60 protein-coding genes, 2 tRNA genes and 2 pseudogenes (1 of these 64 running past the window's edge) are annotated in these 55553 nt (G+C 57.3%); 54 read left to right on the top strand and 10 right to left on the bottom strand.

From position 1 onward, the window contains the following. From BCS36_RS13420 to BCS36_RS13395, 6 genes and pseudogenes are all read left to right on the top strand, one after another. Positions 1-354 (top strand): annotated as a pseudogene (locus BCS36_RS13420) (IS3 family transposase) (its annotated part extends 509 nt beyond the left edge of the window); the annotation flags it as partial. A 285-nt stretch (positions 355-639) separates the two neighbouring features. Continuing rightward, complete coding sequence (locus BCS36_RS13415) at positions 640-1341, top strand: ERF family protein (protein WP_291303362.1); 702 nt, start codon at positions 640-642, stop codon at positions 1339-1341. A 68-nt stretch (positions 1342-1409) separates the two neighbouring features. Continuing rightward, positions 1410-2573, top strand: a complete 1164-nt coding sequence (locus tag BCS36_RS13410) for a hypothetical protein (RefSeq protein ID WP_291303361.1) — start codon at positions 1410-1412, stop codon at positions 2571-2573. 92 nt (positions 2574-2665) lie between these two features. Further along, positions 2666-3994: an AAA family ATPase gene (locus BCS36_RS13405; RefSeq protein WP_291303360.1), complete on the top strand. Its 1329-nt coding sequence runs from the start codon at positions 2666-2668 to the stop codon at positions 3992-3994. 9 nt (positions 3995-4003) lie between these two features. Beyond that, the gene (locus BCS36_RS13400) at positions 4004-5041 is read left to right on the top strand and encodes a DUF3150 domain-containing protein (protein WP_291303359.1); all 1038 of its coding nucleotides are present in this window, start codon (positions 4004-4006) and stop codon (positions 5039-5041) included. 4 nt (positions 5042-5045) lie between these two features. Next, positions 5046-6668: a VWA domain-containing protein gene (locus tag BCS36_RS13395; RefSeq protein WP_291303358.1), complete on the top strand. Its 1623-nt coding sequence runs from the start codon at positions 5046-5048 to the stop codon at positions 6666-6668. A 476-nt stretch (positions 6669-7144) separates the two neighbouring features. Here the strand turns inward: BCS36_RS13395 and BCS36_RS13390 are convergent, their stop codons facing one another. From BCS36_RS13390 to BCS36_RS13370, 5 genes are all read right to left on the bottom strand, one after another. Next, positions 7145-8650: a hypothetical protein gene (locus BCS36_RS13390; RefSeq protein WP_179979742.1), complete on the bottom strand. Its 1506-nt coding sequence runs from the start codon at positions 8648-8650 to the stop codon at positions 7145-7147. A gap of 138 nt (positions 8651-8788) precedes the next feature. Next, a tRNA-Thr gene (locus BCS36_RS13385) sits at positions 8789-8864 on the bottom strand. 100 nt (positions 8865-8964) lie between these two features. Then, positions 8965-9570, bottom strand: a complete 606-nt coding sequence (yjgA, locus tag BCS36_RS13380; RefSeq protein WP_291303357.1) for a ribosome biogenesis factor YjgA — start codon at positions 9568-9570, stop codon at positions 8965-8967. Positions 9571-9579: 9 nt separating this feature from the next. Continuing rightward, entirely contained in the window at positions 9580-10491 is a 912-nt protein-coding gene (locus BCS36_RS13375) for a UbiA-like polyprenyltransferase (RefSeq protein WP_291303356.1), read from the bottom strand. A gap of 159 nt (positions 10492-10650) precedes the next feature. Then, positions 10651-11481 (bottom strand): MogA/MoaB family molybdenum cofactor biosynthesis protein, encoded by an 831-nt coding sequence (locus BCS36_RS13370; RefSeq protein ID WP_291303355.1) that lies wholly within the window; start codon positions 11479-11481, stop codon positions 10651-10653. A 152-nt stretch (positions 11482-11633) separates the two neighbouring features. Between BCS36_RS13370 and queF the strand changes: the two genes are divergently transcribed. The 4 genes from queF to ftsY all read left to right on the top strand — a co-directional run bounded on the left by queF (position 11634) and on the right by ftsY (position 17148). After that, a complete protein-coding gene (gene queF, locus BCS36_RS13365) occupies positions 11634-12134 on the top strand; it encodes a preQ(1) synthase (RefSeq protein ID WP_291303354.1) in 501 nt (166 codons plus the stop codon). Between the two features lie 401 nt (positions 12135-12535). Next, complete coding sequence (locus BCS36_RS13360; protein ID WP_291303353.1) at positions 12536-14311, top strand: lipid II flippase MurJ; 1776 nt, start codon at positions 12536-12538, stop codon at positions 14309-14311. A gap of 33 nt (positions 14312-14344) precedes the next feature. After that, positions 14345-15415 (top strand): hypothetical protein, encoded by a 1071-nt coding sequence (locus BCS36_RS13355; protein WP_291303352.1) that lies wholly within the window; start codon positions 14345-14347, stop codon positions 15413-15415. 221 nt (positions 15416-15636) lie between these two features. Further along, positions 15637-17148, top strand: a complete 1512-nt coding sequence (gene ftsY, locus BCS36_RS13350; protein ID WP_291303351.1) for a signal recognition particle-docking protein FtsY — start codon at positions 15637-15639, stop codon at positions 17146-17148. A 423-nt stretch (positions 17149-17571) separates the two neighbouring features. Here ftsY and BCS36_RS13345 read toward each other — a convergent pair whose 3' ends face one another. Continuing rightward, a complete protein-coding gene (locus tag BCS36_RS13345; RefSeq protein ID WP_291303350.1) occupies positions 17572-18933 on the bottom strand; it encodes a response regulator in 1362 nt (453 codons plus the stop codon). Between the two features lie 192 nt (positions 18934-19125). Here BCS36_RS13345 and BCS36_RS13340 point away from each other — a divergent pair, with 192 nt between their 5' ends. The 30 genes from BCS36_RS13340 to rplQ all read left to right on the top strand — a co-directional run bounded on the left by BCS36_RS13340 (position 19126) and on the right by rplQ (position 34342). Further along, positions 19126-19338 carry a hypothetical protein gene (locus tag BCS36_RS13340; protein ID WP_291303349.1) on the top strand — a complete coding sequence of 71 codons (213 nt, stop codon included), beginning with the start codon at positions 19126-19128 and terminating at the stop codon, positions 19336-19338. A 316-nt stretch (positions 19339-19654) separates the two neighbouring features. Next, positions 19655-19972 (top strand): 30S ribosomal protein S10, encoded by a 318-nt coding sequence (gene rpsJ, locus BCS36_RS13335; protein ID WP_022658146.1) that lies wholly within the window; start codon positions 19655-19657, stop codon positions 19970-19972. 12 nt (positions 19973-19984) lie between these two features. After that, complete coding sequence (rplC, locus tag BCS36_RS13330) at positions 19985-20614, top strand: 50S ribosomal protein L3 (RefSeq protein ID WP_291303348.1); 630 nt, start codon at positions 19985-19987, stop codon at positions 20612-20614. 11 nt (positions 20615-20625) lie between these two features. Then, positions 20626-21258, top strand: a complete 633-nt coding sequence (gene rplD, locus BCS36_RS13325) for a 50S ribosomal protein L4 (protein WP_291303347.1) — start codon at positions 20626-20628, stop codon at positions 21256-21258. Between the two features lie 2 nt (positions 21259-21260). Next, a complete protein-coding gene (gene rplW, locus BCS36_RS13320) occupies positions 21261-21551 on the top strand; it encodes a 50S ribosomal protein L23 (protein ID WP_291303346.1) in 291 nt (96 codons plus the stop codon). A gap of 2 nt (positions 21552-21553) precedes the next feature. Beyond that, positions 21554-22402, top strand: a complete 849-nt coding sequence (rplB, locus tag BCS36_RS13315) for a 50S ribosomal protein L2 (RefSeq protein WP_291303345.1) — start codon at positions 21554-21556, stop codon at positions 22400-22402. A 9-nt stretch (positions 22403-22411) separates the two neighbouring features. Continuing rightward, on the top strand, positions 22412-22696 hold the full coding sequence (gene rpsS, locus BCS36_RS13310; protein WP_179979730.1) for a 30S ribosomal protein S19: 285 nt from the start codon (positions 22412-22414) through the stop codon (positions 22694-22696). A 9-nt stretch (positions 22697-22705) separates the two neighbouring features. Further along, a complete protein-coding gene (gene rplV, locus BCS36_RS13305) occupies positions 22706-23044 on the top strand; it encodes a 50S ribosomal protein L22 (RefSeq protein ID WP_179979729.1) in 339 nt (112 codons plus the stop codon). Positions 23045-23047: 3 nt separating this feature from the next. Next, positions 23048-23689: a 30S ribosomal protein S3 gene (gene rpsC / locus BCS36_RS13300; protein WP_291303344.1), complete on the top strand. Its 642-nt coding sequence runs from the start codon at positions 23048-23050 to the stop codon at positions 23687-23689. After that, the gene (gene rplP, locus BCS36_RS13295; protein ID WP_012624301.1) at positions 23689-24102 is read left to right on the top strand and encodes a 50S ribosomal protein L16; all 414 of its coding nucleotides are present in this window, start codon (positions 23689-23691) and stop codon (positions 24100-24102) included. Before rpsC ends, rplP begins: the two co-directional genes overlap by 1 nt. Next, the gene (rpmC, locus tag BCS36_RS13290; protein ID WP_179979727.1) at positions 24103-24333 is read left to right on the top strand and encodes a 50S ribosomal protein L29; all 231 of its coding nucleotides are present in this window, start codon (positions 24103-24105) and stop codon (positions 24331-24333) included. 1 nt (position 24334) lies between these two features. After that, complete coding sequence (gene rpsQ / locus BCS36_RS13285) at positions 24335-24598, top strand: 30S ribosomal protein S17 (RefSeq protein WP_012624303.1); 264 nt, start codon at positions 24335-24337, stop codon at positions 24596-24598. Positions 24599-24607: 9 nt separating this feature from the next. Beyond that, on the top strand, positions 24608-24976 hold the full coding sequence (gene rplN, locus BCS36_RS13280) for a 50S ribosomal protein L14 (protein ID WP_291303343.1): 369 nt from the start codon (positions 24608-24610) through the stop codon (positions 24974-24976). Between the two features lie 9 nt (positions 24977-24985). After that, complete coding sequence (rplX, locus tag BCS36_RS13275) at positions 24986-25318, top strand: 50S ribosomal protein L24 (protein WP_012624305.1); 333 nt, start codon at positions 24986-24988, stop codon at positions 25316-25318. Positions 25319-25327: 9 nt separating this feature from the next. After that, positions 25328-25867, top strand: a complete 540-nt coding sequence (gene rplE / locus BCS36_RS13270) for a 50S ribosomal protein L5 (RefSeq protein WP_291303342.1) — start codon at positions 25328-25330, stop codon at positions 25865-25867. A 10-nt stretch (positions 25868-25877) separates the two neighbouring features. Next, positions 25878-26063, top strand: a complete 186-nt coding sequence (locus BCS36_RS13265; RefSeq protein ID WP_012624307.1) for a type Z 30S ribosomal protein S14 — start codon at positions 25878-25880, stop codon at positions 26061-26063. Positions 26064-26165: 102 nt separating this feature from the next. After that, complete coding sequence (rpsH, locus tag BCS36_RS13260; protein ID WP_291303341.1) at positions 26166-26546, top strand: 30S ribosomal protein S8; 381 nt, start codon at positions 26166-26168, stop codon at positions 26544-26546. An 11-nt stretch (positions 26547-26557) separates the two neighbouring features. Then, positions 26558-27097, top strand: a complete 540-nt coding sequence (rplF, locus tag BCS36_RS13255) for a 50S ribosomal protein L6 (protein WP_291303340.1) — start codon at positions 26558-26560, stop codon at positions 27095-27097. 10 nt (positions 27098-27107) lie between these two features. Next, a complete protein-coding gene (gene rplR, locus BCS36_RS13250) occupies positions 27108-27467 on the top strand; it encodes a 50S ribosomal protein L18 (RefSeq protein WP_291303339.1) in 360 nt (119 codons plus the stop codon). A 1-nt stretch (position 27468) separates the two neighbouring features. Further along, positions 27469-27981: a 30S ribosomal protein S5 gene (gene rpsE, locus BCS36_RS13245; RefSeq protein ID WP_183717169.1), complete on the top strand. Its 513-nt coding sequence runs from the start codon at positions 27469-27471 to the stop codon at positions 27979-27981. Between the two features lie 2 nt (positions 27982-27983). Beyond that, on the top strand, positions 27984-28160 hold the full coding sequence (gene rpmD / locus BCS36_RS13240) for a 50S ribosomal protein L30 (protein WP_183717171.1): 177 nt from the start codon (positions 27984-27986) through the stop codon (positions 28158-28160). 19 nt (positions 28161-28179) lie between these two features. Next, positions 28180-28641, top strand: a complete 462-nt coding sequence (rplO, locus tag BCS36_RS13235) for a 50S ribosomal protein L15 (RefSeq protein ID WP_291303338.1) — start codon at positions 28180-28182, stop codon at positions 28639-28641. A 228-nt stretch (positions 28642-28869) separates the two neighbouring features. Beyond that, positions 28870-30183, top strand: coding sequence for a preprotein translocase subunit SecY (gene secY, locus BCS36_RS13230; RefSeq protein ID WP_291303337.1), 1314 nt, complete (start codon positions 28870-28872; stop codon positions 30181-30183). Positions 30184-30203: 20 nt separating this feature from the next. After that, positions 30204-30998, top strand: a complete 795-nt coding sequence (map, locus tag BCS36_RS13225; RefSeq protein WP_179979717.1) for a type I methionyl aminopeptidase — start codon at positions 30204-30206, stop codon at positions 30996-30998. Between the two features lie 139 nt (positions 30999-31137). Beyond that, on the top strand, positions 31138-31251 hold the full coding sequence (rpmJ, locus tag BCS36_RS13220; RefSeq protein ID WP_005027799.1) for a 50S ribosomal protein L36: 114 nt from the start codon (positions 31138-31140) through the stop codon (positions 31249-31251). A 14-nt stretch (positions 31252-31265) separates the two neighbouring features. Continuing rightward, complete coding sequence (gene rpsM, locus BCS36_RS13215; RefSeq protein ID WP_291303336.1) at positions 31266-31634, top strand: 30S ribosomal protein S13; 369 nt, start codon at positions 31266-31268, stop codon at positions 31632-31634. Between the two features lie 124 nt (positions 31635-31758). Continuing rightward, on the top strand, positions 31759-32148 hold the full coding sequence (gene rpsK, locus BCS36_RS13210; RefSeq protein WP_179979715.1) for a 30S ribosomal protein S11: 390 nt from the start codon (positions 31759-31761) through the stop codon (positions 32146-32148). A 45-nt stretch (positions 32149-32193) separates the two neighbouring features. Next, the gene (rpsD, locus tag BCS36_RS13205) at positions 32194-32820 is read left to right on the top strand and encodes a 30S ribosomal protein S4 (protein WP_183717189.1); all 627 of its coding nucleotides are present in this window, start codon (positions 32194-32196) and stop codon (positions 32818-32820) included. A gap of 12 nt (positions 32821-32832) precedes the next feature. After that, positions 32833-33876 (top strand): DNA-directed RNA polymerase subunit alpha, encoded by a 1044-nt coding sequence (locus tag BCS36_RS13200; RefSeq protein ID WP_291303335.1) that lies wholly within the window; start codon positions 32833-32835, stop codon positions 33874-33876. Then, positions 33866-34342 (top strand): 50S ribosomal protein L17, encoded by a 477-nt coding sequence (gene rplQ / locus BCS36_RS13195; RefSeq protein WP_291303334.1) that lies wholly within the window; start codon positions 33866-33868, stop codon positions 34340-34342. Before BCS36_RS13200 ends, rplQ begins: the two co-directional genes overlap by 11 nt. Before the next feature lie 522 nt (positions 34343-34864). On the opposite strand, the gene BCS36_RS13190 is transcribed toward rplQ, so the two are convergent. Beyond that, entirely contained in the window at positions 34865-35578 is a 714-nt protein-coding gene (locus BCS36_RS13190; RefSeq protein WP_291303333.1) for an SDR family oxidoreductase, read from the bottom strand. A gap of 276 nt (positions 35579-35854) precedes the next feature. On the opposite strand from BCS36_RS13190, the gene selD reads away from it, so the two are divergent. From selD to BCS36_RS13155, 7 genes are all read left to right on the top strand, one after another. Continuing rightward, on the top strand, positions 35855-36913 hold the full coding sequence (selD, locus tag BCS36_RS13185) for a selenide, water dikinase SelD (RefSeq protein ID WP_291303332.1): 1059 nt from the start codon (positions 35855-35857) through the stop codon (positions 36911-36913). A 495-nt stretch (positions 36914-37408) separates the two neighbouring features. Further along, positions 37409-37492 (top strand) — tRNA-Leu (locus BCS36_RS13180). Positions 37493-37520: 28 nt separating this feature from the next. Then, positions 37521-38891 (top strand): trigger factor, encoded by a 1371-nt coding sequence (gene tig, locus BCS36_RS13175; protein WP_291303331.1) that lies wholly within the window; start codon positions 37521-37523, stop codon positions 38889-38891. A gap of 102 nt (positions 38892-38993) precedes the next feature. Beyond that, the gene (clpP, locus tag BCS36_RS13170; protein WP_179979709.1) at positions 38994-39602 is read left to right on the top strand and encodes an ATP-dependent Clp endopeptidase proteolytic subunit ClpP; all 609 of its coding nucleotides are present in this window, start codon (positions 38994-38996) and stop codon (positions 39600-39602) included. A 1-nt stretch (position 39603) separates the two neighbouring features. Beyond that, positions 39604-40902: an ATP-dependent Clp protease ATP-binding subunit ClpX gene (gene clpX, locus BCS36_RS13165; protein WP_291303330.1), complete on the top strand. Its 1299-nt coding sequence runs from the start codon at positions 39604-39606 to the stop codon at positions 40900-40902. A gap of 191 nt (positions 40903-41093) precedes the next feature. Beyond that, entirely contained in the window at positions 41094-43535 is a 2442-nt protein-coding gene (gene lon / locus BCS36_RS13160) for an endopeptidase La (protein WP_291303329.1), read from the top strand. A gap of 646 nt (positions 43536-44181) precedes the next feature. Next, complete coding sequence (locus tag BCS36_RS13155) at positions 44182-44604, top strand: hypothetical protein (RefSeq protein WP_179979706.1); 423 nt, start codon at positions 44182-44184, stop codon at positions 44602-44604. 419 nt (positions 44605-45023) lie between these two features. Here BCS36_RS13155 and trpB read toward each other — a convergent pair whose 3' ends face one another. Then, positions 45024-46235 carry a tryptophan synthase subunit beta gene (trpB, locus tag BCS36_RS13150; protein ID WP_291303328.1) on the bottom strand — a complete coding sequence of 404 codons (1212 nt, stop codon included), beginning with the start codon at positions 46233-46235 and terminating at the stop codon, positions 45024-45026. Between the two features lie 467 nt (positions 46236-46702). Between trpB and BCS36_RS13145 the strand changes: the two genes are divergently transcribed. Beyond that, the gene (locus BCS36_RS13145; RefSeq protein WP_291303327.1) at positions 46703-47509 is read left to right on the top strand and encodes an FAD-dependent thymidylate synthase; all 807 of its coding nucleotides are present in this window, start codon (positions 46703-46705) and stop codon (positions 47507-47509) included. A 248-nt stretch (positions 47510-47757) separates the two neighbouring features. On the opposite strand, the gene BCS36_RS13140 is transcribed toward BCS36_RS13145, so the two are convergent. Beyond that, positions 47758-49104: an O-antigen ligase gene (locus BCS36_RS13140; RefSeq protein WP_291303326.1), complete on the bottom strand. Its 1347-nt coding sequence runs from the start codon at positions 49102-49104 to the stop codon at positions 47758-47760. A gap of 147 nt (positions 49105-49251) precedes the next feature. Between BCS36_RS13140 and BCS36_RS13135 the strand changes: the two genes are divergently transcribed. From BCS36_RS13135 to BCS36_RS13110, 6 genes are all read left to right on the top strand, one after another. Continuing rightward, the gene (locus BCS36_RS13135) at positions 49252-49968 is read left to right on the top strand and encodes an NYN domain-containing protein (RefSeq protein ID WP_291303325.1); all 717 of its coding nucleotides are present in this window, start codon (positions 49252-49254) and stop codon (positions 49966-49968) included. Positions 49969-50204: 236 nt separating this feature from the next. Then, positions 50205-50948, top strand: a complete 744-nt coding sequence (locus BCS36_RS13130; RefSeq protein ID WP_291303324.1) for a basic amino acid ABC transporter substrate-binding protein — start codon at positions 50205-50207, stop codon at positions 50946-50948. 61 nt (positions 50949-51009) lie between these two features. Further along, a complete protein-coding gene (locus BCS36_RS13125; protein WP_291303323.1) occupies positions 51010-51753 on the top strand; it encodes a basic amino acid ABC transporter substrate-binding protein in 744 nt (247 codons plus the stop codon). Between the two features lie 82 nt (positions 51754-51835). Beyond that, entirely contained in the window at positions 51836-52636 is an 801-nt protein-coding gene (locus tag BCS36_RS13120; protein ID WP_291303322.1) for an amino acid ABC transporter permease, read from the top strand. Next, positions 52623-53372, top strand: a complete 750-nt coding sequence (locus BCS36_RS13115; RefSeq protein ID WP_291303321.1) for an amino acid ABC transporter ATP-binding protein — start codon at positions 52623-52625, stop codon at positions 53370-53372. The genes BCS36_RS13120 and BCS36_RS13115 overlap by 14 nt, the downstream gene beginning before the upstream one ends. 457 nt (positions 53373-53829) lie before the next feature. Continuing rightward, positions 53830-55083 (top strand): MnmA/TRMU family protein, encoded by a 1254-nt coding sequence (locus BCS36_RS13110; protein ID WP_291303320.1) that lies wholly within the window; start codon positions 53830-53832, stop codon positions 55081-55083. Between the two features lie 340 nt (positions 55084-55423). Here the strand turns inward: BCS36_RS13110 and BCS36_RS13105 are convergent. Continuing rightward, positions 55424-55553: pseudogene (locus tag BCS36_RS13105) on the bottom strand (IS5/IS1182 family transposase); the annotation flags it as partial.

The following is a 55553-nucleotide window of genomic DNA, read 5'->3' as shown; positions in this document are numbered from 1 at the left end:
TTTTGTGTCGCGGCCCTGGAAGAAGCCTTGGCGAACCACGGCAAACCCGATATCTTCAACACCGAGCAAGGCAGCCAATTCACTAGCTTCGCGTTCACCAATGTCTTGCGGGAGAACGGTATCCGCATTTCCATGGATGGCCGTGGCCGCTGGCTGGACAATGTCTTCATCGAACTCCTCTGGCGCTCGCTCAAGTATGAATGCGTGTATCTGCACGCTTTTGAAACCGGCTCCCAAGCTCGTGCCGAAATCGGCAGATGGATCGACTTTTACAATCGGCTCCGGCCTCACAGCAGCTTGGGAGGCTTGCCTCCGGACACTTACTACGAACAAGGGCTTGTAAAGGCAGCCTGATAAGGGAAAAACAAGCTAACGAATCGCTGTCTGCTGTCCGAACAATGGGGACCACCTCTATACTCTGCTTTAAACCCGTCAATCTTGACATATGAATCTAAGAACGAAACGCAGAAGATAGACCTACGAAAGCACCCCCAGGTAGCTAAAATTGTTATTCATCCAAGTTTAAGAATATATTATTCTTTCAAGAACACCATAGTAAGATTTCAAACAACCTGAAAACCCTGTCCAGCGCTAAGCTGGGCGGGGTTTGTCATTTTGCTATCCAAGGAGAATTTTCATATGAACCAATACCAATCAGAAAGCATCACCGACTTGGCCAAGGCCTTGCTCAACGTCCAGCGCACCGTGCAACCTATGGCCAAGGATGCTGAAAATCCTTTTACCAAAAGCTGGTACGCCAGCCTCAACAGCGTCATGGACGCCTGCCGTGATGCGCTCATCGAAAATGGCATCTGGCTGTGCCAGTACCCGGTGCCTGTTGAACAGCCCAACACCATAGGGCTGGTTACCAAACTGACGCATGCAGAGTCTGGTCAGTGGCAAAGTTCTTTGGCCGTAGTTCCTCTGCCCAAGGCCGATCCGCAGGGCATGGGATCGGCAATTACCTATGCCCGGCGCTACGCTCTAACCGCCATGTTGGGCATGGTAACTGAAGATGATGATGGCGAAGGGGCTAAAAATGGTAAAAAATCTCCTACACGGCCAAAATTGCCCACAATCACTCCTGAATCGCAAAAAAATCGACAACGCGACCCATTCATCACGAACAGCATTTCAACCCCTTCAAATCGCCCGTCAGCCAGCCTTGAAAGCCTTCCACCGATTGAAGGCGTCACCTACCAGCAAGTTACAGCCCAGGACGGACGCTCTTGCATCATCGCCACCGGGCATACTCAGCCAAAGAAAGAGCTGCTTATGGGGGCAGGCTTCAAATGGAATGCCCAACGCAAGATGTGGTGGAAGTATGCCGACGCCGCATAGTGAAAATCAAAACACTGAGTGAGAGGGCTGCCTGATGGCGGCCCTCTCGCGTTTATGGAGACTAAACCATGGAACAGAGGGACCGCACGGAAGGATTGCGAGCGTTAATCAGACAGGGGCTGCAGACTGTCTCTCAACAAAGTACAGCCGCCCATCTGGGCGACAGGTCCACATATGTGGGTATGAGCGACATCGGCCAGCACTGGGAATGTCCTCGTGCCGCTCTTGCCCGCAAGGTGCTGCCCACCGCTGACAGTCTGGAGCGCCTTTTGACCTTGCAGCGCGGGCACTGGTTTGAATCTGGGGTTGGGCAAGCTCTGACATCGCTGGGCCTGCATGTACTGCCCCAGCTTGAGATCAACTGGCAGCATCAGGGCGTGCCCATTAAAGCCCACCTTGATTTTGTGCTGGTCTGGGGTGCGCCCGTCAATGCCATACGGATTCTGGAAGTTAAAAGCACAGACAAACTGCCTGCTTCGCCGCACGATTCCCATCTGCTGCAGCTGCATGGCCAAATCGGTCTTCTGACAAAAGCATGGAGCAAACCAGTGTTCAGCCTGCGTGCTGAGGATGGCACGCTTTTGCATGAAAAGATGACCTTCCCTCAGCTTTGCCGTGCCCAACTTGGCCTTCAACTGCCCAAGCATGCTGACGCGGCAAGCCTGGAGGCATGGTTGCTCTACCTTTCTATGAAGGACGTGACCACCTTTGGCCCCTACATTTTCAATCAGCCCATGCTGAATACGGCCCTTGACCATGCAACACAGCTTTGGGGTGAGTTGACTGAATTCCGGACTGGGCAATTAACTCTGGCGCAGGTGAATTGCGCTCAAGGCTTTTACCCAATCTGTTCGTACTGTGAATATAACGGCGACTGCCCCAAGTTCCCACAGGGGGTGCAGATGCCCCAATGGGAGCCAGCACTGGAAAAACTGGCTGCCCTCAAGGAGCAGCGCACCGCTTTAGATAGCGAAATCAAAGAGATGGAAACTGTGCTCAAACTTGTTCACCGCCAGGCTGGCACACGGGATTGGGTAGACACGGGAAACTACCGATTCCGCATGTCTGTGACAGCAGGTCGAACCACGTTGGACAAGGATGCTCTGCGGGAGGAGTTGACCGAGATTTTTCATGCGGAGCATTTGGGAGACATCGACGTAAACGCCTTGCTGGCCCGCTGTGAGCGTACGGGCTCACCTTTCGAAAAATTGAGCATTTCGCCCATAAACTGAAAGATGTTTAGCTGATAGCCATCCCCCTCACTTTTATCACATTCACTACAACCGCCCCGCACTGGGGCAGTTTTCGTTTTAAGGAGCTATGCATGAATAATATCAACGACCTTTGTAAGCTGCAGCCCACGGATCTTGATGCCGGTCAGGTCTTCAGCGGCAAACCATCCGGCACCACTGTCAGAGGCTTCGCCGTCCCTTCGGCCTACACCCCGGCTATTGACCACGAATATATCTTCCATGAGTCCAGCCGTGACGTTGTGGTCTGGTTTCTCAACCCACAGGAACCGCTGTACGTCTTCGGCCCCACAGGCTGCGGTAAGACGACATGCATCAAGCAGCTGGCAGCCAGGCTTAACTATCCTGTCTTTGAGGTTACCGGACATGGGCGGCTGGAATTTGCCGACCTGGTTGGTCACCTGACAGTCAAAAACAGCAACATGACCTTTGAATACGGCCCGCTTGCGCTTGCCATGCGTTACGGGGCACTTCTGCTGCTGAATGAGATCGACCTGACATCCCCTGAAATTGCAGCAGGCCTGAACAGCGTGCTTGACGGCTCCCCCCTGTGCCTGGCGGAAAACGGCGGCGAACTGATTGTGCCACACCCCATGTTCCGTCTGGTTGCCACGGCCAATACCAATGGCGGTGGCGACGACACCGGCCTCTACCAGGGCACCCAGCGGCAGAACCTTGCATGGCTGGACCGCTTCACCATCTGCGAAGTGGGCTATCCCTCTGCCGATGTGGAAAAAAGCCTGCTTGCCCGGCGCTTCCATTCGCTACCCGAATCGTTGTGCGCCACCATGGTGGACTACGCCAATGAGGTTCGCAAGCTGTTCATGGGCGAGTCCTCTACCAGCAATCTGACCAATACCATTGAAGTAACATTCTCCACGCGCAGTTTATTGCGCTGGGGTGATCTGACCGTTCGCTTTCAGCCGCTAGCCCATCAGGGCGTACAGCCTGTAACCTACGCCCTTGACCGGGCTCTGGCCTACCGTGCAAGCCGTGAAACACGCGCCATGCTGCACGAGCTGGCTCAGCGTATGTTCCCGCAGCAGATGGAAGGTGAGGCCCCCAAAAAAGAAACGCCTGAAGCAGAAACCCTGCAAGGCGAGCAAGCCCTACGCTTCATGCGTGGCCATCTGCACCACACACCGACAGTGACCAAGACCCTCGTTCATCTTCAGGTAATCCACAATCTTTCCGGCAAAAAGCAGGACGGCAAGTTCTGGATCGGCGAGGCTAGCCCTGCTGGGCTCACGCTAAAGTGGGGCAAGCCGGACACCGTTGGCCAGCAGCATTTTATTCCCGCCGAAAACTGTGAGGGCAACAATTCCGTGATGGAGCTTGAAGCACGCGCAGAAAAGAAAATCAAAGAAGGCTACTCCCTCAATACAACAAGAAGCTCATTCTAGGAGGCTACTATGGCACAACTTGTTTCTGACATTCGTATTTTGGACAACTTGCTGGCCCTCAACCTCAACGTCAGCCTGTGGTCTGCCCGTCGTAAAATGAGTCAGGAAGACCTGGGCGGCGCAGAACTGCCCCCTGAAGATCTGGCTTCTTTGGGCTCAAAGCGCATTGCCGACCCGGAAAACCTCAAGGTGTTCGGCACACTCAAAGCCCGCGCCTTCAACTACCTTGACCGGCAAGGTGTACGGTTTATGTCCGGCTGGGCCATCCCTGAAGAAAAAGCCGGTGAAATCGTGCAGGAGCTTTGCAGCATCCGCAACGACTTTCAGAGAGAAAAAGAAGCCTTTCTGGCTGGTTACGACCAGAATGTACAGGCCTGGATTGAGAAGCACCACCACTGGGGCGCAATTATCCGCAATTCCATCGTGGGGCCGGACTATGTGCGCGCCCGCATGGATTTTCGCTGGCAGCTGTACAGGGTGGCTCCGCTGGAGCAGCACTCGGACAATACCGCTGTGCTGGAAGCAGGGCTGGCAGAAGAAGTGCAGGCCCTCGGCGGCACGCTCTTTGGCGAAGTGGCCAAGTCTGCCGAAGACATCTGGCGCAGGGTGTACCACGGCAAGACGGAAGTAACCCACAAAGCCCTTTCGCCCCTGCGGACCTTGCACGCCAAGCTCACGAGTCTGTCCTTCGTAGAGCCGCATGTGGCCCCGGTGGCTGACATCGTGCAGGCTGCACTGTTGCGCATGCCCAAGAAGGGCAACATCACCGGTACAGACCTGCTGCTGTTGCAGGGGCTGGTCTGCCTGCTCAAGGACAGTACTGCCCTTGTAGGCCACGCTCAGAAGGTCATTGAGGGCTATGGCCCGGCCTTTGTGCTGGATGCTCTGCTGGCTGGTCCAGCGTGCGTATCCGAGCCGGATGATCCTGCTGGACGGGTGGACAGCACCGTGGATGGAGAAATGGACGATGAACCCATCCTGCCTGAGATTCCCGTGGTTGACAGCCCGTTGCCTCATCATGCCATCCCCAGCCTGGGCCTGTGGTGACTCCATGATTCGAACAAAAGATGTACTCAACTGCCTGCCCCTTGTGGCATCCATCCTGGGTGACCGCTACGGGGTGCAGGTACGTATTGGCGGCAAGGAGGCCTGCACCAACGGTAAGGTTATCCACTTGCCTTCATTGCCCATGGATTGTGAGCCGGAATTGCTGGCGCTCGCCAAGGGGTTCACAGACCATGAGGCTGCCCATATACGGCACACAGATTTTGGCGTGCTGAAAGCTGCAAACCTTGATCCAATGACCTTCAATTTGTTCAACTGTCTTGAAGATTGGCGTGTTGAAAAAATGCTGTCAGGCATTTTCCCTGGCTGTAGGAGAAACCTGAACTGGCTGATACGACGATTCTTTGTAGAGCAAGCACAGCCAAGGGCCGGGGATGATTCCCCGGCCCTTGCTGTTTTGGACTATGTGCTGTTGACCGTGCGAGCCTGGGATGTGGATGAGGTGACCCCGGCACGGCAACACGCGGCAAGCATCGTGGAGCAGCACTTCCCCAGCTTGATAGAGGTTCTGGATGCCATCTTGGTCAAGGTTTACATCCATTGCCCGGATACTGCGGCAGCAGTCGAGTATGCTCGACAAATTGCCATATGTATCAGGCAGTGGGAACCACCTCAGTCAACTGCAACCAGCGAAGGCACGAATAAAAATGGTCAGGGAGCCACACCAAGGGCGATAGGGGAAGCCAACGATTCTGCCACACAAATCAACCAGCAATCTGAACCGGTCCAACTGTCTAGTGCTTTACCGCTTAAGGCCTTGTTTCATGCAGAGGCGCAGGATCTCCCCAAGCAACTCGGCGAAATCATGTCGATTGAGCTTGCCAATAGCAGCGCAGAATCCGCTGGTGACGCACTGACCGTGGCCGTGGAAGGCTCCCGACATGCAGCCCCCTTGCCAGCAGAGCAGAAGCTGCAAGCCCTTCAGGCCAGCGTTGCCCTGCGCACTCGCCTTCAGGGATTTCTACAGGCGCAAACCCAGAGGCGTTGCAGCATCGGGCGTAGAGGAACACTGCATGCCAATTTGCTACACCGTCTGCAGGTTGGTAATGATCGGGTTTTCCAAAAAGAATCTGAGCAGCAAGGGCTAAACACCGCTGTCCATGTCCTGCTGGACGTAAGCGGCAGCATGGCTGGCGCACCGATTAATCTTGCCAATCGGGCCTGCTATGCAGTGGTAACTGCCCTGAGTCGTATCCGTGGCGTGAATCCAGCAGTTACGGCTTTCCCCGCTACTGCGGTCACAAACTCTGTATTCCCCATCATGCGGCATGGGCAATCGGTGCCAGATTTGTTCGACATTCGGGCTTCTGACGGCACACCCTTGGCTGGGGCCTTGTGGTGGGTTTTGCAAAGCATGCTGCCCCTCAAGGAGCACCGCAAGATGATTCTGGTTATCACTGACGGCATGCCGGACAACCCATTGGCTGCAAACAATGCCATAGGGGTGGCCCAACAACTTGGCTTTGAAGTCTATGGCCTTGGCATTCGGGATGAACACATCACGCATCTGCTGCCGCACACCAGCAGGGTGGTCAACGATCTGCCCGACCTGGTGCCTGCCATGTTTACCCTGCTGCAGGTCGCCTTGCTCAAAGGCGGTGCTGTATGATGGTTCCCCTTGATTTCAGCCCTTGGTACCGAACGGGAATATTTCGGTTCTTCTTACTTAACAAAAAGCGGCGCATCCAGCGCTGCTAAATGAAGGGAGGGTAAATGAATTACCTGAACTGGATACCTGTTGTTATCGCTGTACTTCAGGCCATAAAAGATAACTGGGATGATTAATTCGTACTGCGGCTGAATAGGTAGGGGGTAGGAGAATTCCTACCCCCTGTAATCATGTTATTGGAAAAGAGAACAATAGAACAGAGACTATTTCCGATTGATGATTGTTAGTTGTTGCGCAATGTGCATTTCAAAATGTGCAATATCTGTAAATTTTAAGACGATATAAAGAGCTATTGATTGTTACAGTGTTAGCGTTCAAGGCACTATTTATTCAATATTGCATTCAGTAGAATTGAAATCACACATCAAGATTATTGTTACATGGATTTTATAAATAATATTTTTTCATAAAGGATGTTATTCATCTTTGGATTTGTCATGGGAAAATTTTTCAACTTTATAATCATGAATTTCTTTTTTCTTCATAATGACTTTTATTCTATATTTAAAGCGTTCCCAAAATTTAGCAGCTGTATCACTGTCCTTTTTAAGAATTGTTTTTGAATACTCTTTATAGAAATGTGTCATGCTGAGGTTGTCGCGCACCCTGTGAAGTTCTGCTTCAATTATAGCACGGTCATCAGCGTTTTTGTTTATATCGTCAGAGGAAAGAAGTTTTTGCAAAATATTAATTTTATCATTAACGATAGATGTATTATTTGTTTTAATATTAGTTTTAGATTTAAATATAAACGGACATAAAGGATTTGTATAATAATTTTCAATATGATCGATGTTAAAACTATCTAAAAATAAATCAAATGATTTTTTTTGTAACAATAAAAATCTGTTAAAGTATTGCAGTGTGTCACGGTACTTCGCGACAACAAAATCATCATAGCATTCGAACACTGTCCTTCGTTTCTCTATAGAAAAAAGTTTCGTTTCAACTATGCCATGCGATGCCAAAAAAAGCAAAAAAATTCCACCAGCCATTCCAATTAATGTAGAAAAATTTTTAGGTAACGTTTTGTTGAGCTTAAGTATGCTGGGATCATGAGTGTCCAAAAGAGGACTGAACGATATACAAAAATCCATTGATAGGGGAAGTTCAATGATTTTATTTTTACAATTTTTACAGTAAAATAATGTTTTTTTTCCAGATAACATGGTGAGTTGTGCATACCTATCTGGACCATGCTCGGCAATTCGAACGGGAGGGGTAACGCAATCTCCCCCACTGACAACCGACATGCGTTCTCCCAGAGTGACGGGATTGTCTTTGCCAGTCAGGGAAAAAAGAATTCCATGATCATTTTTTTTATTTATACTCAAATATTTGAAAAAATTTTTAAATATATCTTCAAAGTCTTCATGCTCATCATCTCTTTTATAACAAATTGATATCGCTTCAAGGGGGGTATTAGCAATATTGTTCATTCTTTTATGAAAATTTTGATAGCAAACATTCATATCCCATAATGGAGATACCACGCCCTCACTATTAATTATTCCACAATCAACTTTTCCCTGAAAAAACAATTTGCAAATGAATAATTTGAAAAAAACTGCAAGAGCTGGGCTGTATTTAAGTTTTTTTGAAAAAATGGAAGACTCTTCAGCCTCATCAAGTTTTTTTGCAATTTTTTCTATTGCTTCGTCAAAAGTGTAGCACAAGTTTTTTCCTAGGGAGCTTGCGCGGCCAATTTGTTCTTTCAATTTCTCCCGTTTTTGCCCGTCGCTGGGCGAGGAATGGTCGCTGGATAGGACAATCCTGGCGCTAAAAGGTTCGCCCCTTTTTGTGTTTGATATTCCTTTTGGAGAGTTTCGCAGTTTAATTTGATTTGAAGCCGAAGGCTTAAAACGATGAAGATGTTTCCTTGTAATTTTTTTGAGCTTTGATTTTTTGCGGAGACTTTTCATGGCCGCCTCATTTTTGAGGTAATAGTACATATTCGTGTGTCACGACTCCAAACCGAAAAAAAGCGGGGCTATTGCGGGGCTAGAATCGTAACGATGAAAAAAGGCTTACGGATACTACCCGTAAGCCTCTGTAATTTCTGGAGCCCTTGAGCAGGATTGAACTGCTGACCTCATCCTTACCAAGGATGCACTCTACCGACTGAGCTACAAGGGCGTTGTAACGAAGAATGCTTTTAGCGTATGACCTCTCAAGCGTCAAGTATTTTTACTGGAATGATGCAAAATTATCCCTGTTCTGGACGCACGGCGGCGGCCTACGCTGTCAGCAGGCCGTGCAGCGCCCGAAAGAGCGCCCTGCGGGCGTGGGGCGCGGCCTTGTCGTCGGTTTCCTTGCGGGCCTGCAGCACAAGTTTGCGCAATTCCTCCGTGCCGAGAGGCTGTTTGCCCTTGCCGCGCGTGGGTTGCTCTCCATCCTGATCCGGGTCGGGCTCAGACGCAGCGGGGCGGGGCAGGCTTTGCAGCAGGTCGTCCAGTTCGGCTTCCGGGGCGGCAAGCAGGCGCTCACGCCACTGTTCGGCCCTGTGCAGGGCCGCTGTGGCGGCCGCCGAGGTTTCCTTGCGCTGGTCAAGAGCGGCCCGGATGGGTTCCGTCTCGGTTTCGCGCATGAGGCGGCCGATATACTGCATCTGGCGGCGGCGTCCTTCATGGTCGCGAAGGCGGACATACAAGGCCAGGGCCTCGGCAAGGTCGGCTGGCAGGTTCAGAGCCTGCACTTCCTGCGGGGCGAGACCGGCCAGTTCTTCGCCCAGGGCTTGCAGGGCGAGGCTTTCACGCTTTTTCGCAGAGCGGCTGGGCTGTGAAAAATCCGAATCGCCGTTTTCGTCCTTGGCGTGCCATTGGTACTGTTTTTTACGTGGCATGAAATTGTCCTACAGGTAAATGCCCAATATCACGCCGATCAGCACCACGGGCGAAATGATGCCGTTAAGCGTGAAAAAGGCCGTGTTCACATGCCGCAGGTCTTGCGGCTTCATAAGCCTGTGCTCCACAAAGAGCATGGTGGTGATGCCAAGCCAGACGACATACCAGGGCCAGTGCAGACCGGCGGCAAAACCGGCGAGCAGCAGGAAGATCGACGTCATGGCGTGGGAAAAGGCCGCCAGCGCCAGCGCCGTATCTGCGCCGCAGGTGGCGGGGATGGAATGCAGGTCAAAGGCCATGTCAAAATCCATGTCCTGAAATGCATAGTAGATGTCAAAGGCGGCCACCCAGAAGGTGACGGCCAGAAACAGCAGCAGGGGCGGCAGGGTCAGACTGTGCGGGCTTACCGAAAGCCAGCCCGCCAGCGGGGCCAGGCCCAGAGTCGCGCCCAGCCAGAAATGGCACATGGGCGAAAAGCGTTTGAGGATGCTGTAGATGGCGGAAAAAATGAGCGCCGGAACCGACAGCCACAGGCAGACCTGATTGATGCAGCCGCAGGCCGCCACAAAAATGATGGCCATGAATGCGCAAAAGGCCCACGTCTGTTTGGTGGTGATGGCTCCGGTGACCAGAGGGCGGTTTTGCGTGCGCGGGTTGTCGCGGTCAAAGGGCAGGTCGACCAGACGGTTGAAGGCCATCGCGAAGGACCGTGCCGCCACCATGGCGATGGTCAGGAAAAAGAGGCTCCACAGCGGCGGCAGCCCACGGGCAGCCAGCACCGCCCCGGCCCAGGCGTAGGGCAGGGCAAAGACGGAATGCTCGATCTTGATCATGCGGCAGATGTCGGTGAACTTGCCGAAGGGCGCTGACAGGGCGTCCACAGACAGGGACACTCCGCCGAGGGGATTTTTGAAGCGCATGGTTTCTCCTTGAGGCGATTTCGTATGCAGGACGCGCATTCCTGATGTCCGTTCCCGCCCGCCTACTGGCATATGCCTGTGCGCGGCGCGGCCGCAGGATAAAGCTGTTCCTGGGTTGAGCAGCAACCCGGAAAAAATGGATAGTTGTATTGGCGCTGCCTAGCCGCCGCAATCGCCCATATCGCCCTGAAGCTTGCTCAGGGCGTGGGGCAGGGCGGGCAGCACGGCCGCCAGATTTTCAACAACCGCCTTGCGGCTGCCCGGCAGGTTGATGATGATGCTTTGCCCAAGTATTCCCGCTGCGGCGCGCGATATGATGGCGTGCGGCGTTTTGGCCATGCTTGCGGCGAGCATGGCCTGGCTGAAGCCGGGCAGGCTGGCGTCAAGCAGGGCTTCCGTGACCTGGGGCGTGATGTCGCGTTGGGACAGCCCCGTGCCGCCAGTGGTACAGATAATGTCATACCCCTGGCTCAGGGCCAGTTCCGTGAGCAGGGCGCGCAACTGGGGCGCCTCATCAGGCAGCACGAAACCCTGGCTGTGGCACAGGGGCATGGCTGCGGCTACGGCCTCGGCAATGGCGGGACCGCTCAAATCCTGGCGCATGCCGCGCGAGCCCTTGTCCGAAAGGGTCACCCAGGCCAGGCTGTGCCCATCCTTGCGGGGGGTCAGTTCCAGCGGCCCTTCAGGCAGATCGGTAAGCGCCGTCAGCAGCAGGCAGTGCGCGGCATGGCGCGTTACGTCAATGACGCATGCCTGGGTAGCGCCGCCCTGGCTGACCGGCACGGCCAGCCAGGCCCGCCCGGTCACCTTGAGCAGGGCTGTGCCGCAAGCGCCGCAAAGGGTGGTTCCTACCGCGAGCGTGGGCAGGGCCCACTGCTCCGGGGCCATGAGGCCATGACCCGCCATGGGGCCGTCAAGGGGCGCGCCCGCAGGCAGAAGCGGCAGGCATTGCCCGCGCTGGCAGGCGTGTAGGTGCATCAGAATATTCATGCATACTCCGGAAAATCCGTAAGGCTGGTATCGGATTCAAGTGTATAATAGAATATTGTAGCCGCAAGCGCGATGGGTTACAAGTCCCATACGCGCCCGCATCTTCTCGATTTGGGATGGCGCCGGGCATCTTTTTCAAGGAGTTCATAGTTATGACCACTCGTAGCCAGGATCAGACCCAGGACCTGAAGGTTCTTGGCACAGGCCGTCTTGCCACCCCGGAAGGGGGCCCGAGCGTGGCCCAGCTGGAGGCCTTTCCCAATTGTTTTCCGCAGCGCCCCTATGTCATCAGCATCAGCTTTCCCGAATTCACCTCGCTCTGTCCGGTGACGGGCCAGCCCGACTGCGGCACCATCACTGTTGAATACATCCCCGACGAGCTTTGCGTTGAGTCCAAAAGCTTCAAGCTTTATATGTTCGCCTTTCGCAACCATCAGTCTTTTATGGAAACCATCACCAACAATGTGCTGGATGACCTGCGCACACTGCTGAACCCCTGCTGGTGCCGGGTCAAGGGTCTGTTCGCGCCACGCGGGGGAACGCGCATCCATGTGTTTGCCGAATCCTTCAAGGACATGCCCGAAGAACAGAACGCCCTAGTGCGCGAGGTCGTGCGTTCCTGGAAATCCGAGCCGGACCCGCATCGACCCTAGAGCAGGTTAACTTTGAAATACTTCACATTTCAATTTGTCATTCTGCCGAAAATTGTATTTTTCGGCAGAATCCACGCATGTCGTGGCGCGTTGCACTCGCGTGCAGCCTTAGAGTATTTTAACTTGTTTCAAGGTTAAAATGCCCTAGATGTGCAGTCTCAAGGTGTTCGCCATGCCCGTTTCGGCGCGTTACACGCGGATATGGTGCGCGTACGCCGTCGCGGCGGGCAATCGCGGCAAGCAGCTACGGGGGCTGTCAGGTCGGGCGACGGTCTGACGGCCCACGTCCGATCACGTCCTTGGCGGACGTCTTTGGGCGGATGTGGCAGCGGGACGTGTCGGGCGAGCGGCGGCTACGGCGGCCATTTGAAATGACGTTTCCAAAACCCGGTTTGCAGGCTATGTCCATGCGCAGTCAGCAACAAAACACGCCCGGCTCCGGCTTGGCCCGCACAGCGGCCCTACTTGGCGGTTTTGCGCTTTTTTCACGCCTGCTGGGGCTTGCGCGCGACATGAGCATGGCGTGGCTCCTGGGCGGAGGCGCTGCCGCAGACGCCCTGGTGGCGGCCATGCGTCTGCCCCACGTATTGCGGCGGCTGCTCGGCGAAGGCTCCCTGTCGATGACGCTGACGGCCAGTCTGGTGCGTCTGCGTCAGGGCGGTGAATTCCGCTATGGCGTACGCTCGGAGGCTTGTGACGGCGGGGCGGAAAAATCCGGCAACGCGGCTCTGCGGCTTCTGGCCCGCGCCATGTCGCTGCGCCTTGGTCTGGCGCTTCTACTGCTGACCCTGCTGGGTCTGGCGGCTGCGCCCTGGCTGGCCAGACTGCTGGCTCCCGGTTTCAGCGGCCCGGAACTGGAACGTACTGTGGTGTTGCTGCGCATCTGCCTGCCCTATGTGCTGGCGGCGGGCATGGCTGCGCTGGGCATGGCCCTTTTGCACAGCATGGGCGTATTCTGGCTGCCAGCCCTGTCTCCGGCTTTATTTAATCTGGTCATGCTGCTCGCCGCTGTGGCGGCGGCATTGGGGCTTTGCCCGCCAGCCGAGGCGCTGGCGGTGGGCATGCTTTGCGGCGGGTTGGCCCAGTGGCTGGCGCAATGGCTGGCGGTGCGCCGCCTTTTGCCAGATATTGACCCGCGCGCGCACGACGCGTCTGCCGGAGAGAGCGGGGCGGGCGGGCGCGCAGCCGCAAATGCGGCGGATGCCCGTGCTGATCGTGAGATTTCGGCTGGCGCATGGCGCTGCCTGGCCCTGCTGCCGGGCGGGGTTCTTGGGGCTGCCGCGCCGCAGCTTGCCATGCTGGCCGCCATGACGCTGGCCTCGGGTCTGGGGCAGGGGCAGGTGGCCGCCCTGTACTATGCCGAAAGGCTGCTTGAACTGCCTTTGGGGCTTGTGGGCGTCTGTCTTGGCATGGCCAGCCTGCCGACCCTGAGCCGACTGGCGGCGGAAAAGGACTTTACCCAATTTTCGGCGCAGCTTTCCACGGCTCTGCGTCTGACTGTCATGCTCAGTCTGCCGGCGGCTGCCGGTTTGTGGGCAGTGGGGCCGCAACTTGTCACGGGTCTTCTGGGGCACGGCGCTTTTGACAGCCAGGCCGCCAGGGAAACAGGCCTTGCCCTGCTGGCCTATGTGCCCGGCCTGCCCGCCTTTGCCTGCAACCGCTCGCTGCTGGCGGCCTGCAACGCTCTGGGGCTTGTGCGCCGCACGGCCATGAGCGCCTTGTGGGCTGTGGGCGGCACACTGGCCGCCGGACTTGCTCTGGCCCGCGTTCTCGGGCCGCAGCACAGCGGAATGGCTCCGGCGCTGGCCGTGAGCCTTGGCCTCTGGCTGCAGTGCGGCCTGCTGCTGCTCCTTTTGCAAAGGGCTTTGCCGGACAAGAGTGGCGGCGATCCGTTGCGGTCGCCAGCGCGCAATCTTTTTTTTGCACCATCCTGGTTGCCCGGCTGGAAGGATATATGGCGGCACGTGCTGGCCGGTGGCCTTACCGGCCTTGCGGCCGAGGCGCTGGCGCATTTTGCGGAACCCCTTGGGCTGTGGCCGTCGCTCTGCCTGGCCATTGCGGGCGGCGTACTGGCCTGGATTCTGTGTCTGAGGATTTTGCGCGATCCTGATATGGCTCTTCTGGCAGGGCGCTTGCGCAAGAAGACGCGCGTCCATATAGTTGATGGCAACGCCTGAGAGGGCGCGCAATCCGCCTTTTGTGGAAAAATTATGTCACAGCGTGCAAAAATTGCGTCTGGTCGCCTGCTGCTGGCCATCTGGTGCGCCGGTCTGCTGGCTCTGTTGCTGCCTGCCTTGTGGACGGTACGTGAAGAGCGTGAAGCCGCCCGGGAGCGCCTTGCCATCGAGGCGCGCAACACTGCCGTACAGCTTTCGGCGCTGCTGGCCGTACCCGCATGGGATGTGGACGAACTGGCGGCACGCACCATTGTCATGGCCGCTATGGAAAATGAGAGCATCTACGCCATTAAGGTGCAAACGCCGCAGGGCATGCTGGAAGGGCAGCGCCGCAATTATCAGTGGGAGCCTGTGCCTTGGGACGACGAAATAGACGAAGGGGCCGTGTCGGGCGTGAGTCCGCTGCGTGTGGAAGGTCGGCCCGTAGGTACTGTGGAAGTCTATGTTTCGCCGCGTGTAAGCCAGGAGGGCGCTGCTCTCGCGGCCCGGCGCGAAACATGGCGCTTTGTGCTGAGTTTTTTGTGTTGGACGGCGGCCCTGGCCTTTATGTGGCGGACGCGTTTGCAGCGCGACGCAACTGGCGGGGGCGGAGGGCAGAGTGTTCCACGGCGGGAGCCGGAGGACTCCCTTGCTCTGGCTGCAACCGGGGCAGAGGCTTTGTCTGAAGAGGCCGCACCGTGCGGACAGATTCAGACTGAGCAGGGCAGCCCCTGTGATGGCGGCGGAGTGGCCGCGCGTGATGATGAGCCCATCGGGCCCCTGAGCGCGCCCCTGGCGGCTGGCGAAGTTGCGAGCCCTGCGCTGGGGTTGGCCTTTATGCGTCGGCATGACCACGCCTGGCAGGTGACCGCCGGACTGTTCCGGCACAGCTTCGCCCAGGGGCCGGAACTTATGGGCCGCCTGTACGCGGCGGGCGACGACGCTGCGCTGTGCCGCCTTGGGGATCTGCTGGAACGAGCCGCTCCCTGCCTTGGAGCCGAACGTCTGGCCGCAGCGGCCAGGGATATGCAGACGGCCCTGCACTGTCCCGACAGGGAACGCGCAAGGCTGGCGGTTGAGGAATGCGTTCAGGCCCTGGATGCCGTGCTGGACGCCCTGCGCTGAGGACGGAAACCGCCGGGCAGCCGCCCAATTCATATGTGCAGTTCATTGACGCTGTTCATGCGCGCCATCTATGCGCGCGGTTCATACGTCCGGTTCATGCGTGCTGTGAAGCGCTGCACTGATCCGCGTAATATTTGGGAATACGTATTTTACGGGGCAACACGCTTCAGATGCAGCCGTTGCGCACAAGCCTGCGCGGTCACGAGCCATAAGGAGAAGGAATGGGATTTTTTTCAGCCATCAAAAAAATGTTCGGCTCTGAACCCGCCGAAGAACAGAAGTCACAGATTCAGGAACAGGGAGACGCTTCTGCCCTGAAAGACGTTCAGGCTCCGGGCCAGCCGGAAACGCCAGCGCAGCAAGCGGCGGACGCTGAAGGCCCCCAGGCTGCGGCCCATGCGGAAAATGAAGCCGCAGACGCCATTCCCGCCGCCAATCCTGCCGCTGCCGGGTCTGCTGCCCAAGCAACGGCGCACGCTGTCTCCACAGTATCCGCTCCTGCCGCTGTTGCCGCAAGCCCTGCGGAAGAAGCGCTGACGCTGCGCCTGCGCGAGGCGGAACCGCGCCTCTCTGTCTGGCTTGGCATCGTTCTGGAAGGAGTTGATGAAACAGGCGATCTTTTGTGGCAGCGCCTTTCTTTTCTGCTTGGCGCGCTGGAAGCGCCGCCTCAGGAAACGCAGGCTTTTGTTGACGACTTTCGCGCCTGGACGCAGCGTATGGAGTATCGGCAGGTTGAGGAATTCCGCTCGGAATTGCAGTACCGCCTGGCTCTGGCCCTTGATCTGGAAGATGAGGAAGACGAGCGCAGCCGCCTGTTCATCAAGATAACCGAAGGGCTGGCCCGCACGCGCGATCAGCTCGCGCGCGGTCTGGATTCACTGTTTTCGAGCCATGGCGAGCTTGACGACGCCTTCTGGGAAGAGCTTGAAGAGCTGTTTATCATGGCCGACCTCGGCTATGAACCGTCGCTGGAACTGGTGGAGCGCCTCAAGGAACGGGCGCGCAAGGAAAAAATCACGCAGGCGTCGGGCATGCGCGCCCTGCTCATGGCCGAAGTCGAAGAGATATTTCGTGCGCCGCGCCGCATTGCCGCCGTCAATCCGCCCGAAGTTGTGCTCATGATCGGCGTCAATGGCGTGGGTAAAACCACGACCATCGCCAAACTGGCGCACCGCGCGCGCATGCAGGGCAAAAAGGTCATGATCGCCGCTGCCGACACCTTCCGCGCTGCCGCCATCGAGCAGTTGCAGGTCTGGGCAGGTCGCGTAGGGGCGCTTTTTCATGCCAAGGCCCCGGGATCGGATCCGGCCTCCGTGGCGTACGAGGCCATGGACAGGGCCGTGAAGGAAGGCGTGGACGTCCTTTTTGTGGATACGGCTGGCCGTCTGCAAACCAAGGTCAATCTTATGGAAGAGCTGACCAAGATCCGCCAGGTGCTGGGCAAAAAGCATCCGGGCGCGCCCCACCGCAGCATCTTGGTCATTGACGCGACCACGGGCCAGAATGCCCTGTCGCAGACCAAACTGTTCAAGGAAGCAGCGGGCGTGGACGAACTCATCATTACCAAACTGGACGGCACGGCCAAGGGCGGCGTCGCCATTGCCGTGGCCATGCAGCACCACCTGCCCATAACCTTTGTGGGACTGGGCGAAAAGCTCGAAGACCTGCGGCCCTTCAATGGCGAGGATTACGCGCGCGCTCTGCTGGGCCAGAAAGACGGCGGAGCGGCCTGATCGTGCATCGTACTTTTGAAATGATTAGTGGGAGGGATGAAATGCTTTGTGGGGAAGGGACCCTTTTGCAAAAGGGTTTCCTCCCCCACGCCCCCACCCCCTAAAACTCTTATTGTATCTTAGTTATTACTGAGAGTTTTTTGATCTGAAGCGGAGATGTTAAAGCGCGTACCCTTGTAAAAAGGGTACGCGCTTTAACATTGGGGGAGAGCGCAGCACGCCGCAGCGCGGGGTAGATTCGTGGAACATGTAAACACTATCAAGGTTACTCAGGTCTGGGCAGTGTAATCACGAGATGAATTTTCAGCTACATCAAGGGGAACGAGCCTTTTATGCAGAGAGTGCGCTCTGATGGCACTCGACCGGAATAAAAGGTGAAGTTCGACATAGAAATATCTGGAAAGGCGCTCGTGACTACACTCTTTAGAACATGCTCCGTTCCAGGCCCAGCCGGGCCGATGCATGGCCGGGTTCCTGATGAAGAGCCGTCTGAAAAAACTGCGCGGCCCGCTGCTTTTCGCGTGACTGCAAAAAGACGGCCCCAAAATTGAACGCAATGGCGGCACTGGCCTTGTATATGTCGGTGTCCAGCTCAAGGGCCTTGAGCAGGTTGGCCTTGGCCTGGATAAAATCCTGCCCCTCGGCAAAAGCCATGCCCATGTTGTAATAAAGGTTGGCGTCGTCCGGGGCTATTTTGAGGGCGCGCTTGTATTCAATGATGGAGTCACGCCAGCGCCCCTGCTTGCGCAGGCTGATGCCAAGCTGGTTGAAAACCACGATATCGCTTTTGGAAAGATACTTGCCCTTGACCTCAAGGCTGTTGCGCAGAAATTTTTCGGCCTTCTGCGGGTCGCGGTCGGCGTAGACCTCGGCAATACGGCTGGAAAGGGCGCTGAGCCCCTCCACGGCTTCGCGGTTCATCTGCGTGAGGGCCTTGTCAAAAAAATTCTCGGCTTGTTCCACATTCCCCAGCGCCAGATGCACCTCGCCCAGACTGACCTTGCGGTTGACGTTGAGGGGCGAAATCTGGTCGAGCTTATTCAGATAGTGAAGCTGGTTTTCCTTGTTGTCCAGCTCCTCATACATTTCAGCGAGCCGTTGCAGGGGCGCGAGGTAAAGGTCGGCGGCTGCAGCCGCCGCTTCATAGGCGGCGTGCGCCTGGTCGAACTGGCTGAGGCCACGGTGGGCGTCGCCCATGACAAGATAGGCCGCCGCGCTGCCCGGCTTGATTTCAAGAATTTTCCGGCTGGCGGCAAGGGCCTGCTCAAACTGCTCACGAGCCAAAAGTCCTTTGGCAAAGTCAATGGCCTGACCAAGCTTGCTCTGCGGCTTGATGGTGAAGGCCATTTTTTCAATAAGCGTATTTATGGAAACGGGCTTGGCGATGAAGTTGTCCGCCCCCACCTCGTGCAAAAGCATCAGGCGGTCACGCTGCACGTCGTTGGTAAGGATGATTATCTTGAGTCCGCTGTAGGCCTGCTTGATCTGGCCGACCAGAAAACTCAGGTCCTGGCCGTTTATCATGCGCTCAAGAAAGAGTATGGGGGCAGGATGGCTGGGCAGCAAGGCCTGCAGTTCCTGCAATACCATGCGGGGATCAGTAAGGGCGGTGAAAAGGCCGGGGGAGGTGAGCCCAAGGTCTTTGGCAAGGGTGAGGCGCAATTGCGTGCTGAACGCCTGATCGTTGCTGAGAACCATGACGTGTCCGCCATCATTCTTCATATAGTTGATGACGGTGTCCTGATACACAGTGTGATTGGCGTTCGGGGCGGTGTTATATGCCACGCATTCTCCTTGAAAAAAGCCGGGGTGTGGCGTGCTGCGCGCTGCGGGACGAAAAAAAATGGAAAAAAACAATTTTCGGTTTACGCGTATACCTAGTGAGTTACTTGGGTGTCAAGTGACGTTCTGATGACGCAAAACAAAAAATAGTGTAAAAAGCCTTGACGCGGCGGCTTGTGTTGGCTAAAACATCCCTTGCCCATTGGGACAGGTGTCTTCAATGGGTATTCCCTGGACGGCAGGGAAGGGCAGATTGAGTCTGCCCTGCTGTACCTGGAAGGGTTCAAAGCGAACCCGACAGGTTTTGACATGTGCAGGCGTTACCAGATGCCGGACAATGTCGAGCCGTTCCAGCCCATCGACGGATCCCACCGCTGCCCCGGAGGCGCGCGTGACCCGGGGCTGTAAGGTAGGGGGGAGGATTCCCCTCATTTGGTGACCCTGCGGGACCGCCTTGCCACCTTTTCTTGGTGGCCTGGCCTGGGCGACGCCGGGGAGCATCATGCGGATGATGCAGGCGCGTTCAGGCGTCCAAAATCTTCCGAATATCCTGATATCAGGCATGATGCGCGCATTAGCGCAGCCCCTTACGTTGCTCCGTTCCGTCCCATTCCAGGGTGAGGTCGGCCTTCGGGCCATGCTTCATGGCCCGCGAATGCTGTGAAGAAGCCCGCGTAGCCGGTGGTCGGCACGTGGGATGTTTATGCAAACGGAGTAGGCAACAATGACGACAGTTAGCAGCGATCGCATTCGGATCAAGCTCAAAGCCTACGATTACCGCATTCTGGATAAAGCCGTTGCGGAAATCGTGGATACGGCGCGCAATACGGGTGCCGGTGTGGCGGGGCCCATTCCTCTGCCCACCAACATTCATAAGTATACCGTGCAGCGTTCCGTGCATGTGGACAAGAAGTCCCGTGAGCAGTTTGAGATGCGTATTCACAAGCGGCTTATGGATATTCTGGAACCCACCCAGCAGACCGTCGACGCGCTGGGCAAGCTTTCCTTGCCCGCCGGTGTGGACGTGGAAATCAAGCTCTAGCGAGAGGCAGTCATGGCTGAGAAAATGGGAATTTTGGGTCGCAAACTCGGTATGACCCGCATATTTGACGGCAACGGCGCCGCTGTGCCCGTTACGGTGATTGAGGCAGGACCTTGCCCGGTCACCCAGGTCAAGACCGCGTCCAGCGACGGCTACAACGCCGTGCAGATCGCGCTGACCGCCGCTAAGGAAAAGCACGTGGGCAAGGCCATGCAGGGCCACTTTGCCAAGGCTGGCAAAGGACTCTTCCGCCACCTGCGTGAGATCCGCCTTTCTGCTGCTCCCGAGCAGGAGCTGGGCCAGGAACTTACCGTTGAAATGTTCGCCGCCGGCGACACCGTCAAGGTGACCGGCAAGAGCGTTGGTAAGGGGTATCAGGGCCGTATGCGCCGCTGGAACTTTGCTGGCTCCAAGGATACGCACGGCTGCGAAAAGGTGCACCGCAACAACGGCTCCATCGGTAACAACACCTTCCCCGGCCGCGTGTTCAAGGGCCGGAAGATGGCTGGCCACTGGGGCAATGAAACCGTTACGGAAATGGGCCTGACCATTGTTGACGTCCGTCCTGAGGACAACGTCATTCTGGTCAAAGGTTCCGTGCCCGGCCCCAAGAACGGGCTGGTACTGATCCGCAAGCAGTAGAGGAAGCAGCAATGGCTACCGTGAAAATATTTGATCAGAACAAGCAGGAAAGCGGTGAAGTTACGCTGGCTTCCGATGTGTTCGAAATCGAGGTGAGGCCCGAAATCCTCAATCTCGTGGCGCGCGCCCAAATGGCGGCCAAACGCGCTGGAACGCACAATGCCAAGACCCGCGCCTTTGTTTCCGGCGGCGGCGTCAAGCCCTGGAAGCAGAAGGGCACCGGCCGCGCACGCGCCGGTTCCAACCGTTCGCCCATCTGGCGCGGCGGCGCGATCATTTTTGGACCCAGCCCCCGCGACTACAGCTTCAAGGTTAACAGCAAGGTTCGCGCCCTGGCTCTCAAGATGGCTCTGTCCAGCCGCCTGGCCGCAGAAACCCTTATGGTGGTTAAGGGCATTGAACTGCCCGAAGCCAAAACCAAACATTTTGCCAAGGTGGCCAACACCCTGGGCCTCAACAAGGCCCTCATCGTGGCGCCCGAGGAAAACGTTGAACTGACCCGCTCGGTTCGCAACATCCCCGGCCTCACCCTGACCACGGTGGACCGCCTGAGCGTGCTTGAAATCCTGAAGCACAAGCAGCTTGTGTTGCTTGAAGGCGCTGTGGAATCCGTTCAGGCGCGTTTCGCGAAGAAGGGAGCGTAGTTATGGAAATCACTTCTGTTCTGCTCAAGCCCCTGCTGACCGAAAAGACGACCATGATCAAGGACGAAGCGCAGCAGGTGGCCTTTATGGTCCACACTCAGGCCAACAAGCTTGAAATCAAGCAGGCCGTGGAAAAGGCTTTTGATGTTAAAGTGGAAGCGGTCAACGTGGTTCGCCGCGCGCCCCTGAACAGGGAGCGCCAGGGCCGTGTGGTTGGTCGCAAGGCTGGCTGGAAAAAAGCGTATGTGACGCTGCGCCAGGGCGATAAAATCGAGTTCTTCGAGGGAGTATAAGCATGGCTGTCCGCAAGCTGAAACCGACTTCCGCTGGGCGTCGTTTCCAGACGGTTTCCGATTTTGAGGAAATCACCCGGACGCGCCCTGAGAAGTCCCTTACTGTCGGTCTGACCAAGAAGGCCGGCCGCAATAACTTGGGCCGTGTCACCAGCCGCCGTCGTGGCGGTGGCGTGAAGCGTCTGTACCGCATCATTGACTTCAAGCGCGATAAAACCGGCATTGAAGCCCGTGTTGCTCACATTGAATATGATCCCAACCGCTCCGCCCGCATCGCCCTTCTGCACTACACGGATGGCGAAAAGCGGTACATTCTGGCTCCTGTGGGCCTGAAGCAGGGCGACGTGGTCATGTCCGGCGTCAACGAGCGCAACGGCGTCGTGGCCGACATCATGCCCGGTAATGCTCTGCCCATGCAGCGCATCCCCGTGGGTACGGTCATCCACAACGTCGAGCTGTACCCCGGCAAGGGCGGACAGCTTTGCCGCGCCGCGGGCACCTACGCTCAGCTCGTCGCCAAGGAAGGCAAGCACGCTCTGCTGCGCCTGCCCTCCGGCGAAGTCCGCAAGGTGCTCGTGACCTGCGTGGCCACTGTGGGCCAGGTGGGCAACGTGCATCATGAAAGCATCTCGCTGGGCAAGGCTGGCCGTAACCGCTGGCTCGGTCGCCGTCCCAAGGTCCGTGGCGTGGCCATGAACCCCATCGACCATCCTTTGGGCGGTGGCGAAGGCAGAAGCTCTGGTGGTCGTCATCCTGTGTCGCCCTGGGGCATGCCCGCCAAGGGTTACAAGACCCGCGACAAGAAGAAGGCCTCTTCAAGGCTTATTGTTAAACGCCGCGGCCAGAAGTAGGAGTAGCTCATGCCGAGATCATTGAAAAAAGGGCCGTTTGTTGACGGTCATTTGATGAAGAAGGTCGACACCGCCGTGGCCAACAGCGATAGGCGCGTGGTCAAGACCTGGTCGCGCCGCTCGACCATCCTGCCGGAAATGGTGGGACTGACCTTTGCGGTGCATAATGGCAAAAAGTTCGTGCCGGTGTTCGTCACCGAAAACATGGTTGGTCACAAGCTGGGCGAATTCTCGCCCACCCGTACCTACCATGGGCATGCCGCCGACAAAAAGGCTAAGGCCGGCAGGAAGTAGGGTAGCGATATGGAATCTAAAGCTATTGCGAAATTCCAGCGCGTTTCGCCGCGCAAGACCCGTCTTGTCGCCAAAAACGTGCAGGGCCTTGGAGTGGAGGAGGCAATGAACCTTCTGCGCTTTACGCCCAATAAGCCCGCTGGGGTTATTTACGGTGTGCTGAAAAGCGCGCTGGCTAATGCCTCTCAGCTGGGCGGCGTTGATGTGGACGCCATGGTGGTGAAGGAAGTCGTGGTCAACGAAGGCCCCACCTGGAAGCGCTTCATGCCCCGTGCCCAGGGCCGGGCGACCAAGATTCATAAGCGCACGAGCCACGTCACCGTTATACTCGCAGAAGGGCAGGAATAGGCTATGGGTCAGAAAGTACATCCGTTCGGGTTCCGGCTTGGGTATAACAAGAACTGGCAGTCCCGTTGGTTCAGCAAGAAAGAATACCCCGCCTTTGTCTATGAAGACAGCAAGATCCGCGCGTTCGTGAAGAAGCTTCTGTATCATGCAGGCGTTTCCAAGATCGAAATCGAACGTGCAGGCGGCAAGGTACGGCTTATCCTGTCCACTGCCCGCCCCGGTATTGTCATCGGTCGCAAGGGTGTGGAAATCGAAAAGCTGCGCAACGATCTTCGTCAGAAGTTCGGCCGTGAGTTTTCGCTTGAAGTAAATGAAATCCGTCGTCCTGAAGTGGACGCCCAGCTTGTGGCCGAAAACGTGGCACAGCAGCTGGAGCGCCGTGTGGCTTTCCGCCGCGCCATGAAGCGTACCGTGTCAATGGCACGCAAGTTCGGCGGCGAAGGCATCAAGGTGACGTGTTCCGGTCGTCTGGCCGGCGCTGAAATCGCCCGTACCGAATGGTACCGCGATGGCCGGGTGCCCCTGCAGACACTGCGCGCCGACATTGACTACGGTTTTGCTGAAGCGCGCACCACCTACGGCATCATTGGCGTCAAGGTGTGGATATACAAGGGTGAAATCCTTGACAAAGAGGTTGATCAGTAATGCTTGCGCCTAAAAAAGTAAAATTCCGCAAATGGCAGAAGGGCCGCCTCCGCGGCCTGGCCACCCGCGGCGCTACAGTTGCCTTTGGCGACATTGGTTTGAAGGCCGTGCAGCACGGACAGCTTACCAGCCAGCAGATTGAAGCTGCGCGTATCGCCATGATGCGCCACATCAAGCGCGGTGGTAAGGTTTGGATCCGCGTGTTCCCCGACCGCCCTGTGACCGCCAAGCCCCTTGAAACCCGTCAGGGTTCCGGTAAGGGCGCCCCGGTGGGCTGGTGCGCTCCGGTGAAACCCGGCCGCGTGCTGTATGAAATCAAGGGCGTCAGCCTTGACCTTGCCCGCGAAGCGCTCACCCGCGCCGCGCACAAGCTGCCCGTGAAGACCGTCATCGTGGTGAGGGAGGGCATCTAAATGGCTGCCAAGAAAAAAATTGAAAAGAGCGTCCGGCCCGCTGCCGCCGACCTTCGCGCCATGAGCGTTGAAGAACTGCGCGGCAAGCTGGTCGAGCAGCGCCAGGAACTGATGTCCGCCCGCTTCAAGCACGCCGCTGCGCAGCTTGAAAAGACTTCCGAGCTGAAGGCCATGCGCAAGCATGTGGCGCGCATCGAGACTGTACTGAACGAAAAGGAACAGAGGGCCTAAAATGCAAGCTCTGGAAGATCGTAAGGGCAGAACGCTGACCGGCATTGTGGTGAGCGACAAGAACGACAAGACCATTGTCGTGCGCGTTGAGACCCTGGTCAAGCACCCTCTGCTCAAGAAGTATGTGAGGCGCCGCAAAAAGTTCACGGCTCATGATCCCATGAACGAATGCGGTATGGGCGATAAGGTCAAGATTGTGGAGTTCCGTCCGCTTTCGCGCAACAAGCGCTGGCATCTGGTCTCCATCATTGAAAAAGCCGTGTAGGGTAGGACCATGATCCAGGTAGAATCCACGCTTCAGGTCGCCGATAATTCCGGCGCCAAAAAGGTTGCCTGCATCAAGGTGCTGGGCGGTTCACACCGCCGCTACGCCTCGGTCGGCGACATTGTAGTGGTTTCCATTAAGGAAGCCATACCGCATAGCAAAGTGAAGAAGGGCGACGTGATGAAGGCTGTTATCGTGCGTACCGCCAAAGAAGTGCGTCGCATGGACGGCAGCTATATCAAGTTCGACGGCAATGCCGCTGTGCTGCTTTCCAATCAGGGCGAGCCGCTCGGCACCCGCATCTTCGGCCCTGTGGCCCGTGAGCTGCGCGCCATGAACTTTATGAAAATTATTTCGCTGGCCCCGGAAGTGCTGTAGGAGACCGTCATGAAAATGTATCGTATCCGCAAGGACGACAAGGTGATGGTAATCGCCGGCAAAGACGCGGGCAAAATCGGCAAGGTGCTCAAGATCCTGCGCAAGAAGGATCGCGTGCTGGTGGAAAAGACCAACATGGTCAAGCGCCATATGCGCCCCAACCCCTATGCCCAGCAGCCCGGCGGCATCGTGGAGAAGGAAATGCCCATCCACGTGTCCAACGTCATGGTTGTCTGCTCCGCTTGTGGCAAAGCCACCCGCGTGGGTTACAAGACCATCGAGTCTGAGGGCAAGGAAAAGAAAGTGCGCTTCTGCAAAAAGTGCAACGAAGTCATGGAATAAGGTGATACGATGACACGCCTTGAAAAGATATATAGAGAGAAGGTGGTTCCGGTAATGCAGAAGGAGTTTAGCTACTCCTCTTCCATGCAACTTCCCGGGATTGAAAAGATCTCTCTGAACATCGGCCTTGGCGCCGCCAGCCAGAACAATAAGCTGATGGAAGAGGCTGTGGCTGAACTTTCAGCCATTGCCGGCCAGAAGGCCGTGGTGACTCGCGCCAAAAAATCCATCGCTGCGTTCAAGCTGCGCGAAGGCATGCCCATCGGCGCCCGCGTTACCCTGCGCAAGGAACGCATGTGGGACTTTCTTGATAAGCTCATGAACTTCGCACTGCCCCGTGTGCGCGACTTTCGCGGCATTCCTGACCGTGGGTTCGATGGACGCGGCAACTTCACCCTGGGCATCAAGGAACACACCATCTTCCCCGAACTCGAGGCGGATCGTGTGGAAAATCCCAAGGGCATGAACATCACCATTGTCACCACGGCGTCCACGGACAAGGAAGGCAAGTTCCTTCTTGACCAGCTGGGCATGCCGTTCCGCAAGTAGGAGTTAAGCTATGTCCCGTACTTCTTTGGAAGTAAAGGCTAAGCGCAAGCCCAAGTTCAGCGCTCGCGCTTACAATCGCTGCCCGCTTTGCGGCCGGCCCCGGGCTTTTCTGCGTCAGTTCGGCATCTGCCGTATCTGCTTCCGCAACATGGCCCTTCGTGGCGAGCTGCCCGGCGTACGCAAGTCGAGCTGGTAAATTTCCGGGCGCGCAAGCGCCCGGATGGCGCGTTTTTACGCGCCTGCGGGAAGTGGCGGCATTGGGCCGTCAACCCCGCGCGCAAACTCTCAGGAGCATTCGATGTTGACAGATCCCATTGCGGATATGCTGACCCGTATCCGCAACGCACATTTGGCCCTGCACAAGGAAGTGAATGTGCCGCGCTCGAAGATGAAGGAAGCGTTAGCCGCCATCCTCAAGCAGGAAGGTTACGTCGAAGACGTGGCCGTGGCCGACAGTAACATCACCATCACTTTGAAGTACCAGAAGGGCAAGGCCGTCATCAGCGGCCTCAAGCGCATCAGCACGCCCGGTCGCCGGGTGTATGTGGGCGCTCACAAGATCCCCCGTGTACAAAACGGCCTCGGTATCTGCATTTTGTCCACGTCCAGCGGTGTGCTGGACGGTATGACTGCCCATGACAAGAAGGTGGGCGGCGAACTTCTGTGTGAAATCTGGTAGGCGGTGCGAGCATGTCCAGAATAGGTAAACTGCCCATTCCCGTTCCCAATGGCGTTGAAGTCAAGATCGGAGCGGATGTTGTGGAAGTGAAAGGCCCCAAGGGCTCGCTGAGCACCCCTCTCTGCTCCCTGCTCAAGTACGAACAGGCCGATGGCCACGTGACCTTGAGCCGCATTGAAGATGACCGCGTTACCCGCGCCCAGCACGGCTTGCGCCGTACCCTGCTTTCCAACTGCATCGACGGCGTCACCAAGGGCTTTTCCAAGGCTCTGGAAGTCATCGGCGTTGGTTACCGCGTGGCGGTGAAAGGCAATATCATCGAGCTTCAGGTGGGCTACTCCCATCCGGTGCTGGTGGAACTGCCCGAAGGCCTCAAGGCTGCTGTGGAAGGCCAGGTGCTGACCATCAGCGGCATTGACAAGGAACTGGTGGGCGAAATGGCCGCCAGGATCCGCCGCATCCGCAAGCCTGAACCCTACAAGGGCAAGGGCATCAAGTACACTACCGAGACGATCCGCCGTAAGGTCGGCAAGTCCGGCGGCAAGAAGTAGGGGGCGCGTCATGAATTACAGCAAGAATGAATCGCGGCAGCGCCGCAAGGTCCGCATTCGCAAAAAGATCAGCGGTACCTCCGAACGTCCGCGTCTGGTTATTTACAGGTCCAACCTGCATGTCTATGCCCAGATCGTCAACGATCTGGACGGCGCCACCCTGGTGGCCACCTCCACGCTTTCGCTTGCCAAGAGCGAAGCCGGGCTGCACTGCAACAAGAGCGGCGCAGAAAAGGTGGGCATGGAGATTGCCCGCATGGCCAAGGAGAAGAATATCAGCAAGGTGGTATTCGATCGCAACGGGTATCTTTATCACGGTCGCGTCAAAGCCGTAGCCGATGGCGCCCGCGAAGGCGGCCTGGAGTTCTAATATGCGTCAGGAAAATACCGAAACTCAGCAGAACGAGTTGGGCGAAATCGAAAAGATCGTTTCCCTCAACCGCGTGGCCAAAGTTGTTAAGGGTGGCCGTCGGTTCAGCTTCAGCGCCCTTGTGGTGGTAGGCGACGGCAAGGGCGGCGTGGGCTTCGGCCTCGGCAAAGCCCAGGAAGTGCCCGAAGCCCTGCGCAAGGCTACCGAACGCGCTCGCAAGAACCGTGTACAGGTTGCCCTTGTGGACGGCACGCTGCCCTATGAAATTCTGGGCCGCTTCGGCGCCGGACGTGTCATGCTCAAGCCCGCCTCCGAAGGTACCGGCATCATCGCCGGTGGCGCTGTGCGCGCCATTATGGAAGCTGCCGGCGTGCGCGACGTGCTTGCCAAGGCCATTGGCACCAACAACCCGCATAACGTGCTTCGCGCCACCATGCAGGGTCTTGTCGCCCTGCGCAGCGCCGACGATGTTTCGGCCCTGCGCGGCAAGAAGCTCGAAGCTCCGAGGAAGTAGTCATGGCAGAAATCAAGGTTAAACTCGTGCGTTCGCGCATCGGCTCCACGCCCGCGCAGCGCAAGCTGCTGGACTCCCTTGGCCTCAAGCGCCGCGAGATGGTCAAGACGTTCAAGGACACCCCGGCCATCCGGGGCATCATCGCCAAAGTTCCGCATATGGTGACCGTTATCGAATAACGGTCGGAGGACATATACCATGCAACTGCACAATCTCTTTCCTTTTCCGGAAGAGCGCAAGACCCGCCGTCGCGTGGGCCGTGGCTCTGGTTCCGGTCTGGGTTGCACGGCGGGCAAAGGCCATAAAGGCCAGAATGCCCGTGCCGGTGGCGGTGTGGCCCCTGGCTTCGAAGGCGGCCAGATGCCCCTGCAGCGCCGTCTGCCCAAGCACGGCTTCAAGAATGCTCCGTTCAAGGTTACCTACAACGTGATCAATCTTGACCGCCTGCTGGAAGCCTTTGAAGGCAAAAACGACATCACGCTTGACGACATCTACGCCCGCGGCCTGGCCCGCTTGGGCGCTCCCGTGAAGATTCTTTCACGCGGTGAAGTCAAGGGCGCGTTCAAGGTCGAAGCTCACAAGTTCAGCCAGGGCGCTGCGGAAAAAATCCGCAACGCTGGCGGCGAAGTGAGCGAGCTTGAAGCGGCTCCCGCGGAATAACTGTTGACGTCAAACCGGCCGGTTTCATGACCGGCCGGTTTGTTCCGCTGTCGGCGAAAGCCACGCGGAAAGGCGAAAACCGTGTGCCTGGCAGAGCGCCAGCACCTGCGGTTTTCAGGGTCGTGACCCTGTCAATGCCTGGCATCTGCCTCATTGCTTCCCTTATGGGGAAGGCAGTGGGGCTATGCACATACTGCGCTACTGGCGCACAAACGCAAAGAGTCTTACATGGCAGTAGGAACGGCAAATACTATGGCGGGGCAGCCGTCGCTTGTTAAGCGGCTTGGCTGGACCTTCCTGATTTTGTGCTGCTACCGTATCGGTGTGCATGTGCCCATTCCGGGTGTGGACGCCGCCGCTCTGGCATCTTTTTTCAAAAGCATGCAGGGGACGCTGTTCAGCCTTTTTGACATGTTCTCCGGCGGCGGACTGTCCAACGTTTCCGTCTTTGCCCTGGGCGTCATGCCGTATATCTCGGGCAGCATCATCATGCAGCTGCTCCAGGTCATCAGTCCTGACGTGAAGCGCATGGCCAAGGAAGAAGGGCAGGCCGGGAGGCGCAAGCTTACCCAGTACACCCGCTACCTTACCGTGCTCATCGCGCTGGTGCAGGGCCTTGGAATCGCCGTTGGCCTTGAGAACATGACCAGCCCGGCGGGAACCTCCGTGGTGCTCAACCCCGGCTGGCAGTTCCGCATGGTCACCATGGCCACCTTTACCGCTGGTTCGGTACTGGTCATGTGGCTTGGCGAACAGATCACCGAACGCGGCATCGGCAACGGCATCTCGCTCATCATTTTCTGCGGTATCGTGGTCGGCATTCCGCGCGGCATCATTCAGTCCCTGGCGCTGATCCAGGCTGGCGACATGAGCATCTTCATGGCTGCCGTCATTCTGGTTTTCATGGCTGCGGTGCTTGTGGCCATCGTCTTTGTGGAAAGGGCGCAACGGCGCATACCCATCAGCTACGCCAAGCGTCAGGTGGGCCGTAAGATGTACGGTGGGCAGAATTCCCATCTGCCCTTGCGCCTTAACACCGCTGGCGTCATTCCCCCCATCTTCGCCTCTTCGCTCTTGCTGTTCCCGGCCACCATCGGCCAGTTTTCCAGCAACGAATACGTGAAGCATGCGGCGGAACTGTTTTCACCCCACGGGGTAGCCTACAACGTGCTGTACGTGAGCCTCATGTTCTTCTTCTGCTACTTCTACACGGCCATTATTTTTGATCCCAAGGATATGGCCGAGAATCTCAAGAAGAACGGCGGGTTCATCCCCGGCATACGCCCTGGCGACAAGACGCAGGAGTATGTGGACACGGTGCTTACCCGGCTGACCCTTTCAGGGGCCACCTATATTTCATTGGTCTGCCTTTTGCCCATGCTGCTCATCAGCAACTTTAACGTACCGTTCTTTTTTGGCGGCACGAGCCTGCTGATTCTCGTGGGTGTGGCTATGGACTTTATGAATCAGGTGGAGTCGCATATGATCTCCAGCCAGTACCAGGGTCTTATGGCCAAGGCGCGTAAAAGCGGCCGGCTGTAAAACAACGGGTGATTGGTAGTATGAAAAAGTATCAGGGCGCGTACATCAAGAACGAGCGTGAAATAGGCTGCCTGCGCGAAGCCAACCGCATGGTCGCCAACGTTCTTGATGCAGTGGGCGACATGGTGGCCCCCGGCCTTCCAACCATGCGTCTTGAAGAGTTGGCGCGCGATATGTGTGCTGATTACAAGGTCAAACCGGCCTTTTTGGGCTACTGCGGCTATCCTTTTGCACTGTGCTGCTCGGTCAACGAACAGGTGGTGCACGGTTTTCCCTCCACGCGGCTGCTTGAGGAAGGGGACATCGTCAGTGTGGATATGGGCGTAGTCTTTGAAGGCTTTGTGGGCGACGCCGCACGCACCTTCCCTGTGGGAAAGGTGAGCGACGAAGCCCGCAGGCTCATGCGAATCACTGAGGAAAGCCTCTATGTTGGCATTGAGCAGGCACGGGCAGGCAATGATGTGTACAGCATCGGCGCGGCCGTGCAGGATTATGTTGAAGCCGCCGGTTTCGGCGTGGTTCGGCGTTTTGTGGGACACGGCGTTGGCGCCAAGATGCATGAAAAGCCCGAAGTGCCCAACTTCAGGCCCGGCATGCGCGGCCTGACCCTGCAAAACGGTATGGTCATAGCCATAGAACCTATGGTGACCATGGGCACGTATGAGGTCGACATCCTTGACGACCAGTGGACTGCGGTGACACGCGACGGCCAGTGGGCCGCACACTTTGAACACAGTGTGGCCATAACGCCGTCCGGACCGCAAATCCTCAGCATCTCGGACCGAGGACTCAACCGGCACACCATTGAAGGTTGACAGAACAGATAAAGCCGGATAAAGACTTTCGTTCGCGCCCTATTTTTTTTGAGGGCGTCGGTCGAGCCGTCTGTGCGGCTAATGGCCGGTTGCCGGAGACTTTATCTGTCAAAGCAAAGGCTCTTATCGGAGAAATGGAATGAAAGTAAGACCTTCCGTCAAGAAAATATGCCCCAAGTGTAAGGTTATCCGGCGCAAGGGAGTGCTTCGAGTTATCTGCGAAAACCCCCGGCACAAGCAGCGTCAGGGCTAGGCAGGAGACATATTGTGGCGAGAATAGCAGGTGTTGATTTGCCCCGCGGCAAAAGGGTGGACGTTGCGCTCACCTATATCTATGGCATTGGCCGCACCACGGCCATGAAAATTCTGGACACCACCGGAGTCAACTGGGAGCGTAATATCGACGATCTCTCCGCTGACGAAGTGAACGAGATTCGTAAGGAACTCGAACAGCACTACAAGGTGGAAGGCGATCTTCGCCGTGAAGTGTCCGGTAATATTAAACGTCTTATGGACATTGGCTGCTATCGCGGCCTTCGTCACCGTCGCGGGCTGCCCGTGCACGGCCAGCGCACACATACCAATGCGCGTACCCGCAAGGGTCCCCGTCGCGGCGCTGTGGGCAAGAAAAAGTAGGCGTGCGGGCTGCGCTTGTCGCAGTTTGTAAAGCGGACGCAGCATTCGTGCTGCCGTGAGGACGAACGGATTTTCCGCCGCGCGCGGAGCATAAATCTGACAAGCTCCATCCAGAGGGATTGATATGGCCAGACCCAAAAAAGCGGTCAAGAAAAAGGAAAAGAAAAACGTGCCGGTGGGCATAGCCCACATCCAGGCGTCGTTTAATAATACCATTATTACTTTTACGGATACGCGCGGCAACGCCGTTTCCTGGGCTTCTTCGGGCCAAAGCGGCTTCAAGGGCTCACGCAAGTCCACGCCTTTCGCGGCCCAGGTGGCTGCCGAAACGGCCGCCCGCAAGGCGCAGGACAACGGCATGCGTACTGTCGGCATCTATGTTAAGGGCCCCGGCTCCGGCCGTGAAGCTGCCATGCGCGCCATCTCGGCCGCCGGCATGAAGGTTGCCTTTATTCGTGATGTCACGCCCATTCCGCACAATGGCTGCCGGCCGCCCAAGCGCCGCCGCGTCTAGACCGGCCCTGCCCCGGCAGAGCCAGTAACGTAAGAGGATTAATACATGGCCAAATATACTGAAGCCAAGTGCCGCATGTGTCGCCGCGAGGGCTGCAAGCTCTTTTTGAAGGGCGACCGCTGCTTCACTGACAAATGCGCCTACGACCGCCGCCCCTACGCTCCCGGCCAGCATGGCCGCGCCCGCAAGAAGGTGAGCGAATACGCAGTGCAGCTGCGTGAAAAGCAGAAGACGCGCCGCATTTACGGTATCCTGGAACGTCAGTTCCACGGATACTTTGTGAAAGCCGATATGCAGAAGGGTGTTACAGGCACCAACCTGCTCGTCATTCTTGAACGCCGTCTGGATAACGTGGTTTTCCGTCTCGGGTTCGCCAACTCGCGCAACCAGGCTCGCCAGCTTGTGCGTCACGGCGTATTTACCCTCAACGGCCGCAAGGTGGACATCCCCTCCTTGCAGGTTCGTGTGGGCGACAGCATCGAAGTGCCCGAAAAGAACCGCAAAATTCCCGTGCTTGCAGAAGCGCAGGAAGTTATTGCCCGCCGCGGCTGCCCCGCCTGGCTTGAAGCCGATGGCGCTGCCTTCAAGGGCACTGTCAAGGCCATGCCGCAGCGTGACGACATCCAGTTCCCCGTCAACGAGCAGCTTATCGTCGAACTTTACTCGAAATAACCGGGGGTTCGCATGCTTATTAAACAGGGCGAACGCCTTATCAATGCGCGCAACTGGTCCGAGCTTGTCAAGCCTGACCAGATTATGCGCGAAGAAGAGACCGCCAGCGGCACACACGGCAAGTTTGTCTGTGAACCTCTGGAAAGGGGCTACGGAACCACCATCGGCAATGCCATGCGTCGCGTTCTTCTGGCCTCCCTTCAGGGCTCTGCCTTTGTGTCGGTGAAAATCATCGGCGTGCAGCACGAATTCACCAGCATCCACGGTGTGCTGGAAGACATCACTGATGTCATCCTCAACATCAAGCAGGTGCGTTTGCGCATGGACACGGAAGAGCCCCAGCGCCTGACCCTTCGCGTTGAACGCAAGGGGCCGGTCACGGCTGCCGATATTGTGCCCAACCAGCACGTAGAAGTACTCAACCCTGATTTGCACATCGCGACCCTCACCGAGGACGTGGTGCTGGAGATGGAGTTGGAGGCCCGCATGGGCAAGGGCTATGTGCCCGCCGACATGCATGAGGGTCTGGCCGATGAAATCGGCCTCATCAAGCTGGATTCCAGCTTTTCTCCTGTACGCAAAGTCGCGTACACGGTGGAACAGGCCCGCGTGGGCCAGATGACCAACTATGACCGTCTCCTGCTGGAAGTGTGGACTGACGGCTCGCTGACGCCCGAAGACGCCATTGCCTACAGCGCCAAGATCATCAAGGATCAGATATCCGTTTTCATCAACTTTGATGAACGTGTATCCGGCGACATGCGCAATGGTGGGAGCGAAAGCGGCGAAGTGAATGAACTTCTGTTCAAAAGCATCGACGATCTTGAGCTTTCGGTACGCGCCACCAACTGCCTGCGCAGCGCGAATATTGCGCTTGTGGGTGAACTGGTGCAGCGCACTGAGGCTGAAATGCTCAAGACCAAGAACTTCGGCCGCAAATCGCTGGACGAAATCAAGAGTGTGCTGTTGAGCATGGGATTCGACTTCGGCATCAAGGTCGACTCTTTCGAAAAGAAATATCAGGAATGGAAAAGGAAGCAGCAAAATGAGGCATAGCAATTCCGGCAGGAAACTTTCGCGTACTCCTGCGCACCGTAAGGCGTTGTTGCACAATCTCGCCAAGGCGCTGCTGATCCACGGCAAAATCTGCACCACGGAAATCAAGGCCAAGGAACTTCGCCGCGTTGTGGAGCCCCTGATTACCCTTGCCAAGCGCAATGACCTGCACGCCCGCCGTCAGGCCTACCGTGTGCTCAATGATCATGCCCTGGTCAAGCGTCTGTTTGAAGAAATCGGCCCCGTCTTTGCTGGCGTGCCCGGCGGATACACCCGTATTCTCAAGCTGGCCATGCCCCGCAAGGGCGACAACGCCCCCATGGCGTTTATCGAACTGACCCACAGCACCGAAGCTGTCGCGTCTGAAGCCCCCAAGGCTGCAGAAGAAGCGCCGGCCAAGCCCAAGCGCACGCGCAAGCCCAAGGCTGAAGAAGCCGCATCTGCCAAGGAAGAAGCCGCCAACTAGGCGAAGCTTTTTCAACGACGCAGGATATATTGAAAAGGGGCGCTCAGCGCCCCTTTTCATTTATGGTTTTAGCCAAAGTCCTTGCACTGGCTTCCTTAAAGGCAGTTTCTCCGTATCCCAGAGCATGTCGGCTTTGCGATGACGCTATGCCAGGAAAAAAGCTGCCTTTGTTCCCCCTGCTTCAGATCACAACACTCTTTGTACGCAACTAAAATGCACTAAGAGTATTTGGGGTGGAAAAGTGGGGAGGGCCTTTTTGGCAAAGCGACACTCTCCACAAAGTATTTCCAAATGACACCGGCCCCCATCCTGGAAGACAGACGGCAGCCGTGGGGCACACACAGCTTCTGGCGCTGCCCGGATATGGTAGGAACTGTTGCGGATTCGCCCTGCAAAGGCAGGGCAGCCGCTGTGGTTGGATGCGGATCAGCGGTTTTTCGCTAGGTCACGCAGTGGTATGCGGCATATAACTGACGGGGTGTTTGCGCAGCGGGAGCCTGCCCTTGGAGATTGAGCAGCGCTTCAGTACTTGGCCATTTCCCGCGCGACTTCCTTGGGATTTGCGAGCAGTCCTTCATGGATTTTTTTGGCGAAACTGTCGGGATAAATTTCCTCAAGGCCCGCAGCTACGCCCGTAAGGATTTCCTCGGCCACAGATTCCGGGCTGGCCTTGGCCATGGCCAGTCCATCGGTCATGCGCGTGTCGACAGGCCCGGGATACACGCCGACAACAACGGTTTTCTGACTGGACAGCGCGCCGCGCATGCCCTGTGTCAGCGAGTGCAGGGCAGCCTTGGACGCACAGTACGTTCCTATGGACGGCATGTTCACAAGGCCGATGACAGAAATGACGTTTACGATGCACCCGCCGCCGTTATTGCTGAGGATGGGGGCAAAGGTGGTGCACATGGCATGCGTGCCGAAGTAATTGACCTCCATTTCCCTTCTGGCGATTTGCTGACTGCCCAGCAGGCGGCCGCCTCCGGTTCCGGCATTGTTCACGAGCAGGGTAACATCCCTGGCAGCCATTGCGGCTTTTTCGATACTGGCGGTATTGCAGATATCAAGCTTGAGCCTGCTGATCCGGTCATCAACGGGCAGTATGTCGAGAGAGGCGATATCGCGGGCGCAGGCGTATATTTTTCGCGCTCCAGCGGCGAGAAAGGCATTGACGAGCGCTCTGCCTATGCCGCCGTTGGCGCCTGTCACCAGGATAATCTGATCTTTTATGTTCATGCTGTTCTCCTTGTCGAATAGTGCCATATCGGTTCAATTTTGCGCCGATCAGCGGTAAGGTCGGAGCATCACGCCTGTTTGCGAAAGCTTTACGAGGCGCGAAACACCTGACAGTCTTGATTACAGGGTCGGCTGTACTGCCAGAAATGTCAAATGCGCTTGCGGTCTGCACCTGTCTGTCTTTGGATTGTGTCGGCCCGGTTTTACCCTTTGACCCGTAACAGCGCATAGTGTAACAAGTTATGCTGTTGGTATACCCTATCATGAGGAGACGCCATGAAGCTTCTGGAAAAAGCCCGCGCCGCAGGCTGAGCAGCCAAACTTGCTCCAGGGGCCCTGGAGCGATTGTTGCGCGGCCTGCCTTCTGGCGCCAGGCCCGACCTTGAAGCCCGCGTGCTTGCTGGCCGTGCCCGTAATGAAGACGCTGTGGTGCTGACCGTGCCGCCGGGTCGCGCACTGGTGCAGACCGTGGACATTCTTGCGCCCATTGTTAACGACGCTTTCAGCTTTGGCCGCATTGCGGCAGCCAATGCCCTTTCTGACGTGTACGCCATGGGAGGCGAGCCCTGGAGCGCCATGAACGTGGCGTTCTTCCCCCAGGCTCTGGCTGAAGACGACCCTCAGGGCATTCTTGCCGCCATCCTGCGTGGAGGACTCGACGCTATGAATGAGGCCGGGGCAGTGCTTGCTGGCGGCCACACCGTGCAGGACGACGAACTCAAGTACGGACTCGCCGTCACCGGCATCATTGACCCAACGCACATGGCCCGTAATGACGGCCTTGCCCCCGGCCAGAAGCTTCTGCTGACAAAGCCCCTGGGTACGGGCGTGTTGGCCACGGCGGTCAAGGCGCGCTGGGATGGAGCAGAAGAGAGTGAAGCCGAAGTCGCCCGCTGGTGTTCCCGCCTGAACAGCGTGGGTGGCGAGGTGATCCGCATGCTCAAGATCGTGGCCGCAACGGATATCACTGGCTTCGGGCTTGGGGGGCATGCGCTTGAGATGGCGCAGGCCTCCGGCGTCTGCGTGGTGCTTGACGCTGAAGCATTGCCGCTTTTGCCGCGCGCGCTGGAGTATGCGCGTGATGGACTTATACCGGCGGGCAGCCATTTGAATCGCAAGCACTGCTCCTGCGCGACGCTGGTGGAAGAGGGCGTGGATGAGGCCGTGGAAAGCCTCGCCTTTGACGCCCAGACGTCCGGCGGGCTGCTGCTGGCCGTGCCGCCCCATCAGGTTGAGCAGGCGCGGCAATTGCTGCTGGCAGGCGGAGATTTGGCTTGCCTGGTGGGCGAGGTCGTCGAGGCCCGACCCGACGGCAAGGCTCTGGTGCTGCGCTAGACGTACTGGCATTTTGAAATTTTTTGCTGGTGAGAAGGTGTGAAATGCTTTGTGGGGGAGGGACCCTTTTGCAAAAGGGTCCCACCCCCACGCCCCCACCCCCTAAAACCTTTATTGTATTTTAGTTGGGCGCAATACTTCTTCTGGTTTGAAGCGCGGGCGGAGCAGGAACGGCGTATTTCAGGCAGCACACCCTGCGAAAGATGTTGGGTCGAGAGGCCGCCACGGTTCATGTGGGCAGTTCCGCCCCATGGCCCGGTTTGGCCCGGCCACCGCTGGCTTTGAAAAAAGTGAGCGCGGCCGTGGAGCGCGCTTCAGGAGCGTGGCCTGTCGCTTTTTTTTGTTTTGCCTGTTGCCATTGTTTCGGAAGACATTAGTATAGAAGAGTTACGTTTTTGGCACCGATTCCACACGCGCCGCCACGCGTCTCGCACTTCCGGCGGAGCCGGTCACAGCTTGCGGGCCGGGAGCAAGTGTGCTATGGAAACACGCTTTGCGAGAGTGGCGGAATTGGTAGACGCACTGGACTTAGAATCCAGCACCATAGGTATGGGGGTTCAAGTCCCCCCTCTCGCACCATCACGTCCACCCATAAAAGGAGCCCCTCGTGGAATATAGCGCTGAAGATATCTCGCCGGTAAGAAAAAAGGTCGTCATCACCACGGAACCCCAGGAAGTCGAAGCCGCCATTATGGGGGCGGTCGCCCTGTACAAAACCTCCGTGCAGGTCGACGGTTTCCGTAAGGGTAAAGTCCCGGCCTCGGTTATTGAACAGCGCTTCCGCGACAAGATTTATGAAGAGGCCCGTCAGGACCTCATCAATGTGCACATCAACGATGTGATGCAGAAGCTCGACGTCTCGCCGCTTTCCGGTCTTGATGTGGACACGCCCGATACCTTCGAGCGCGGCAAGGGCTTTTCGTACACCATCGAATTTGAAGTTCTGCCCGCCTTTGATCTGCCCCCCTACGAAGGTATGGATGTGGAGCAGGAAAAAGTGGTGCTGGACGAAAAAGAAGTGCAGGACGTGCTTGACCGCATCCTGCGCGACCGCGCCACGCTTGTGCCGGTTGACGGCTCGGGCCCCGCTGTGGACGGCCAGGTAGCCACCGTTGACTTTGCCGCCTTTGACAACGGCGAGCCCATTGAGGGCGTCAAGGCTGAAAGCTTTGATCTGGCCCTTGGCGAACGTCAGGCCCTGGAAGACTTTGAAGCCCTGGTCAAGACCGTGAAGTACGGCGAAGAAGGCGAGGGCGAAATCCGTTTTCCCGATGACTTCCTCGCCAAGGATCTGGCGGGCAAGACCGTGACCATGAAGGTCAAGGTGCACGCCATCAAGGAACGCAAGCTGCCCGAACTCAACGACGAGCTTGCCAAGACCCTTGGCCTTGAAAGCGTGGACAAGCTGAAAGAAACCATTGCCAACAGCTATATCCAGAGCCGTACCAATCTGAACAAGAGCATGGCGCAGAAAAACCTGCTGGACGGCCTGCTCAAGATGGTGCAATTTGAATTGCCCCCCAGTCTTGTGGAAACCCAGATGAACACCCTGCTGGGCGACATGGCCGCCAGGCTGGAACGTCAGGGCCGCAGCCTGGAAAGCCTCGGCAAGAGCATGGAAGAGCTGCGCAAAGAAACCCAGCCCCAGGCCGATGAACTGGCCCGCTCTCAGGTTCTGCTGCTTTCCATCGCCAAGAAGGAAGGGCTGGATGTTACCGATCACGAAGTCACCACACAGATTTACCAGCTTGCCATGCGCACTGGCGAAGATTTCAAGACCCTGCGCGAGCAGTACGAACGCTCGGGCATGATCTTCGTGCTGCGTGACCGCATGCTGGCCGACAAGGCCATGGATCTTGTATACGCCAAGGCCAATGTCAAAGAAGTGGAGCCCAAAGCCCCCGAAGCCGGGGCAGCGGGCGACGCCGCGCCAGGCGCATCCGCCAGCGCTCAGCCCGGCGAAAAGGAAGACAAATAAGAATAAGGGAAGGCGGCCCTAAGGCCGCCTTTTGCTTTTTTTGCGGCCCGGGTGCTCCCGGGCTGCCATATCCGGCCCCTGAGGCCATGTAGTGAGGCTCACATGTCGCTAGTTCCTATGGTTATCGAAACCACTGGCCGTTCCGAACGCGCCTATGATATTTACTCGCGCCTGCTCAAGGACCGTATCGTTCTGCTGGGCTCCGAGGTCAACGACACCGTGGCCTCGCTCATTTGCGCGCAGCTGCTTTTCCTTGAATCGCAGGACCCGGAAAAAGAAATCAATCTTTACATCAACTCTCCTGGCGGATCGGTCACTGCCGGTCTTGCCATTTATGACACCATGCGCTTCATTTCAGCGCCTGTTTCCACGGTATGCATGGGGCGGGCGGCCAGCATGGGCGCCTTCCTTCTGGCTGCGGGCAAGCCTGGCATGCGCTTTGCCCTGCCCAACAGCCAGATCATGATTCATCAGCCTTCGGCGGGCTATCAGGGGCAGGCCACGGATATTGAAATCCATGCCCGTGAGGTGCTCCGCCTCAAGGAACGCCTCAACCGCATGCTTGCCGAACATACCGGTCGCCCCTTCAAGGATATCGTCAAGGCGACCGAACGCGATAACTTTTTGACTCCTGAAGAAGCCAGAGATCTGGGCATCATTGACCGCGTGCTGACTTCGCGCCACGAGATGGCTCAGGAAAAGAGCGAATAATATGGCCAAGAACGACAAACCCACGGTCAGCGAACCTTTGACCTGCTCCTTTTGCGGGCGCAGCGAGCTTGAGGTGCGCAACCTTATCGTGCAGGACGGCGCAAGCATTTGCGACAAGTGCGTCAAAGCCTGCAATGACATCATCGCCCGCGATCAGGTGGAAAGCACCGAGGGCGATGAGCGCCTGCTGTCGCCGCAGGAAATCAAGGACAGACTGGACCAGTACGTCATCGGGCAGCACGAGGCCAAAAAGATTCTTTCAGTGGCCGTGCATAACCACTACAAACGCGTGTTCTACGCTGACGCCATGGGCGATGACGGCGTGGAGCTTGAAAAAAGCAATATCCTGCTGGTCGGGCCCTCGGGCAGCGGCAAAACCCTGCTGGCCAAAACCCTGGCCCGCGTGCTGCGCGTGCCCTTTGCCATAGCCGACGCCACAACCCTGACGGAAGCCGGGTATGTCGGCGAAGATGTGGAAAACATTCTGGTGCAGCTTCTCCAGAATGCGGACTACGATCTTGAAGCCGCGAGCAAGGGCATCATCTATGTGGACGAAATCGACAAGATTTCCCGCAAGGGCGACGGCCCGTCCATCACCCGCGACGTGTCGGGCGAGGGCGTGCAGCAGGCCCTGCTGAAGATCATTGAAGGCACCGAGGCCAACATCCCGCCCAAGGGGGGCCGCAAGCACCCGCAGCAGGAATTCATCCGCATGAACACGAGCAACATCCTGTTCATCGTGGGCGGCGCCTTTGTGGGGCTGGACAAGATTGTGGAATCACGCATGAGCGGCGGAGCCATGGGCTTTGGCGCCAAGGTGCGCGCCAGCAAGGACATGCCCCTGAGCGAACTGCTGGACAGGATTCATCCGCAGGATCTGGTGAAGTTCGGTCTTATCCCCGAATTTGTGGGCCGCATACCCATCATCACCCATGTGGATGAACTTGATGAAGCTGATCTCGTGCGCATTCTCACTGAACCCAAAAACGCCCTGGTGCGCCAGTACCAGAAGCTGTTCGGGTTCGAACACGTGACCCTGCGCTTTACGCCCAATGCCCTCAAGGCCATTGCCGCCAAGGCCATTGAGCGTAAAACCGGCGCTCGCGGTCTGCGCAACGTGATGGAGCGCACCATGCTCGACATCATGTTCAAGCTGCCCTCCATGCCCAACGTGCGTGAATGCCTCATCAATCAGGCCGTCATTGACAAGGGCAAGGAACCTGTACTCCTGTTCGGTGAAACGGGCGAAAGCCCGGTCTCAAAGAGCGGGCAGGCGCAGGCGAGTGGCGACTCCGCATAAACCCGTCTGATCCCGGCCCATATGTTTAACGGGCGCGTGCTGTCGCACGTCGCCCGGCAGCCAAATCTCTGCATCTCTGCGCGAATTTTTTTAAATTCGCGCAGAGCAGTTTACCATTACCGGTAAAACTGCTCTAATCTCCCAGGTTCGGGGCCGATTTGCGCCCCAATACGGCCTTTCAGGGGAAAACTATGACTGAATCCGAACGCGGCACTGTAAAATACGTGGACCTGCCCATCATGCCTTTGCGCGAGGTGGTCATGTTTCCACGTTCCATCATGCCGCTTTTTGTAGGGCGCGAAGCCTCCATCAAAGCCATAGAGGCCGCACAGGCCAGCTTCAGCAAGCAGATTTTTCTGGTCGCCCAGCGCGAGCCGGAACTGGAAAAACCCGAAGCCTCGGATCTTGCCCCCGTGGGCGTGGTCAGCAAGGTTCTTCAGATGCTGCGGCTGCCCGACGGCACCATCAAGGTGCTTTTTGAGGGCATGTACCGCGCCAACTGGGACGATCTGCGCGAAGACGAGCAGTGCGCCATGGTGCGCGTGAACCGTCGCAAAGAGTGGCAGAGCCGCCCCGATGAGCGTGAGGCGCTGGTGCGCGCCGTGCATGAAGCGTTGGAAGAGTTTGCCAAGAACAACAAAAAACTTTCGCAGGAATCCGTGCTCTCCATGATGGCTTTGCACGACTCCGGCTCGCTGGCCGACGCCATTATTCCCAATCTCAAGGTGGACTACCGCAAAAAGCAGGAGGCCCTTGAGCTGGACGACGTGACCGAACGTCTGGAACTGGCCTACGAGATGCTGCACGGCGAAGTTGCGCTGGCCTCTGTGGAAAAGCGCATCAAGAACCGCGTCAAGGTGCAGATGGAGCGCAACCAGCGCGAATACTATCTGAACGAGCAGATCAAGGCCATCAACAAGGAAATGGGGCGCGACGACGATCCTCTGGCCGAAGTGGACGAGCTTGAGCAGAAGATCAAGGGCCGCGACATGCCCGAAGAGGCCCGCCAGAAGGCCCTTGCCGAAGCCAAGAAGCTGCGCAGCATGCCGCCTTCGGCCGCCGAATACACGGTGGTGCGCAACTATGTGGACTGGATTCTCGACCTGCCCTGGAATGACCTCAAGCAGATAGATATTGATATCGAAAAGGCGCGCGCCATTCTTGACGGCGACCACTACGGGCTGGAAAAACCCAAGGAGCGCATCCTTGAGTATCTGGCCGTGCAAAAGCTTTCGCACGGGCTCAAGGGACCCATTCTCTGTCTTGTGGGCCCCCCTGGCGTGGGCAAGACGTCGCTGGCCAAATCCGTGGCCAAGGCCACGGGGCGTGATTTTGTGCGCCTGTCCCTTGGCGGCGTGCGCGACGAAGCCGAAATTCGCGGCCACCGTCGTACCTACGTAGGGGCGCTGCCGGGCAAGATCATCCAGTCCCTCAAAAGGGTGAAGTACAATAACCCCCTGTTCTGCTTGGATGAAGTGGACAAGATGACCTCCGACTACCGTGGGGACCCCTCTTCGGCCCTGCTGGAGGTTCTGGACCCGGAACAGAACCATACCTTTATGGATCACTATCTGGATCTGGAATACGATCTGTCCAAGATATTCTTCATTACCACGGCCAACTCGTTGCACAGCATCCCCGTGCCCTTGCTGGACCGTATGGAGATCATCGAGCTTAACAGCTACCTTGAGACGGAAAAACGCCATATCGCCCGGCATTTTCTCCTGCCGCGCCAGATTGAGGAACACGGCCTCAAGGAAAGCAATATCCGCGTGTCGGACAATGCCATCCTTGAAATCATCCGTTCCTACACCCGCGAGGCTGGCGTACGTAACCTTGAGCGCGAAATTGCCGCCCTGTGCCGCAAAACAGCCATCAAGCTCGTGGAAGAGGACAACCTGGACAAGTGCGTGAACATTTCGCGCCAGAGCCTGCCTTCCATCCTGGGCGTCAAAAAATACCGGCATGACGAGCGTGAGGCCGCGCCGCAGGTGGGCGTGTGCGCCGGGCTTGCCTATAACCAGCGCGGCGGCGAAATACTGCTGGTGGAGACCACCCTCATGGCCGGCTCCGGCCACGTGGTCACCACAGGCAAGCTGGGCGAGGTCATGACCGAGTCGGCCAAGGCGGCGCTTTCCTATGTGCGTTCGCGGGCCGAAGTGCTTGGGCTTGACACCCGCTTCCACCGCAAGGTGGACATTCACGTCCATGTGCCCTCTGGGGCCACACCCAAGGACGGCCCTTCGGCGGGCATCACCCTGGCCACGTCCATCACGTCGGCCCTGCTGGGCATACCTGTGCGCAACGACGTGGCCATGACAGGCGAAATATCGCTGCGCGGGCGCGTGCTGCCCATCGGCGGCCTGCGTGAAAAACTGCTGGCGGCGCGCCGTAGCGGCATCAAAAAGGTGCTCATGCCCCGCGACAACGAAAAAGACCTCAAGGAAGTGCCCGATGAGGTGCTGAAGGATCTTGAGATCGTCTTTGTGGATCATGTGGACGAGGTGCTGCCTCAGGCTCTGGACGCCAGCGTGGAGGAGATTTTCTCCGGTCGGGCGACGGCTCAGCCTATTTGCCGCATTCTGCGTCCCGAAAAGCACGAAGGCGAAACCAAAAAGCAGCCCGCGCAATAGCGCAGGAGTATATTGAAATACTTTGTGGGTGAGAGGTAAAATGCTTAGTGGGGGAGGGACCCTTTTACAAAAGGGTCTCCTCCCCCACGCCCCCACCCCCTAAAACTCTTATTGTAAGTTAGGGCATGTTGCCGTTGAAAAGGGTAACTGTTTTAGCGATAAGCAATAATAGAAACGCATCAACCCGCCTTGGCGGGTTGATGCGTTTCTGAGCATGTGCGCCGTACAGGGGCCGCGCCGCTGCCGCTTGGTGTGACGGAAAAACACAGGGTTTTGCTGGTGATGAATATGGGGCGGGCAATGCTGCTGCGGCGCAGGGGCTGCCGCGGCTTGCCGGGCATTCAGCCGAATACGTGCGGCAATTGTTTTGCGTATGATCTGTCGTGCTGGACCCTGCGCCGTGGAGAAATATCTTCGGGGTTGCCCGTAGGGGCATGGTCCGCAACGGTTCGTGAAGTTGGGAAAAAGAGCATGTCGCGGCTTTGCCTTGCGGCTGCGTTCAGGCCGTCAATGGTCTGACAAATTAGTGTCGTGTTTATTTAAGTATCTTAAATTAAAGTATAAAATATCATTGGCAAGACCTTTGCAAACAATCTGTGCACGAAAGCGTTATCATTGTGCATCCCATTGTTTCTGGAGGTCCGGCATGTTTTTTTTACTCGGTGGTCAGGAAAAAAAGGCTCGCAAAGCTGAAAAGCAGGCGCGTGTGTCAGACGCCACCGCGCGCATACGTGAAGTGTTTCTGGCCGGGCGATTCCCCGTGGTGACCACGCATCAGGTGGAAGGGCGGCGTATTGCCAAGGTGCTGGGGCTCGTGTGCTGCCGGGGTTTTGACTCCGAGGAAGCCTTTTTCGGCATGGCGGCGCGCGCCATGAACAAAGGCGCGCAAGCCATCGTGGGCTACAATGAAAACGTGGCTTTCCATCCTGACGGCAGTAAGTATTTTTCCTGCTTCGGTACGGCTGTCATGTTTGAATATGACCCCGCTGATCCGGAAGCGCTGCCCATCATGTTGCAGCACAAATTCAGGGCGCAGGAACAGCTTTCGGCGCTCAATGAAGTTATATAAACAGCATCAGGGCAGGGCAGTCTTACGTTGAAGCTGCCCTGTCGGCTCCGTGGGCAGGCGCTTGCCGCGCAGGTGCAAGCGCAGGTTCCCGCGCAAAAAACGGCGAAACGGGTGTGCCATCAGTTTTGAAAATGTTTGTTCTCAGGCTGGTCTGCTTCAGACGGAGCGTATGCCTGTGCGGGCAGATGTTCGCTGCGAGGCGCGGGTAGTATGCCGGGCGGCAAATTTATGGCGCTTGCGGGCCGTGCGCGTAACGTAGCCGCGAGCAGTTCAAGTGCAACTGCTCCAGACTGATCCATGTGTTTAGATTTTCAGCCTCTAAGCCTCAGGCGTGTGCCCGCCAAAAGGCCAGCAAAGGCCCCCGTCCAGTGGACGGGGGCCTTTGCTGTATCGGTCTGCGCCCTTGTGGCAATCAAAGCCTATATTTCGCCTTTTTCCATCATTTCAGCTATCTGGGCCACGTCCTTGTCGCCACGGCCAGACAGGTTGACCAGCAGTATGGCGCTGTCGGGCATGGCAGGGGCCATCTTCATAGCATGGGCCAGGGCATGCGAAGACTCAAGAGCGGGAATGATGCCTTCATGCCTGGACAGGGCAAAGAAGGCGTCCAGGGCTTCCTTGTCCGTAATGCTGACGTATTCGGCGCGCCCCGCGTCCTTGAGCATGGAATGCTCCGGCCCGACGGAAGGGTAGTCCAGCCCGGCGGAGATGGAGTACACCGCTGCGGCGTCGCCTTTTTCGTCCTTGAGCATATAGGAGTTGAAACCGTGCAGCACCCCAGGCTCGCCAAGGCAGAGCGAAGCGGCGTGCTGGCCGTATTCGTTGCCCAGCCCGCCGGGCTCCACGCCAATGAGGCGCACGCCCGCGTCATTCAGAAAACCGGAAAAAATGCCGATGGCGTTGGAGCCGCCGCCCACGCAGGCCAGGGCAGCGTCAGGCAGGCGGCCACAGGCTTCAAGCATCTGTGCGCGGGCTTCGCTGCCCACTATGGACTGGAACTGACGCACCATATACGGGTAGGGGTGCGGGCCCACGGCCGAGCCAAGCACATAGAACATTTCGTCGTCAGCCACCCACAGGCCCAGGGCTTCGTCCACGGCCTCCTTGAGGGTGCGCTGCCCTGACATGGCGGCCACCACTTCCGCTCCGAGCATGCGCATGCGGATGACGTTGAGGCGCTGACGCTCCATGTCCACCTCACCCATGCAGATGGTGCACTTGAGCCCCATCAGGGCTGCGGTGGCCGCTGTCGCCACGCCATGCTGCCCGGCGCCGGTTTCGGCGATGACGCGCGTTTTTCCCATCCGTTTGGCCAGCAGGCACTGCCCGAGGGTGTTGTTGATTTTGTGCGCGCCAAGATGGTTGAGGTCTTCGCGTTTAAGCCATATCTGCGCGCCGCCAAGCGTGCGGCTCAGGTTGGCGCAGTGAAAAACCGGGCTGGGGCGGCCTGTATAATGAAGAAACAGGTCGTCCAGTTCGCGCAGAAATCCGGGATCGGCCAGGGCAGCCTCCATGGCCGCAGTCAGTTCGTCCAGGCGGGCCTTTACGGAATCAGGAACAAACTGGCCGCCGTAAGCGCCGAAAAAACCGCTGCTGTCCGGTTTGCCATGTGGGGCGGAATGCTGGCTCATGTACTCTCCTTGCTGTAAGAAAACACTGATTAAAAAGCCTTTTGGAAACGCGCAGTTGTTTCGTTTGGCAAGGCGTGATCTTTTTTTGAAGCAGGAGTGGACTCTTCCGTCCTCGACTGTTTCAAAAAAGTGAAGCAACGCCGCCAAACGGAATAAATCAGCGTTTCCCTATAGCTCATGGGTGCGTAGTGCTGCGTCTCCGTCATTGTGCCGAGGTCAGGGCGATGGTCGCAGAAGGGCAGCCTGTCGGCTGCGGCAGGTGCGTGTCCTGAAAACGGTAAGCGCCGGAAAACGGTTCTCACTCTGGCTTTTTGGGCCTGCGGTGTCAAGATATGTGCTCGCGCCGGCGCGCTGCGACGTTGGATCGCAACCGCCGTAACCTTGTGATTTTGAGCGCTCATCTTGCCGCTGAAAGCTGTTTCGCATATGCTTGCCAGGGCAGCGGTAGTCCGCGCCAGGGAGGTGTAATGCTGGACGAAAAATTTACTGGCAACGGCAAAGTGGTGCTGCTGGCCGGCGGCGGAAAAATCTATACGGATATCGCGGCCCGTTTTGTGCGCAGCGAGCGTGAACTTGAAGACATCGTGGCCTCGCCCTATTCCAAAAAAATCGTTGAGAATATCCTGTCTTCCGGGCACCGGGCCGCGCTGGAATTTGATTTTTTCATTTTCGGCCTTGAGGGATATTCGCGCGTTACTGAAACCCAGCTTGTGCGCAAGCGTCTGGCCTCCTATCTTATCAAGTCCGGCAGGGCAGAGTTGGGCGGCAAGCGCCGTTATTCAGTGGTGTACCCGCGCAACGCTGCGGAATTTACCGCGCAGGTGACCCTGCCTGACGGAGGCACTGTCAACCTGAGTGGGCACGATCTGGCGGATATAGGCCGCCAGTGGTACGATGCCGGGCTCGACGCGGGGCTGCCTGAAGAAGACCTGCGCTATCTGAAGCCCCAGGCCACGGAGTTCAAAGCCATTGTGGGCATGAACGCCCACGCTCTGCTGGACTGGTTTTCCATCCGCTGTTGTCGCAATGCCCAGTATGAGATTAGGCATCTTGCGTGGCAGATGCTGAACCTGTGCCGCAAGGCTGCCCCTGATCTTTTTGCCGGTGCTGGCCCCAATTGCGTGCAGATGGGCTACTGCCCGGAAAACGCGCTCCAGAATGCGCGGTGCAGGGGCCGCATCATCACCAAGGATGAAGCCATGGCTCTGTTGCGCGCCAACAGGAATGCCGGTGCGGGAACGCCTCCCTCTGCCGACGAATTTGTCGGAGAGTAAGTTGCCTCTTTGGCGCAACCTTGCTTGCTGTTCGTGCAGGGCGTCCCTTGCGCAGCGTGCTGCTGCCTGTTTCTCATAAAAGCCCTGACAGTGAACCGGGGCAGCCACCCGTAAGGGCCTCTTCATCCTGAACTGCTCTGGCGTTTGCGCGGGCCGCCGCCAGCACTCGCCGCCTGATTGAAAAAAGCGGGACCGGAACCCGTGTTCCGGCCCCGCCGTGATATCCGAAAGCGGTATTTTACGTAATCTTACGCTTGTGGCGGCGCCCCGGGCCTGCCTGATGTTTCAATGGGCGCAGGCCGCGCGCCATCCACTGCGGGGCCGTTGACAACCGCGCCGATCATGACGCCCAGATGCCCCATGGCAAGGGCCAGCCACCAAACGCGATAAAAGTCGTGCCCGAAGATGCCGTTGAACAGCCATGCCACAAAGCCTATCCAGAACCATGCCGTCATATGCCAGTAGACGCCGGTTCTTCCATGAGAGCGTTCGACCAGAAGCTGTGGCCGGATGCGTTGATAGCCCCACCAGCTGAAGCCCAGCAGAAAGATCATGCCGAGCGTGAAGCCGACCAGACCGTGCGCGTACAACATATCAAGGTAGAGGTTGTGCGGATGGCTGATGGTGATGAGGTCTTTTTCCGGCACAAGGCCAAGAGCGCGAAAGGCCGCGTTGTACTGCCCGGCCCCGGCCCCGAACCACGGGTGTTCAAGAAAAACGCGCCAACCCAGCTTCCACAGGCTCCATCTGCCGTCGTCCACCACCGCGTCCATGCGGGCGCGGCCCTGCGCCAGAAGAATCAACAACAGGGCCGCAGCGGCGAAGAGCAGGCTTTTCCAGCGGTTGCCCGCGCTTGACAGCAAAAACCACAGTCCCAGGGCAGCTGCAACGGCCAGCGCGCCGCTACGGCTGCCAGCGCCCGCAAGCAGAAAAAATGCGGGCCACAGGGTTGCCGTGCAGAGCAGCAGCGCGGGCAGGCGTGAAAAATACTGGCGCAAAATGTACCACAGACTGAAGGCGGGGATGAGGGCCAGGGCAATGTAGTTGCCCACCTCGTAATCGTCAAAACTGCCAGTAAGACGTCCGCTGCTCGGCGGGTAGCCCATAAGAAAATCTTTGCCGGTCAGGGCCTGGCATACGCCGTCCAGCCCTTGCCAGAACACGGCCAGAACACTGGCCCACACCAGCCGACGCAGATCTTTTTCACTGCGCACGCACTCCATGGCGATAAAGGGCAGAATAAAGCCCTTGTTCAGGCCGGAGCCGGCATGCAGCAGCGAAGAGCCCACATTGCCGGAAAAGACGACGCCAATAAGAACCATAAGGCCGAAACAGACAAAAAGCGGCCAGGCTCCGAGTCGGCGCAGCACGCTGCCCTGCCAGTTGTGACGGTAGTAGAGGGCAAGAAAGACCAGGCAGACCAGGGGCATGACGTCCCGGACAGCATAGCCCATAGGAAACGTGACCAGTGAGATCCAGAAGGACCAGAACAGGCAGGAAAACCAGCGCTCGGCCGGGGGAGATTGCCGGAAAGCCTCTGCCTGCGCGCGAAAGGCGGCCAGACGGGCTTTGCCGTATTCCAGCAAGTTATCCACTGTTCCTCCATACCGAAAATTTGTATTGGCTTGTAATCAATTTACAATAGCCCGCAGGCCCAGGCAATTCAAGTAGGGCAAAAACCTTGCCATCTGATGGCAGGCAAAATATACTAAGCTAATTCGTTAGCTTACTATGAGGACACCATGGCACGATTTACAGGATTTGATGAGGTTTACAGCGCTCTTTATGTTGATTTCGACAATATCTTTACCCGGTTTCTTGAAATTGATCCCGAAGCCGCCCGGGCTTTTGGTTCCGCGCCCTACCGCTGGGTGCGCTGGATAGAAAATCACGCCTTGCGCATTCTTTATGGTGAAGGCGTTCGCCGCCGTATTCTGAAGCGCATGTGCTATCTTAATCCGCAGCGTTATCAGGAGTTTCGCAACTTCTTCATCCGCAGCGCCTTTCAGGTGGTGGACTGCCCGCCGCTCACATCGCGGGGCAAAACCAGCACTGACATCCATCTGGTTATGGACTGCATGGATGATCTTTCACATTCAACCAAGTTTGACGAATTCATCATCCTTTCAGGTGATGCCGATTTTACGCCCCTGCTTATCCGTCTTCAGGAACATGCCCGCCGCACCCTGGTGCTTTCAGTTGGATACTCCTCCCCGGCGTATACGGCTGCCGCGTCCTGGCGTATCCGTGAAGACTGGTTTTTGCAACAGGCGCTGCGTGACGACCGTGATGACCTTGACGGCGAAGCGGTGTACGCTGCCGGAAAGCCGGTTTCCAACGCCTTGCCGCATGCCCGAAAAATTGACGCGGTGGAGAGCAACGGCTACGGCCCACGCCATGAGGATATCTCACTGGGTGAGCCGGAAAACAACGATCCCACCCCTGGCAATACCTGGTAGTCGCAATCTTGCCCTACCGCTTTTTGGCAACCCCTGTGCTTGACGCAGGGCGCGCCCAACGCTAAAGAAGAACACGCTCTTTTCTGGCTGCCCGCCCCGTACTGGTGGCACTGCGCATTCCGGTAAAAACGGTCCAATCACGGTCTGTTTGCCGCATTAGCGGTATTGCGGAGCTGGCGTCCCCCCACAGACGCCATGGGCGGCGGGCTTTGAAGGAAACCATTTTAGGAGGTCCCATGCTTCGCCGAATTGCCCTCGCCATGATTGGTCTCGTTCTTATGTGCAGTCCCGCTTTGGCGGCTGAAAAAATCATAGTTGCCAGCGACTGCACCTGGCCGCCGATGGAAATGCTTGATGCCAACAAGAAACCCGAAGGATACTCCACCGACTACCTGTATGCCATTGGCAAGGCGGTAGGGATGGACATGGAAGTCCGCAACGTGGCCTGGGACGGCATCTTCAGCGGCATAACCACTGGCCAGTATGATATTGTGGCTTCTTCCGTCACCATTACGCCCGAGCGCCAGAAGCAGTTTGACTTTACCGACCCGTACTACGAAGTGGTGCAGGCCGTGGTCGTGCCCGAAGGCAAGAGCGTCAAGAGTCTTGCCGATCTTAAAGGCAAAAAGGTTGGCGGCCAGATAGGCACCACAGGCATCTTTGTGCTGCGCAAGGCCAATGTGGGCGCTGACATCAAGGAATATGACGATGTGGGCCTGGCCATGCAGGATCTCATGAACAATCGCATTGACGCTGTCATCTGTGATGATCCCGTGGCCATGTACTATGCCAACAAAAAGGCTGACACCGCTGGCAAGCTGAACCTTTCGTACAAGACGGACGAAAAGGAATACTACGGCTTCACCGTGCGCAAGGGCCGCAAGGACCTTGTCGAAAAGCTCAACAAGGGCATCAAGCAGGTGAAGGCGTCCGGCGAGGAAGCCAAAATTATTGAAAAATGGATGGGCAAATCCAACTAGCCCGTAAGAAAGCGCTGCTGATATCCGCCAGCAACGTTTTGCCGCACGTTAAGGAGGTTTCATGATCCGTCGTCTTACTCTTGCCCTGCTGACCCTGGCCCTGCTTTGCGGTCAGGCCGTGGCCGCCGAAAAATACATTGTGGCCACAGACTGCACCTGGCCCCCCATGGAATATCTTGATGAAAACAAGCAACCCGTGGGCTTTGACGTGGACTTCATCACTGAAGTCGGCAAGGCTGCCGGATTTGAAGTTGATGTGCGCAATATTGCCTGGGACGGTATCTTCGGCGGTGTGGCCACCGGCCAGTACGACATCGTGGCTGCCGCCACCACCATTACGCCCGAACGCCAGAAGCAGTTCGACTTCTCTGATCCTTACTATGAAGTGGCGCAGGCGGTTGTGCTGCCCGCTGGCAAGAGCATCAAGAACCTTGAAGACCTCAAGGGTAAAAAGGTCGGCGGCCAGATAGGCACCACCGGCGTGTTTGTTGTCCGCAAGTCCGGCGTGCCCGTGGATCTCAAGGAATACGACGATGTGGGCCTGGCCATTCAGGACATGCTCGGCGGCCGTATTGACGCCGTCATCTGCGATGACCCCGTTGCCATGTACTACGCCAACAAGAAGGCCGATACCGCCGGCAAGCTGAACCTTTCGTACAAGACGGACGAAAAGGAATACTACGGCTTCACCGTGCGCAAGGGCCGCAAGGACCTTGTTGAAAAGCTGAACAAGGGCATCAAGGCAGTGAAGGCTTCCGGCGTTGAAGCCAAGCTGCTTGAAAAGTGGATGGGCGCGTCCAAGTAGACAGGCTCCGCCGTCATGATTTTACAGGGTGTCCGGGCCGCAAGGTCCGGACACCGCAGCCGTACTGACCTGAAGGATTGAGATGCACGACAAAAAAGATGGAAGCAAGGGCAATATCATCATGGTCACGGATGGGGCTTCCATCCCTGATCCTCGTGAATGGCGTCTGATAAACGCATGGTCTATTGCTCTGGTAGGGGCCATTTCCGCTTTGTTCGCCCTGTGCCTCTGCTGGCCCGAACCCTATTTGCGCATTTTGCTCTATTTGCCTGACGGCGTTTTGATTACCTTCAAGATCACCGTTCTTTCCATATGCTGTGCTGTGCCTCTGGGGCTTTTAACGGGCCTCGGGCGCATTTCAAACAATCGCCTTATCAATCTTATCGCCTCCACCTACGTGGAGGTGATCCGCGGTATCCCGCTGCTGGTACAGATTTTTTATATCTATTATGCGCTTTCGCGTTTTGTGCAGGTCAGCGGCGTTACTTCCGCCGTGGTTGCCATCAGTTTCTGTTACGGCGCTTATATGGGCGAGGTTTTTCGCGCGGGGATCACGGCCATCAACAAGGGGCAGAGTGAAGCGGCCCGTTCGCTGGGTTTCAATGGTTTTCAGACCATGCGCTATGTGGTGCTGCCCCAGGCCATGCGCACCATTTTGCCCCCAGTGGGCAATGAATGTATCGCCATGCTCAAGGATACCTCGCTTGTGTCCATCATGGCCGTGCCGGACATCATGCAGCGGGCCAGAAGCTTCGTGGGCACCACCTACCTCTACTTTGAGACCTACACTGTGGTGGCCTTGCTATACCTTATCATCACGCTCATGCTTTCCAAAACCGTGAGCATTATGGAATCCAGGCTGAACTATTATGACGGAAAGTAGCACCACCGCCCCCATTATCACCATTCGCAACGTCTGGAAGTATTTCGACTCGCTGCCCGCGCTGCAGGACGTGAGCCTGGATATCGCGCCCGGCGAACGCGTGGTCATCATCGGCCCCTCCGGATCGGGCAAGTCGACCCTGTTGCGCTCCATCAACCGGCTGGAAGAGATCGATCAGGGCAAAATTGTGGTCAAGGGTCAGGACATCATGAGCCCTGACAATGACATCAACCTGATCCGCCAGAATCTTGGCATGGTCTTTCAGCAGTTTAACCTGTTCCCCCACAAGACTGTTCTGGAAAACCTGACGCTCGCTCCCATCAAGCTGCGCAAGCTTACGCGCGAAGAGGCCGAAGCCCGCGCCCTTGGTCTGCTCAAAAAGGTGGGCATCAGCGAGAAGGCCAATGTGTACCCGGCCATGCTCTCCGGCGGCCAGCAGCAGCGCGTGGCCATCGCCCGCGCCCTGGCCATGCAGCCCGCCATCATGCTGTTTGACGAACCCACCTCGGCCCTTGACCCCGAAATGGTGGGCGAAGTGCTGGACGTTATGGTCAAACTGGCGGAAGAAGGCATGACCATGGTCTGTGTTACCCACGAAATGGGATTTGCCCGCACCGTGGCAGACAGGCTCATTTTTATGGATCAGGGGCAGATTGTGGAGCAGGGCAGGCCTGAAACCCTGTTCACAACCCCACGGCATCCCCGCCTGCGCCAGTTCCTCAATCAGATTCTGTAATTGCCGTCAGGCGCTCTTTTGTTGGGGAAAGAAAGCTCTTGCACGCAAGGGCTTTCTTTCCCCAAACCGTATCCTGCCCAGAACAGGTTTTTTTGAAATGCTTTGTGGGGCAGAGTAACTTTGAAATGCTTCACATTCCAAAGTTTTCATTCAGCCGAAAAATGCGATTTGCGACAGCCATCAGCAGGCTGCCCGTTCTATTAACCAATTGCTGTCTTTATCCGTAGCTTCCTTCATCGCAACGGCTAAAGCTTGGCTGAATCCACGCCACGTTGTGGCGCGCTGCACTTTCGTGCAGCATTAGAGCATTTACACTTTTTCAAAGCTAAAATATTCTAAAACTTCTACTATAGTTCACAATGTTACAAAGAGTGTTCTGACCTGTATCTAGGCTCCCGAAGGCAAGCCTTCAAGGTGCCATGCCAAACTCAAAGTTGAAATGCTCTAAGGATTACCTATGGCCGTGAGCAATACCACCACATCCCCCTGCACTGTGGCAGTGGCTGTCAGCGGGGGGGTGGACAGCCTTTGCGCCCTTGTCATGCTGCGTCAGGCAGGGCACAGGGTACTGGCCCTGCACGGTCTTTTTTTGCCGGAAGCCGAGCTTGCGCCGCCGCCCGGCCTCGAAGAGGCCTGCGCGGTTCTAGACGTGCCCCTGCATATTGCCGATCTGCGTCCGGTTTTCCAGCGTGAGGTGCTGGCTCCTTTTGCCGCTGCCTATGCGGCGGGCCGCACGCCCAACCCCTGCGCCCTGTGCAACAGAGCCATCAAGTTCGGGGCATTGCTGGACGCCGCGCAAAAGCTTGGCGCGCAAAAGCTGGCCACCGGGCATTACGCGCGGCTTGTAAGCGCGCCAGAAGAGGACGTGCCGGAAAGCCGCGTGATGGGGCGCTCGGGCCGAGAACATACGAGCCACGACGACACGGCCCTAAAGGCTACATGCCAAGAGAATACAGCCCACGACGATACGCTCCACCTGCCCCTGCTGGCCGCCGCGCATGACGCGACCAAGGACCAGAGCTATTTTTTGAGCCTCGTGCCACGGGCGCGGCTGGCGCACGCCTGTTTTCCCCTGGCTGATCAGGATAAAACCCGCACCCGCGAAATTGTGGCGCAGGCAGGCCTGACGGTTCCCCTGCCCAGTGAGAGCCAGGATATCTGTTTTGCCCCGGCAGTGGGAGATTCCGCAGATCAGGCATCAAGCGGCGGTTCCGTTTCTGAGGCGTACCGGCCATTTCTTGAGCGCCACTGGCAGGCGGCGTCCATCATGCCTCCCGGCCCTGGCCCTGTTGTTTTACGGAGCGCAGACGGCACGCGCCGGGAGATAGCTCGCCATAAGGGACTCTGGCGCTATACCGAAGGGCAGCGCAAGGGTCTGGGAATCGCTCACAGCGAGCCTCTGTACGTGCTTGCCAAGGATGGTTTTGCCAATACGCTGGTTGTGGGGCCGCGTGCCCTGTTGGGCGTCGCCCGCTGCACCACCGGCATCGCCAACGTGGCCTTGCCGACGCAATACTGGCGGCGCGAAGTGTTGGTGCGTCTGCGCCACAGGCACAGGCCTGCGCCCGCCAGCGTGCGTCTGGATGTGGAAGGCCGCCTTGAAATAGCGTTTGCCGAACCACAGTTTCCTTCCGCCCCCGGACAGGTGGCCGCAGTCTATGACGCCGCAGGCCGCGTTCTGGCTGCGGGAATCGTGGAATTTATGGAATAGGTCGGTCAGGGGCTGTGCGACACGGCGGGGTAGTCTTTTGCGGCCTGCGCTGCTGGACGCTGGAACTGGTCACTGTTGCAGCGGCACACTTTTAAGGCTTCACCACGCTCGTTCCGGCTTTTGAGAGCGCAAAGTATTTGCGCAGATACGTTGCGCTCACGTCTTAGCGAGCGTCTGTCCCTCAATTGCAGGAAAATTTCAACGTGAATTGTATAAAAGGCTCCGCGCGGCACTGCCGCACGGAGCCTTTTTGCGTAGTATTTGTGCGCTCGTCCGTTTGTAAATCAGGATATGTCATTCTGTTGAAAAAAGATTTCTCTCTAGATAGTGTCTACACGAGTTATGATAAAAGTTTCAGCCACAGAGCAATGCACCGTATTCGCACGGCAGCAGCGAACGCTGCGAGTGTTTTTGCATACCTAGTAGCAATGCCTCGCCACCTCTTCAGGTGCAAAAAAGCATTCTCTACC

This window comes from Desulfovibrio sp. MES5, from assembly GCF_002237645.1.
In the GTDB taxonomy this organism is placed as follows: domain Bacteria; phylum Desulfobacterota; class Desulfovibrionia; order Desulfovibrionales; family Desulfovibrionaceae; genus Desulfovibrio.
Note: the sequence above shows the minus strand (reverse complement) of the source record. Positions and strands in the feature narration are given on the sequence as shown.

Coding starts and splice junctions, on each gene's coding strand:
- BCS36_RS13415 (WP_291303362.1), top strand. CDS start 640: ATGAACCAATACCAATCAGAAAGCATCACCGACTTGGCCAAGGCCTTG.
- BCS36_RS13410 (WP_291303361.1), top strand. CDS start 1,410: ATGGAACAGAGGGACCGCACGGAAGGATTGCGAGCGTTAATCAGACAG.
- BCS36_RS13405 (WP_291303360.1), top strand. CDS start 2,666: ATGAATAATATCAACGACCTTTGTAAGCTGCAGCCCACGGATCTTGAT.
- BCS36_RS13400 (WP_291303359.1), top strand. CDS start 4,004: ATGGCACAACTTGTTTCTGACATTCGTATTTTGGACAACTTGCTGGCC.
- BCS36_RS13395 (WP_291303358.1), top strand. CDS start 5,046: ATGATTCGAACAAAAGATGTACTCAACTGCCTGCCCCTTGTGGCATCC.
- BCS36_RS13390 (WP_179979742.1), bottom strand. CDS start 8,650: ATGAAAAGTCTCCGCAAAAAATCAAAGCTCAAAAAAATTACAAGGAAA.
- yjgA (WP_291303357.1), bottom strand. CDS start 9,570: ATGCCACGTAAAAAACAGTACCAATGGCACGCCAAGGACGAAAACGGC.
- BCS36_RS13375 (WP_291303356.1), bottom strand. CDS start 10,491: ATGCGCTTCAAAAATCCCCTCGGCGGAGTGTCCCTGTCTGTGGACGCC.
- BCS36_RS13370 (WP_291303355.1), bottom strand. CDS start 11,481: ATGAATATTCTGATGCACCTACACGCCTGCCAGCGCGGGCAATGCCTG.
- queF (WP_291303354.1), top strand. CDS start 11,634: ATGACCACTCGTAGCCAGGATCAGACCCAGGACCTGAAGGTTCTTGGC.
- BCS36_RS13360 (WP_291303353.1), top strand. CDS start 12,536: ATGTCCATGCGCAGTCAGCAACAAAACACGCCCGGCTCCGGCTTGGCC.
- BCS36_RS13355 (WP_291303352.1), top strand. CDS start 14,345: ATGTCACAGCGTGCAAAAATTGCGTCTGGTCGCCTGCTGCTGGCCATC.
- ftsY (WP_291303351.1), top strand. CDS start 15,637: ATGGGATTTTTTTCAGCCATCAAAAAAATGTTCGGCTCTGAACCCGCC.
- rpsJ (WP_022658146.1), top strand. CDS start 19,655: ATGACGACAGTTAGCAGCGATCGCATTCGGATCAAGCTCAAAGCCTAC.
- rplC (WP_291303348.1), top strand. CDS start 19,985: ATGGCTGAGAAAATGGGAATTTTGGGTCGCAAACTCGGTATGACCCGC.
- rplD (WP_291303347.1), top strand. CDS start 20,626: ATGGCTACCGTGAAAATATTTGATCAGAACAAGCAGGAAAGCGGTGAA.
- rplW (WP_291303346.1), top strand. CDS start 21,261: ATGGAAATCACTTCTGTTCTGCTCAAGCCCCTGCTGACCGAAAAGACG.
- rplB (WP_291303345.1), top strand. CDS start 21,554: ATGGCTGTCCGCAAGCTGAAACCGACTTCCGCTGGGCGTCGTTTCCAG.
- rpsS (WP_179979730.1), top strand. CDS start 22,412: ATGCCGAGATCATTGAAAAAAGGGCCGTTTGTTGACGGTCATTTGATG.
- rplV (WP_179979729.1), top strand. CDS start 22,706: ATGGAATCTAAAGCTATTGCGAAATTCCAGCGCGTTTCGCCGCGCAAG.
- rpsC (WP_291303344.1), top strand. CDS start 23,048: ATGGGTCAGAAAGTACATCCGTTCGGGTTCCGGCTTGGGTATAACAAG.
- rplP (WP_012624301.1), top strand. CDS start 23,689: ATGCTTGCGCCTAAAAAAGTAAAATTCCGCAAATGGCAGAAGGGCCGC.
- rpmC (WP_179979727.1), top strand. CDS start 24,103: ATGGCTGCCAAGAAAAAAATTGAAAAGAGCGTCCGGCCCGCTGCCGCC.
- rpsQ (WP_012624303.1), top strand. CDS start 24,335: ATGCAAGCTCTGGAAGATCGTAAGGGCAGAACGCTGACCGGCATTGTG.
- rplN (WP_291303343.1), top strand. CDS start 24,608: ATGATCCAGGTAGAATCCACGCTTCAGGTCGCCGATAATTCCGGCGCC.
- rplX (WP_012624305.1), top strand. CDS start 24,986: ATGAAAATGTATCGTATCCGCAAGGACGACAAGGTGATGGTAATCGCC.
- rplE (WP_291303342.1), top strand. CDS start 25,328: ATGACACGCCTTGAAAAGATATATAGAGAGAAGGTGGTTCCGGTAATG.
- BCS36_RS13265 (WP_012624307.1), top strand. CDS start 25,878: ATGTCCCGTACTTCTTTGGAAGTAAAGGCTAAGCGCAAGCCCAAGTTC.
- rpsH (WP_291303341.1), top strand. CDS start 26,166: ATGTTGACAGATCCCATTGCGGATATGCTGACCCGTATCCGCAACGCA.
- rplF (WP_291303340.1), top strand. CDS start 26,558: ATGTCCAGAATAGGTAAACTGCCCATTCCCGTTCCCAATGGCGTTGAA.
- rplR (WP_291303339.1), top strand. CDS start 27,108: ATGAATTACAGCAAGAATGAATCGCGGCAGCGCCGCAAGGTCCGCATT.
- rpsE (WP_183717169.1), top strand. CDS start 27,469: ATGCGTCAGGAAAATACCGAAACTCAGCAGAACGAGTTGGGCGAAATC.
- rpmD (WP_183717171.1), top strand. CDS start 27,984: ATGGCAGAAATCAAGGTTAAACTCGTGCGTTCGCGCATCGGCTCCACG.
- rplO (WP_291303338.1), top strand. CDS start 28,180: ATGCAACTGCACAATCTCTTTCCTTTTCCGGAAGAGCGCAAGACCCGC.
- secY (WP_291303337.1), top strand. CDS start 28,870: ATGGCAGTAGGAACGGCAAATACTATGGCGGGGCAGCCGTCGCTTGTT.
- map (WP_179979717.1), top strand. CDS start 30,204: ATGAAAAAGTATCAGGGCGCGTACATCAAGAACGAGCGTGAAATAGGC.
- rpmJ (WP_005027799.1), top strand. CDS start 31,138: ATGAAAGTAAGACCTTCCGTCAAGAAAATATGCCCCAAGTGTAAGGTT.
- rpsK (WP_179979715.1), top strand. CDS start 31,759: ATGGCCAGACCCAAAAAAGCGGTCAAGAAAAAGGAAAAGAAAAACGTG.
- rpsD (WP_183717189.1), top strand. CDS start 32,194: ATGGCCAAATATACTGAAGCCAAGTGCCGCATGTGTCGCCGCGAGGGC.
- BCS36_RS13200 (WP_291303335.1), top strand. CDS start 32,833: ATGCTTATTAAACAGGGCGAACGCCTTATCAATGCGCGCAACTGGTCC.
- rplQ (WP_291303334.1), top strand. CDS start 33,866: ATGAGGCATAGCAATTCCGGCAGGAAACTTTCGCGTACTCCTGCGCAC.
- BCS36_RS13190 (WP_291303333.1), bottom strand. CDS start 35,578: ATGAACATAAAAGATCAGATTATCCTGGTGACAGGCGCCAACGGCGGC.
- clpP (WP_179979709.1), top strand. CDS start 38,994: ATGTCGCTAGTTCCTATGGTTATCGAAACCACTGGCCGTTCCGAACGC.
- clpX (WP_291303330.1), top strand. CDS start 39,604: ATGGCCAAGAACGACAAACCCACGGTCAGCGAACCTTTGACCTGCTCC.
- lon (WP_291303329.1), top strand. CDS start 41,094: ATGACTGAATCCGAACGCGGCACTGTAAAATACGTGGACCTGCCCATC.
- BCS36_RS13155 (WP_179979706.1), top strand. CDS start 44,182: ATGTTTTTTTTACTCGGTGGTCAGGAAAAAAAGGCTCGCAAAGCTGAA.
- trpB (WP_291303328.1), bottom strand. CDS start 46,235: ATGAGCCAGCATTCCGCCCCACATGGCAAACCGGACAGCAGCGGTTTT.
- BCS36_RS13145 (WP_291303327.1), top strand. CDS start 46,703: ATGCTGGACGAAAAATTTACTGGCAACGGCAAAGTGGTGCTGCTGGCC.
- BCS36_RS13135 (WP_291303325.1), top strand. CDS start 49,252: ATGGCACGATTTACAGGATTTGATGAGGTTTACAGCGCTCTTTATGTT.
- BCS36_RS13130 (WP_291303324.1), top strand. CDS start 50,205: ATGCTTCGCCGAATTGCCCTCGCCATGATTGGTCTCGTTCTTATGTGC.
- BCS36_RS13125 (WP_291303323.1), top strand. CDS start 51,010: ATGATCCGTCGTCTTACTCTTGCCCTGCTGACCCTGGCCCTGCTTTGC.
- BCS36_RS13120 (WP_291303322.1), top strand. CDS start 51,836: ATGCACGACAAAAAAGATGGAAGCAAGGGCAATATCATCATGGTCACG.
- BCS36_RS13115 (WP_291303321.1), top strand. CDS start 52,623: ATGACGGAAAGTAGCACCACCGCCCCCATTATCACCATTCGCAACGTC.
- BCS36_RS13110 (WP_291303320.1), top strand. CDS start 53,830: ATGGCCGTGAGCAATACCACCACATCCCCCTGCACTGTGGCAGTGGCT.